This window comes from Ruegeria sp. D7 (assembly GCF_056534355.1).
This window is the reverse complement of sequence record NZ_JBQFPG010000021.1, coordinates 1-46168: the sequence shown is the minus strand read 5'-3', so window position 1 is coordinate 46168 and position 46168 is coordinate 1. Positions and strand designations below refer to the sequence as shown.

General features: G+C 56.2%; 47 protein-coding genes. 29 read left to right on the top strand and 18 right to left on the bottom strand.

Annotated features, from left to right (window positions below; translation table 11 throughout):
• The 3 genes from ACRZ9U_RS20265 to ACRZ9U_RS20255 all read left to right on the top strand — a co-directional run.
• Positions 1 to 1033 (top strand): tetratricopeptide repeat protein (locus tag ACRZ9U_RS20265; protein WP_480902851.1); only part of this gene is annotated, 1033 nt, incomplete at its 5' end.
• A gap of 27 nt (positions 1034 to 1060) precedes the next feature.
• Positions 1061 to 1318: a DUF4242 domain-containing protein gene (locus ACRZ9U_RS20260; RefSeq protein ID WP_170402061.1), complete on the top strand. Its 258-nt coding sequence runs from the start codon at positions 1061 to 1063 to the stop codon at positions 1316 to 1318.
• 118 nt (positions 1319 to 1436) lie between these two features.
• A complete protein-coding gene (locus tag ACRZ9U_RS20255; RefSeq protein ID WP_170402064.1) occupies positions 1437 to 2852 on the top strand; it encodes an FAD-binding oxidoreductase in 1416 nt (471 codons plus the stop codon).
• Between the two features lie 805 nt (positions 2853 to 3657).
• Here the strand turns inward: ACRZ9U_RS20255 and ACRZ9U_RS20250 are convergent.
• The 9 genes from ACRZ9U_RS20250 to ACRZ9U_RS20210 form a co-directional block, all read right to left on the bottom strand.
• Positions 3658 to 4110, bottom strand: coding sequence for an SRPBCC family protein (locus ACRZ9U_RS20250; RefSeq protein WP_170402067.1), 453 nt, complete (start codon positions 4108 to 4110; stop codon positions 3658 to 3660).
• Between the two features lie 102 nt (positions 4111 to 4212).
• Entirely contained in the window at positions 4213 to 4821 is a 609-nt protein-coding gene (locus ACRZ9U_RS20245; protein WP_170402070.1) for a nucleotidyltransferase family protein, read from the bottom strand.
• Positions 4814 to 5596: an XdhC family protein gene (locus ACRZ9U_RS20240; protein WP_170402073.1), complete on the bottom strand. Its 783-nt coding sequence runs from the start codon at positions 5594 to 5596 to the stop codon at positions 4814 to 4816. The genes ACRZ9U_RS20245 and ACRZ9U_RS20240 overlap by 8 nt, the downstream gene beginning before the upstream one ends.
• Entirely contained in the window at positions 5593 to 6774 is a 1182-nt protein-coding gene (locus tag ACRZ9U_RS20235; protein ID WP_170402076.1) for a VWA domain-containing protein, read from the bottom strand. The genes ACRZ9U_RS20240 and ACRZ9U_RS20235 overlap by 4 nt, the downstream gene beginning before the upstream one ends.
• The gene (locus ACRZ9U_RS20230) at positions 6771 to 7646 is read right to left on the bottom strand and encodes an AAA family ATPase (protein WP_170392519.1); all 876 of its coding nucleotides are present in this window, start codon (positions 7644 to 7646) and stop codon (positions 6771 to 6773) included. The genes ACRZ9U_RS20235 and ACRZ9U_RS20230 overlap by 4 nt, the downstream gene beginning before the upstream one ends.
• Before the next feature lie 46 nt (positions 7647 to 7692).
• Complete coding sequence (locus ACRZ9U_RS20225) at positions 7693 to 10122, bottom strand: aerobic carbon-monoxide dehydrogenase large subunit (protein ID WP_170402079.1); 2430 nt, start codon at positions 10120 to 10122, stop codon at positions 7693 to 7695.
• Positions 10119 to 10613, bottom strand: coding sequence for a (2Fe-2S)-binding protein (locus ACRZ9U_RS20220; RefSeq protein ID WP_170392521.1), 495 nt, complete (start codon positions 10611 to 10613; stop codon positions 10119 to 10121). Before ACRZ9U_RS20220 ends, ACRZ9U_RS20225 begins: the two co-directional genes overlap by 4 nt.
• 12 nt (positions 10614 to 10625) lie before the next feature.
• On the bottom strand, positions 10626 to 11480 hold the full coding sequence (locus tag ACRZ9U_RS20215; RefSeq protein WP_170402082.1) for an FAD binding domain-containing protein: 855 nt from the start codon (positions 11478 to 11480) through the stop codon (positions 10626 to 10628).
• A 111-nt stretch (positions 11481 to 11591) separates the two neighbouring features.
• Entirely contained in the window at positions 11592 to 12707 is a 1116-nt protein-coding gene (locus ACRZ9U_RS20210) for an MHYT domain-containing protein (RefSeq protein ID WP_170402085.1), read from the bottom strand.
• On the opposite strand from ACRZ9U_RS20210, the gene ACRZ9U_RS20205 reads away from it, so the two are divergent.
• Positions 12684 to 12896, top strand: coding sequence for a hypothetical protein (locus tag ACRZ9U_RS20205; RefSeq protein ID WP_170402087.1), 213 nt, complete (start codon positions 12684 to 12686; stop codon positions 12894 to 12896). The two genes, ACRZ9U_RS20210 and ACRZ9U_RS20205, sit on opposite strands and share 24 nt — an antisense overlap.
• 96 nt (positions 12897 to 12992) lie before the next feature.
• On the opposite strand, the gene ACRZ9U_RS20200 is transcribed toward ACRZ9U_RS20205, so the two are convergent.
• Positions 12993 to 13172, bottom strand: a complete 180-nt coding sequence (locus ACRZ9U_RS20200) for a hypothetical protein (protein ID WP_480902842.1) — start codon at positions 13170 to 13172, stop codon at positions 12993 to 12995.
• Between the two features lie 3 nt (positions 13173 to 13175).
• On the opposite strand from ACRZ9U_RS20200, the gene ACRZ9U_RS20195 reads away from it, so the two are divergent.
• Together ACRZ9U_RS20195 and ACRZ9U_RS20190 are read left to right on the top strand one after the other, a co-directional pair.
• A complete protein-coding gene (locus ACRZ9U_RS20195) occupies positions 13176 to 13358 on the top strand; it encodes a hypothetical protein (protein ID WP_480902840.1) in 183 nt (60 codons plus the stop codon).
• Between the two features lie 220 nt (positions 13359 to 13578).
• Complete coding sequence (locus ACRZ9U_RS20190; protein WP_170402091.1) at positions 13579 to 14856, top strand: tetratricopeptide repeat protein; 1278 nt, start codon at positions 13579 to 13581, stop codon at positions 14854 to 14856.
• 127 nt (positions 14857 to 14983) lie between these two features.
• Here ACRZ9U_RS20190 and ACRZ9U_RS20185 read toward each other — a convergent pair whose 3' ends face one another.
• The 4 genes from ACRZ9U_RS20185 to ACRZ9U_RS20170 are packed head-to-tail and all read right to left on the bottom strand — an operon-like array spanning position 14984 to position 20535.
• On the bottom strand, positions 14984 to 15832 hold the full coding sequence (locus ACRZ9U_RS20185; protein WP_170392526.1) for an ABC transporter six-transmembrane domain-containing protein: 849 nt from the start codon (positions 15830 to 15832) through the stop codon (positions 14984 to 14986).
• Between the two features lie 6 nt (positions 15833 to 15838).
• The gene (locus ACRZ9U_RS20180; RefSeq protein ID WP_170402094.1) at positions 15839 to 16258 is read right to left on the bottom strand and encodes a DUF2141 domain-containing protein; all 420 of its coding nucleotides are present in this window, start codon (positions 16256 to 16258) and stop codon (positions 15839 to 15841) included.
• The gene (locus tag ACRZ9U_RS20175) at positions 16255 to 19383 is read right to left on the bottom strand and encodes an efflux RND transporter permease subunit (protein ID WP_170402097.1); all 3129 of its coding nucleotides are present in this window, start codon (positions 19381 to 19383) and stop codon (positions 16255 to 16257) included. The genes ACRZ9U_RS20180 and ACRZ9U_RS20175 overlap by 4 nt, the downstream gene beginning before the upstream one ends.
• A gap of 3 nt (positions 19384 to 19386) precedes the next feature.
• Positions 19387 to 20535 carry an efflux RND transporter periplasmic adaptor subunit gene (locus ACRZ9U_RS20170; protein ID WP_170402100.1) on the bottom strand — a complete coding sequence of 383 codons (1149 nt, stop codon included), beginning with the start codon at positions 20533 to 20535 and terminating at the stop codon, positions 19387 to 19389.
• Between the two features lie 101 nt (positions 20536 to 20636).
• On the opposite strand from ACRZ9U_RS20170, the gene ACRZ9U_RS20165 reads away from it, so the two are divergent.
• Positions 20637 to 21254 carry a TetR/AcrR family transcriptional regulator gene (locus ACRZ9U_RS20165; RefSeq protein WP_170402103.1) on the top strand — a complete coding sequence of 206 codons (618 nt, stop codon included), beginning with the start codon at positions 20637 to 20639 and terminating at the stop codon, positions 21252 to 21254.
• A gap of 327 nt (positions 21255 to 21581) precedes the next feature.
• On the opposite strand, the gene ACRZ9U_RS20160 is transcribed toward ACRZ9U_RS20165, so the two are convergent.
• The gene (locus ACRZ9U_RS20160; RefSeq protein ID WP_170402106.1) at positions 21582 to 23177 is read right to left on the bottom strand and encodes a GMC family oxidoreductase N-terminal domain-containing protein; all 1596 of its coding nucleotides are present in this window, start codon (positions 23175 to 23177) and stop codon (positions 21582 to 21584) included.
• A gap of 109 nt (positions 23178 to 23286) precedes the next feature.
• On the opposite strand from ACRZ9U_RS20160, the gene ACRZ9U_RS20155 reads away from it, so the two are divergent.
• From ACRZ9U_RS20155 to ACRZ9U_RS20140, 4 genes are all read left to right on the top strand, one after another.
• Positions 23287 to 24525 carry a TRAP transporter substrate-binding protein gene (locus ACRZ9U_RS20155; protein ID WP_170402109.1) on the top strand — a complete coding sequence of 413 codons (1239 nt, stop codon included), beginning with the start codon at positions 23287 to 23289 and terminating at the stop codon, positions 24523 to 24525.
• 66 nt (positions 24526 to 24591) lie between these two features.
• Positions 24592 to 25257 carry a TRAP transporter small permease gene (locus ACRZ9U_RS20150; RefSeq protein WP_170392533.1) on the top strand — a complete coding sequence of 222 codons (666 nt, stop codon included), beginning with the start codon at positions 24592 to 24594 and terminating at the stop codon, positions 25255 to 25257.
• The gene (locus tag ACRZ9U_RS20145) at positions 25257 to 26615 is read left to right on the top strand and encodes a TRAP transporter large permease (RefSeq protein ID WP_170402112.1); all 1359 of its coding nucleotides are present in this window, start codon (positions 25257 to 25259) and stop codon (positions 26613 to 26615) included. Before ACRZ9U_RS20150 ends, ACRZ9U_RS20145 begins: the two co-directional genes overlap by 1 nt.
• Before the next feature lie 11 nt (positions 26616 to 26626).
• Entirely contained in the window at positions 26627 to 27406 is a 780-nt protein-coding gene (locus tag ACRZ9U_RS20140) for an IclR family transcriptional regulator (RefSeq protein WP_170402115.1), read from the top strand.
• A gap of 286 nt (positions 27407 to 27692) precedes the next feature.
• On the opposite strand, the gene ACRZ9U_RS20135 is transcribed toward ACRZ9U_RS20140, so the two are convergent.
• A complete protein-coding gene (locus ACRZ9U_RS20135; protein WP_170402118.1) occupies positions 27693 to 28730 on the bottom strand; it encodes a LacI family DNA-binding transcriptional regulator in 1038 nt (345 codons plus the stop codon).
• Between the two features lie 171 nt (positions 28731 to 28901).
• Here ACRZ9U_RS20135 and ACRZ9U_RS20130 point away from each other — a divergent pair, with 171 nt between their 5' ends.
• From ACRZ9U_RS20130 to ACRZ9U_RS20060, 15 genes are all read left to right on the top strand, one after another.
• Positions 28902 to 29093, top strand: coding sequence for a hypothetical protein (locus tag ACRZ9U_RS20130; RefSeq protein WP_170392536.1), 192 nt, complete (start codon positions 28902 to 28904; stop codon positions 29091 to 29093).
• A 31-nt stretch (positions 29094 to 29124) separates the two neighbouring features.
• Positions 29125 to 30270, top strand: a complete 1146-nt coding sequence (locus ACRZ9U_RS20125; protein ID WP_170402121.1) for a TRAP transporter substrate-binding protein — start codon at positions 29125 to 29127, stop codon at positions 30268 to 30270.
• Between the two features lie 102 nt (positions 30271 to 30372).
• Positions 30373 to 30888: a TRAP transporter small permease gene (locus ACRZ9U_RS20120; RefSeq protein WP_170392538.1), complete on the top strand. Its 516-nt coding sequence runs from the start codon at positions 30373 to 30375 to the stop codon at positions 30886 to 30888.
• A gap of 15 nt (positions 30889 to 30903) precedes the next feature.
• Entirely contained in the window at positions 30904 to 32235 is a 1332-nt protein-coding gene (locus ACRZ9U_RS20115) for a TRAP transporter large permease (protein ID WP_170402124.1), read from the top strand.
• A gap of 36 nt (positions 32236 to 32271) precedes the next feature.
• The gene (gene hisD / locus ACRZ9U_RS20110) at positions 32272 to 33579 is read left to right on the top strand and encodes a histidinol dehydrogenase (RefSeq protein WP_170402126.1); all 1308 of its coding nucleotides are present in this window, start codon (positions 32272 to 32274) and stop codon (positions 33577 to 33579) included.
• Positions 33580 to 33587: 8 nt separating this feature from the next.
• On the top strand, positions 33588 to 34325 hold the full coding sequence (locus tag ACRZ9U_RS20105; protein ID WP_170402129.1) for an SDR family oxidoreductase: 738 nt from the start codon (positions 33588 to 33590) through the stop codon (positions 34323 to 34325).
• On the top strand, positions 34322 to 35284 hold the full coding sequence (locus ACRZ9U_RS20100; RefSeq protein WP_170402130.1) for an alcohol dehydrogenase catalytic domain-containing protein: 963 nt from the start codon (positions 34322 to 34324) through the stop codon (positions 35282 to 35284). Before ACRZ9U_RS20105 ends, ACRZ9U_RS20100 begins: the two co-directional genes overlap by 4 nt.
• Before the next feature lie 18 nt (positions 35285 to 35302).
• Complete coding sequence (locus ACRZ9U_RS20095) at positions 35303 to 35608, top strand: UxaA family hydrolase (RefSeq protein WP_170392543.1); 306 nt, start codon at positions 35303 to 35305, stop codon at positions 35606 to 35608.
• A 12-nt stretch (positions 35609 to 35620) separates the two neighbouring features.
• Positions 35621 to 36799, top strand: a complete 1179-nt coding sequence (locus ACRZ9U_RS20090) for a UxaA family hydrolase (RefSeq protein ID WP_170392544.1) — start codon at positions 35621 to 35623, stop codon at positions 36797 to 36799.
• 209 nt (positions 36800 to 37008) lie between these two features.
• A complete protein-coding gene (locus tag ACRZ9U_RS20085) occupies positions 37009 to 37425 on the top strand; it encodes a universal stress protein (RefSeq protein ID WP_170402133.1) in 417 nt (138 codons plus the stop codon).
• Positions 37426 to 37580: 155 nt separating this feature from the next.
• The gene (locus ACRZ9U_RS20080) at positions 37581 to 38468 is read left to right on the top strand and encodes a helix-turn-helix domain-containing protein (RefSeq protein WP_170402136.1); all 888 of its coding nucleotides are present in this window, start codon (positions 37581 to 37583) and stop codon (positions 38466 to 38468) included.
• Between the two features lie 113 nt (positions 38469 to 38581).
• Positions 38582 to 39535, top strand: coding sequence for an alpha/beta hydrolase (locus ACRZ9U_RS20075; protein WP_170402139.1), 954 nt, complete (start codon positions 38582 to 38584; stop codon positions 39533 to 39535).
• Between the two features lie 58 nt (positions 39536 to 39593).
• On the top strand, positions 39594 to 40088 hold the full coding sequence (locus ACRZ9U_RS20070; RefSeq protein ID WP_480439098.1) for a nuclear transport factor 2 family protein: 495 nt from the start codon (positions 39594 to 39596) through the stop codon (positions 40086 to 40088).
• 53 nt (positions 40089 to 40141) lie between these two features.
• A complete protein-coding gene (locus ACRZ9U_RS20065) occupies positions 40142 to 40648 on the top strand; it encodes a nuclear transport factor 2 family protein (protein WP_480902830.1) in 507 nt (168 codons plus the stop codon).
• Positions 40649 to 40759: 111 nt separating this feature from the next.
• A complete protein-coding gene (locus ACRZ9U_RS20060; RefSeq protein ID WP_480902827.1) occupies positions 40760 to 41452 on the top strand; it encodes an SDR family NAD(P)-dependent oxidoreductase in 693 nt (230 codons plus the stop codon).
• A gap of 3 nt (positions 41453 to 41455) precedes the next feature.
• Here the strand turns inward: ACRZ9U_RS20060 and ACRZ9U_RS20055 are convergent, their stop codons facing one another.
• Positions 41456 to 42292: a LysR family transcriptional regulator gene (locus ACRZ9U_RS20055; RefSeq protein WP_170402149.1), complete on the bottom strand. Its 837-nt coding sequence runs from the start codon at positions 42290 to 42292 to the stop codon at positions 41456 to 41458.
• A 91-nt stretch (positions 42293 to 42383) separates the two neighbouring features.
• Between ACRZ9U_RS20055 and ACRZ9U_RS20050 the strand changes: the two genes are divergently transcribed.
• Both ACRZ9U_RS20050 and ACRZ9U_RS20045 read left to right on the top strand, forming a co-directional pair.
• Entirely contained in the window at positions 42384 to 43379 is a 996-nt protein-coding gene (locus ACRZ9U_RS20050) for a quinone oxidoreductase family protein (RefSeq protein WP_480902824.1), read from the top strand.
• Positions 43380 to 43416: 37 nt separating this feature from the next.
• Positions 43417 to 44157 carry an SDR family oxidoreductase gene (locus ACRZ9U_RS20045; RefSeq protein ID WP_170402156.1) on the top strand — a complete coding sequence of 247 codons (741 nt, stop codon included), beginning with the start codon at positions 43417 to 43419 and terminating at the stop codon, positions 44155 to 44157.
• A 28-nt stretch (positions 44158 to 44185) separates the two neighbouring features.
• Here the strand turns inward: ACRZ9U_RS20045 and ACRZ9U_RS20040 are convergent, their stop codons facing one another.
• Positions 44186 to 45073 carry a MurR/RpiR family transcriptional regulator gene (locus ACRZ9U_RS20040; protein ID WP_170402159.1) on the bottom strand — a complete coding sequence of 296 codons (888 nt, stop codon included), beginning with the start codon at positions 45071 to 45073 and terminating at the stop codon, positions 44186 to 44188.
• A gap of 130 nt (positions 45074 to 45203) precedes the next feature.
• Here ACRZ9U_RS20040 and ACRZ9U_RS20035 point away from each other — a divergent pair.
• Positions 45204 to 46168: alcohol dehydrogenase catalytic domain-containing protein (locus ACRZ9U_RS20035; RefSeq protein ID WP_480902821.1), on the top strand; the 965-nt coding region annotated here is incomplete at its 3' end.

The following is a 46168-nucleotide window of genomic DNA, read 5'->3' as shown; positions in this document are numbered from 1 at the left end:
GGGACTGGCCGCGAAACTGGGGGACTATAAATCCCAGTTCTCGGTGATGATGATGCATTATGGGGCGCCATTCGTTGCGCGCAAAGGAAGAGAGATACGTCATTGGCGTGAAAACCTTGATGCAATGCATCGGGTCGCCGAGAACCTAGGGAGTATTGATCAGGGTCGGGACCGGACACTTAGCCTGTTTGTCGGGGCTGAAATGGCCGACCGCGACTTGATGGATCATTCACTCGAATTGCTGACGGAGATTTCGGAAAAGGACAACCACCTGCAACTCTACTGGGTACAGAAACATGCGCGCGCCATGGTTGCAATTATGGACGGCGATTTTGAGCAGGCAGAGAAGCATGCCAACGAAGCGGTGAAAATTGGTCGGGAGACACACGGAGAACATGTTGAGGGCGTCTTCGGTGTTCAGATGTTTACCATCCGCCGCGAACAAAACCGACTGCACGAAGTCGCACCGGTTATCAAGAGGCTGATGACTGAAAGCCCGGAAGACATTTCTTGGAAACCTGGTTTTGGCCTTATTGCCGCCGAGTTGGGTTACAAGGAACCAGCTGAACGCATACTTAATGAAATGGCAGAGAAAGGCTTCGATCTGCCCGCTGATGCTATGTTTTCAACTACATTGTCTTATCTTGCTGACATTTGCGTCGCAGTCGAGCATCTGGGACATGCTGGGACACTCTATGACATGCTGACCCCATACGAAGAGCTGACGGTCACCGCAGGTGCAACGACTGTTTGCGCCGGGGCGGCTGCAAGACGTCTGGGCAATTTGGCAGCGGTGCTGAAAAATTGGGACACCGCTGAGAGGATGTTCCAAAAGGCCATCGAAATAGACACGCGCATGAAGTGCCCTCCTTGGATTGCGCACAGCAAAGCAGCATATGCATCCACACTTAGGCGACGGGGCCGCACGAATGATTTGGAACTAGCGTTTCAACTGGAAGGGGAAGCGTTGGCAATTTCACAGCAATTGAGTATGGTTTCCCTTAGGTCAAAGCTCGAAGGAGTAGCTGTTTAAAGCCATTTACATGCTTGGGGGAGCATTATGCCAAGATACATAATCGAGAGAAATTTTGCGGAACAGCTGAACGTCAGCGACGACGACAAAATTCACATCAAAGAGATCAATGACGAAGTTGGGGTCGAGTGGATTTTCTCGTTCCTCAGCGCAGACAAGCGTAAAACATACTGTTTGTATGAGGCCCCCGACGAGGAAAGCCTCAGAAAAGCGGCGGAGCGCCTTAACATTCCTGCCGATGTCATTACACCGGTAGATCATATAGATCCTGGTATTTTCGCCTGACTATTTGCACCTCAAATCCTAAACCGAGGCGATTATTCTGCAGGACAAAGCCTCGGGCTTCACATCTACATGAGGCAGCTGCGCAAGAAGCCTGACCTAAAAACAGGGAGGCCTATGCATGTACGACATAAAAACACTCGACGGAAACACGGCAAGTGTGGATCAAGACGCCTTGGACGCGCTTAACTCTTCTCTTCGCGGCGGCGTCTACTTAGTGGGCACTCCGGAATACGAAGACGCAAGAACAACATGGAATAGCATGTTCGAACGTCACCCTGGGTTTGTGGTACGAGCGATGGGCGCAAGCGACGTGCAGAAAGCGGTGGACTTTGTAAGAGACGCCGATCTCATAATGTCAGTCCGATCAGGTGGGCATCAGATTGCGGGGCACGCTGTTGCAGACGAGGCCGTATTGCTCGATCTGTCCCAAATGCGATCGGTTCACGTGGACCCTGTCAACAAGACCGGTCGGGTTGCGCCAGGCGCGTTGCTTGGCGATGTGGATCGTGAAACTCAAGCTCACGGGCTTGCAGTCCCTGTCGGCATCAATTCGACAACTGGTATCGCGGGTTTGACCCTTGGCGGCGGTTTTGGGTGGACGACGCGGAAATTCGGAATGACGATCGACAACCTTCTATCGGCAGAAGTCGTGACGGCAGATGGGGCGATTGTTTCCGCCTCGCCCACAAGCCATCCGGAGCTTTTCTGGGCCATCCGCGGAGGAGGTGGCAATTTCGGCGTCGTGACCTCATTCGAGTTCCAGTTGCATGATCTTGGGCCCGAGGTTTTGTCCGGCCTGATCGTTCACCCGATCGCAAAGGCAGCAGAGCTTCTTGCAGAATTCGCAGTCATTGTAGATGAATCACCGGATGAGCTGACGGTCTGGAGCGTGATGCGAAAAGCTCCTCCCCTGCCGTTCCTACCAGAAGAGTGGCATGGGAGAGAGGTGCTGATTTTCGCAGCTTGTTACAGCGGCCCCATAGACGAGGGTGAAATAGCCATGGGGGCTTTGCGCGCGCTTGGAGAACCAATAGCCGACGTTATCTCACCTCACAACTTTGTGGACTGGCAAGCAGCATTCGACGCATTGCTTACACCTGGTGCTCGGAACTATTGGAAAAGCCATGATTTCGATGCGCTTTCCTCGGATGCGATCACAGGTCTTCTCGAGGCGATTTCCAGCCTGCCCGACCCTGCGTGCGAAGTATTTATTGCCCATGTAGGTGGCGCAATGGCGCGCATCGAATCCCACTCAACAGCTTATCCGCAACGATCTGCACACTTCATAATGAATGTTCACACTCGTTGGGAGGACCCGAACAAGGATGGTGAGTGCATTGCGTGGGCGCGGCGACTTTATGATCAGATGCGACCCCATTCGTCTGGCAGCGCATATGTTAACTTTATGCCCGAAGACGAAGCGGATCATATGGCTGGCGCGTACGGTGTGAATGGTGAGAAACTTTCGAAAATAAAGGGCAATTATGATCCAACAAATCTGTTCAGGATTAATCACAACATATTACCCAAGTAGGACCATTCAATCTGGATAGACTGATCCATACGGACCCTTGGAGCCTATGCTTGATTTTTATGACAAATATCTGGTTGCTTACTCAGACCTCCTGATATTTTTGCCGTCCAAGATATGGACGCTCGTGTTACTACTGTTAGGCGAAAGTCCTGTCCCGCTGCAGAGGCAAGGGCAATGCCGAACATTTGGCCGCTTTGGGCTCAACTTGGTCATTCGCAAAATCGCGATGTAAGTCCACTTTGCGGAACTAACCGTCATTCGAATTCCATACTTCGCTGACGCAGCATTCAGTCGCAAGTGTAGAAATTTGTTGTCGCTGCGCAGCGCATGTCGCCAATACGTTCATTCACGGGCGTAGATTTGGTCGGAACCGAAGACTCAGTGCAATTCCCTCACGCCGACACAGATCGGCAAGCGTGGTGTTGAATCAGGCTGAATGAAACAAACTTTAATACCCATCAGACGCTTCTTACCAACCTCAAGGAGTTCCTTGAACCTATTGCAGTAGAGGTTCCCTGCGACACTCTCGGCGGCAAAGAGTTAGAATTGATTCACTTTCGATACCATCGCTTTGGGTGATACATCGAAGATGCCTGATATCTAAATAATCTTAATCACGACCCCAATGTACGAAGGAAAGGTTTTGGTAAAGCGCCGATCGAAGCAGTACCGAAACGGCCAAGATCTTCGGAATCCCTAACAACTTTTCAGCCCGTTTGTTGTTGCGCAGGCGGTACAATTTGCCTTTCTGGTCGTTCGCGGGTGGAGCAAGCTTACAGAACCGCTTCATCCTCACCCATTAAGATCAAATCATCGCGCCTTCATTTACTACATCAGCGAAGGACTTGAAGAATTTTCCAGCGAGCTTCTTGGCTGTGCTCTGGATCAAACGACTGCCGAGCTGAGCCAGTTTCCCGCCAATCTCGGCCTTTGCTTCATAGCGCAGGATCGTTGTGTCGCCGTCTGCACTCAGCGTCACATCTGCGCCACCCTTTGCATGACCAGCGGTACCACCATTGCCCTGACCAGACAGAGAGAATGCATCAGGGGCGCCGGTCTGATCCAGGGTGACATTGCCTCCGAACCGCGCCTTTACGGGCCCTACTTTTAGCAAGACCTTGGCCTCCAATTCAGTATCAGAATGCTTGATTAGTTCTTCACAACCCGGGATGCATTGTTTCAACACCTCGGGATCATTCAGTGCCGCATAGACGCGATCTTTCGGGGCGTTGATGATGATTTCGTCCTTCAGTTCCATACTCTAGTCCTTCTTAGCAACAGGGAAATCTTATGTTGTCTGCTTGTTCAGTGGTCATTTCGAGCGATTTAAGACGCCTGCGCATCCAGATCAGAAGTCGGCTCATGAGATCGGCTCCTTCGCGGTTTCCAAATGGGTCGCATAGTAATCCGGGGTATCGACATCGGTGTAGAACCCTGGCGATGGCAGCGTAGCGGCTTGTACATGTTCGGGATGATCGCGCGTAAAGCCCAAGCAGCCGGGGCGTACGGGGTTTTCCAGCAATCGCCGGCGCAATAGCTGCGGGATAGTAATTGGATTGCCTCGTGCGCCGTTGTGGACAGGTATCGTCACTTTAGTCGCATCACCTGCAACGTGAGCGGCAATCAGATCTTGCAGATCCTGAGTGGTCAATAGCGGCTGATCACCCAAGCCGATCAGAAGCAGATGGGCGTCAGGTGCACAATGCAATCCCGTGGCAACCGAGCTCTGCTGGCCGCTGGTGAAGTTTGCATTGTGAACCAAAGAAACAGCTAGCCCTGATAATGCCCGGCGCACGGCGCTCGCCTCATGTCCTGTTACCACCGTCAGGTCAGTATCAATGGCGCCTAAGTAAGCCATGGCTACACGGCGGATCATCGGTACGCCGTCTATTGGTAACAGCAGCTTGTTTTGCGCCCCCATGCGCCGGGAAAGACCGGCGGCCAGAAGGATCGCGGCAACATCAGCCATCGGCAAGCCCCACAGTCTGCCGTCTGACACGTACTAACTGCGCAAGGATCGACAGCGCTATTTCCTCGGGCGTGACCGCCCCCAGGTCCAGACCCGCCGGGGCGTGGACGGTGTTGATGGCCTCGGGCGTTATGCCGGCGGTCTTTAGTTTTTCAGCCAGTGTCGCGAATTTCCGAGCGCTTCCGACGAAGGCAACATAGTCGGGCAAATCTGTCAGTACGGATTTGAGCGCGTCCAAATCTCCTTGGCCTTGCGTCGCAATGACAACGAAGCGTCGTCGATTGCACGTCGTATCAGTCGACGTGGTGCCAGAAACCGACCAGTGGAATTGCGGTGCCAGGGAACCAAGCGCTTGGGCCACAGGGGATGCGCCAAGCACGACAAGTTCGGGCATTGGCAAACAGGGCTCGATAAAAATGTCGACGGTGCCTTTTGACGGGCAACCATTGCGCGCAAAGCGCGTCCCGTCGATCTCATCCCCCGCTATCACGCCCATTTCTTCCAGGAGTTCCTCGGGCGCGACAGAAACCAGTTGCGGCTGACCGGCGCGCAAAGCCTCTACCGCAGCGCGTTTGACCGCGCCACGCGTGCATCCGCCACCAAGCCATCCATGCAGGATTGTCCCGTCCGCGCTGAGCAGCGCTTTAGCACCCGGCTTGGCCGCCGTCGCCCCCGCAGTGCGCACGATTGTCGCGAAGGCGAAAGGTTCTTGCCGGTCACGCAGGTCTTGTGCCGCATCGGCAAGGTCCGTGTCTAGGATCTCTGCCGGACTCATAGCGTCACCAATTTTGGTTCCAGGGCGGCAAGATCGGCAAGGGTGTTGGCCGGTTGAAAAAGGTCGAGATAAGGCAAGGCCGCAGCCATTCCGCCAGCTACGGGCGCGTAGTCGCTCCAGCCCTTCAATGGATTGAGCCAGATGATCTTACAGCCGCGTTTTCTCAGCTTCTCAAGCGCTGCTGCCAGGATTGCGGGTGGCTCGGTATCATAGCCGTCCGACAGGATCACTACGACAGACCGGCCATCTACAAAGCGCCGCGCATAGGTATCGGCAAAGCGTTGCAACGATGGCCCGATCTTTGATCCACCGCCGAAGCCATCTGCCATCAGCGACATCCGACCAATTGCACGCAGTGCGTCTTTGTCGCGCAATGCTTCAGTGATGCGAACCAGCCGTGTGTGAAAAAGATAAGCGTCGGCATCTTTGTCAGCGCGCATCAGCCCAGCGAGAAAAGCAAGGAAAACTTGTGCATAGACGCTCATCGATCCCGATACATCGCAAAGCGCTACGATTTTGCGGCTGCGATCTGGGCGAGACTTGCGCAAGAGCTGCAGAGGTTCCCCTCCTGTCGCAAGGCTCAGGCGAATGGTCTTGCGAAAATGCAGGCGGTCGCCTTTGCGGGCGGCGATCCGACGGCGCGAACGTCGGTCGCGCAAAGCGGCACCGATGCGACGCGCAACTGCTTCGGCCTCTGCGATATCATCCGCGCGGACCAGATCACGCAGATCGCGGCGGCTGAGATTGCGTTGCTGAGTTGCGATAAGTTTACCGGTGCCGTCGCTGTCGGCCTCGCCGTCACCGGAATCAGGAGCGATGGCGCTGCCCGATGCGCCCATATCCTGACCCTTGGCTTGACGAGAGGAATGCACGTCATCGCTGAGCGCAGACTGCGCTTTGGGCACGGCCCTTTGCTTCACCCGACCGGAATCCATCCAAAAACTATCGAAGAGGCTGTCGAACCGTTCGGCCTCATCCTTGCATCCTGTGCAGATGGCCCGTAACGCGCGACGGCTTTCATTCGGGACAACGGCATTGACCTCGCCGAGGGCAAGCAAGGCAAGCTCTGCCTCTGCCACACCTAGGCGCAGGCCGTTCTGGCGCAAATGCGCAATGAACCCGGCGACACGGGCCGCTGGCCCCGGATCACGCGCCGCAAATTTGGAAACCCGGCTCATGCGGCCTTCCCCGCGATACGGGCCGCGACTTCGGCGGTGATCTGTGCCTGATCGCTTTGAGTTTTCAGCAGCGTGGTTAAGGTGGAGTGCAACACGGTTGGATCGTTGGTCAGATCCGCAATCCCAAGTCCCATCAAGGCGGCAGCAAAATCGAGCATCTCAGCGATGCCGGGTGTCTTTTCCAGTTCCTCCTCGCGAAGCTTTTGTACAAAGCCTACGACTTGCGCGCCAAGACGCGCCTCAATCGCAGGGCAGCGGGCTTTGAGGATTGCAAGTTCTGTCTGTCGGTCCGGATAATCGACATAGGTGTAAAGGCAGCGACGACGCAGTGCATCGGATAGATCGCGTGTGCCGTTTGATGTCAGGATCACGATCGGCTTACTAGAGGCCGTGATGGTGCCGAGTTCTGGCACAGTCACTTGATAGTCGGCCAGAACTTCCAGCAAGTAGGCTTCGAATTCCACATCAGCGCGGTCAATTTCGTCAATCAACAAAACAGGCGGCGTGTCCTGGGTAATGGCGGCCAATAGAGGGCGTTCCAACAGGAAATCACGGGAAAAAATACGCTCCTCAACGCTTTTGCCCGTCTCACCATCTTCGGCGGCGGCGCGGATCGTCAGCAATTGCCGCTGGTAGTTCCATTCGTAGATGGCCTGCGCGGCGTCGAGCCCCTCATAGCATTGCAGTCGGAGCAATTTAGTGTCGCGCGCATCGCTCAGGGTGCGCGCGACCTCTGTCTTACCTACGCCCGCGGCGCCCTCCAGAAGAAGGGGCCGCTCCAACGTCAGCGCCAAATGGAGAGCAACTGCTAGGTCGTCGGATGCGACATAGCCCTGCCCTTCAAGAGCGGATTGTAAATCGGTCCAGGTCATGTGTGTCTCCGGGCAGAGCGGAACGTCTCCGCCCTGCCTTTCGCCTTTAGCCATGCAGGCCAAGCTCATTGGCGGTCTTCCAGATCCGCCAGTGATCATGTGGCATGTTGGTATGCCGCAGACCAAAGGCCCGGAACGCATCCTGCACCGCGTTGGAGAAGCATGGCACCCCGCCCACATGCGGACTTTCGCCCACGCCCTTCGCACCGATGGGATGATGTGGCGACGGCGTGACGGTGTAGTCGGTCTCGTAATTCGGAACCTCCCATGCAGTCGGCAGGAAGAAATCCATCAGCGTGCCCGTCTTCACGTTGCCCTGATCGTCATAGGCGATTTCCTGGCCCAAAGCGACGGCGAGTGCTTCGGTCAGGCCGCCATGCACCTGTCCTTCGATGATCATCGGGTTGATCCGGGTACCGCAATCGTCCAGCGCGTAGAAGCGGCGGATGTCTGGCACGCCTGTATCCACATCAATATCCATCACGCAGACATAGGCACCGAACGGATAAGTCATGTTCGGCGGGTCATAGTAGCTGACCGCTTCAAGCCCTGGCTCAATCCCTGGAATGGCCTGATTGTAGGCGGCGAACGCGATTTCTTTCATGGTCTTGAACCGCTCGGGCGCTCCTTTGACCACGAAACGGTCGACGTCGAACTCGACGTCATCGTCATGCACTTCCAACAGATAGGCCGCGATCATTTGCGCCTTGGCGCGGATCTTGCGGCCAGCCATGGCCGTAGCCGCCCCGGCAACCGGGGTCGAGCGCGAGCCGTAGGTGCCCAGACCATAGGGCGCGGTATCGGTGTCACCCTCTTCGATGGTGATGCTATCGGCAGGTAATCCGATCTCGGAGGCCAGTATCTGTGCGAATGTCGTCGCGTGGCCTTGCCCCTGCGAAATCGTTCCAAGCCGTGCAATTGCAGAGCCCGTTGGATGGATGCGAATTTCGCAGCTATCGAACATGCCGAGACCCAGGATATCGCAATTCTTCACTGGGCCGGCACCCACGATCTCAGTGAAGAAACTGAGACCGATTCCCATGAGCTTGCGCGTTTCGCCCCGTTTGAACGCCTCTACACGCTCGGCCTGTTCCTTGCGCAATCCCTCGTAGTCGACGGTGCTGAGCGCTTTGTCCCATGCAGTGTGATAATCGCCAGAGTCATATTCCCAGCCAAGCGCAGCCTGATAGGGGAATTGCTCTTTCTTGATGAAGTTGATCCGGCGCAAATCTGCCGCGTCCATGTTCAACTCGATCGCCAGCACCTCGATCATCCGTTCGATGAAATAAACCGCCTCTGTCACGCGGAAGGAACAACGGTAGCTGACCCCGCCCGGCGCTTTGTTGGTGTAGACGCCATCAACCTCAAGGAATGCAGTCGGGATGTCGTAAGATCCGGTGCAGATATTCATGAAACCCGCCGGGAATTTGGTTGGGTCGGCGCAGGCGTCAAATCCACCATGGTCCGCTGTCACATGGCAATGCAACCCGGTGATCTTGCCGTCCTTGGTGGCAGAAATGCGGCCCTTCATCCAATAGTCGCGGGCAAAGGCGGTGGTCATCAGATTGTCCATCCGGTCTTCGATCCACTTTACCGGTTTGCCGGTGACGATGGAGGCGACGACCGAACACACATAGCCCGGATAGGCCCCAACCTTATTTCCAAACCCGCCGCCAATATCGGGAGAGATCACACGGATATTGTGTTCCTCGATCCCGGAAATCAGGCTGACCACAGTGCGGATAGCATGAGGCGCCTGGAACGTGCCCCAAAGAGTCAGCTTGCCATTGACCTTGTCCATTGAGGCGACACAGCCGCAGGTTTCCAGTGGGCATGGGTGCGTACGGTGGTAATACATGGTCTCTTCGGCAACGACCTCGGCATTGTCGATTGTCTCGAATGTTGGATCCTTGTCGCCCGCTTCCCACGTGAAGATGTGGTTGTGATGCTTTCGAGGACCATGTGCTCCATCGATTGGTTTGCCATCCTCGCCCACGGTGTCTTCACGAAGAACTATCTCTGATTCCATCGCCTTGAACGGATCGACCAGAACCTCAAGCTCTTCGTATTCGACCTCGACGGCCTCGATTCCATCTGCCGCCGCATAGCGGTCTTCGGCCACCACAAACGCCACTTCCTGGCCTTGAAACAGAACCTTGCTATCGGCCAGAACCATCTGCTTGTCGCCGGCCAGCGTCGGCATCCAATGGAGGCCGAGCGGTTCAAGGTCCTTGGCGGTCAGCACAGCGAGAACGCCGGGCACTTCAAGCGCTGCCGCCGTATCGATGTTGGTGATCCGTGCGTGAGCGTAGGGAGAGCGGACGAAATCTCCAAAGAGCATCCCGTCAAGCTTCACGTCATCGACGTAGTTGCCCTTGCCTTGAGTAAAGCGGGCATCTTCGACCCTTTTGCGCGAACAGCCCATGCCCTTGAGGTTCGCGGTGCGTTCCTCACGATCTGGTGTCATGTCATTCATTGGGCCGCCTCCTTGGCTGCATTCATCTCGGCCGCTGCGGCTTTGATGGACTTCACGATGTTCTGATACCCGGTACAGCGGCAGATATTACCTGCCATGCCAAAACGGATCTCTTCCTCGGACGGGTTCGGGTTCTCTTCGAGCAACTTTGCCGCGCGTGTGATCATGCCCGGTGTGCAGTAGCCGCATTGCAGCCCATGATGTTCCTTAAACGCCTCTTGCAGCGGGTGCAGCGCGTCAGGCCCGCCGATGCCTTCGATGGTTGTGATATCCTTGCCATCGGCCTGCGCCACGAACATGGTGCAGGACTTGACTGATTTACCATCAATGGTGACGGTGCAAGCGCCACAATGGGAAGTCTCGCAACCAATATGCGGGCCGGTGATGTTGAGCCGCTCGCGCAGCGTGTAGATGAGAAGTTCGCGTGGCTCGGCAAGGAATTCCTCTTCCTTGCCGTTCACCGTGATCTTGTAGTGTTGTTTCTTTGACATCGGACGATCTCCTCACGCACGCGACCAGGCGCGCTCAATGGCGCGGGTCAGAATGATACCTGCCACGTGTTTTTTGAAAGCGACGGGGCCGCGGTTGTCCTCGGTGGGGTCAATATCACCGAGCATGGCGGCCACAGCGGTCTTAATGGCATTTGCATCGACGCCGGTGCCAACCAGAGCGGCCCCAGCCGCCTCGGAAAAGACCGGTGTGTCGCTCAGATTGGTCATTGCAATCGAGGCGGAGGCACAGGTGCCACCTTCTTTCACGATCTGGACTGCAGCAGCAGCGGTAGCATAATCACCAATCTTGCGCTTTTGTTTTTCATAGGCGTAACCGCCATGCGGCGTTGGGATGGTGACTGAAGTCAACACTTCTTCGTCTTCCCGAGCGGTCATGTAGGCGGCTTCGTAAAACTCGCGGGCAGCGATGTCGCGTTCCCCGTCAGGACCCTCGACAGTGAAACGCGCATCCAGGCACTGCATCAGGCCGGGCATGTCATTGCCGGGGTCGCCATTGGCCACGTTGCCACCAACTGTACCCATGTATCGGACTTGCGGGTCTGCGATCTGAAGGGCAGCTTCGCGCAGAATCGGAGCGGCGTCAGCCAGTGCTTCGTGATCAATAATCGCGTGCTGGGTGACCATCGCACCGATGCGGATACTGTCACCTCCGATCTCGATATCAGACATGCCGCCAACATCCTGAAGATCGATCAGATGCGGCACATCCGCCATCCGCAGCTTCATCATCGGAATCAGGCTGTGCCCACCGGCCATCACGCGGGCATCATCGCCATGCTCTTCCAGGATCGACAGCACACCGGCCATGTCCTTGGGTCTGTAGTATTCGAATGCCGCTGGAATCATCGGCTCTCCTCCCTTCAAGCAAATGTTCTGGCTGAAAGGATCACTGCATGCGCTTGGTTGGCGACGCTTCAGTAAATCAACAAAAAACAGGTATTTTGCACGAAATGCGCCCTAGGTCGCACGAATTGCGCCCACCTGCGATGCAAGCGCATCCTGAACCGTCTTGAGTTTGGATCGACTGACCGGTGCGGGTGGTAAACCATCCCCGTCGAACAGGCATCGGCCCTTATCCTTGGTACGCTCAAACCGCGCCACGCGCTGAGGATTGACAAGGTAGCTGCGGTGGGTCTGGAGAAATCCGGTGGGCACTAATCGCTTGGCGGCCTCGGTCACTGGCCAGACACAAAACAACCGATCCGTTTCGGTGTAAACTTGGGTGTAGTGCCCATCCGCGCGCAAAAACAGAACATCTTCGGCAGAGATGAAGACCTTTCCACCATCCCGTTCGCAAGGAATTTGCAGCAATGGTTTTACATCCACGGTCGCTTCTGTTGGCTCCGGGTCTTTCCTCGAAGGTCCTGGCAGGTAGGTCACGCTGACCCACAAGCAAGCACCAAATATGATGAAACTGAACAGGATTACGCCAATGGCCAGCGTCTCGTTGCTCATCAACGGGCCAAACTCAACCCCACTTGGCACGGCGACGAAACGGGTGCTCGCCAGAGCAAGAAAATGAACGGTGCAAACCGCCACTGCAAAACACAATGTGCCCAGCAAAATGTTTCTGTTTGTTCGCTGCCCGTAGGCAATCGCGAAAGCCAGCATACAAAGCGCTATTGCAGCAATCGAGGACAAGATGACGCCACTGGGCGTATACACTGCCCGGCAAAGCTCCAAGCCAGCCATGCCAATATAGTGCATCGCCAAGATGCCCAACCCAACGACGCCTCCTGCCATCGCAATCGTGGCGCGGTTGCGTTCGGTGAAATGCAACAGAATAAGCGCAGCCCCGACGAGCAGGATCGCGACAAGGGCAGACACAAGTGTGATTGCAGCGTCGTAATAGAACAGGACCGGCATCTGAAGCCCGAGCATGGCCACGAAGTGCATGGCCCAGATTCCACCGCCAAGCGAAACAGCCGCAAGAGCCACCGAGGCCTTCTTTTCAAAGACCGGCTTCGTCGAAAGATCTCGCGTCATCGACAATCCTGTAAACCCTGCCACGAAGGCAACGATGCAGGACATGGCGACGAGGAAACTGTTGTGGCTGACGTCGAGAAACTCCATTGTCGCAAATTGGCTAAAAAGTATGCGTTTGGCAAATGGATCAACGATGTCGGACGTTCAAAGAGCGGTTACACATTAGGCGATGCCCAGCTCCGAAGCATTCGTGCCGAGGTGGCTAGCATGCTGCTATTCGGCGGCTTTGAGGCCAAATCCGCCGTTCATATTGATTGGGTGAAAACCACAATTTAAGGCTAATGAAGATCTGCTCGGCCCCACGCGCCGTCATCATTTGATGTTTAATTTGTGACTTCCAAAAGCTGTTGGGTGGAATGGCTAGAGATGCCTTTAGACCGCTCTAAAAACTTGCCAGTCTTCGGATAAGCCCTTCAGTTCTTTTGTTCCAAGACTTTCGAAGTCCAGACCGTACCCAGCCACCAGATCTTTTACTGTTCTGGAAACGACGATGTCGCCGCCTCCGCCCAATTCAGAGATACGCGCTGCAATGTTAACGGCAATTCCGCGCACATAATGCAAAGAAACTTCGACTTCGCCTGTGTGAACCCCTATGCGAACTTCCAGATTCAGCGTGGAAATGGCATCGCCAATCGCCTTGCCACGATGGATCGCCTAGCCGGGTCCGTCAAACGCAGCGAGAAAGCCATCGCCATATACTTGGTAGGCAATGTGCACCTCATCACTGTGCCTCCTTAGGACAACCCTATTGGCAAAGAAATGCCATGAGGCACGCTTGGTTCAACCAATATCTTTTCAATCAGCAGTGAAGGCCAGAAGGCCAGTCCGTTAACCGATGGTTCGATCCCTATAGCAATCGATTATCCACAATAGTGCTTATGGTTTCGCTTTTTGTGCTAGCGTTGGGCAGTTGCGAGCACGCACGTTTGAGTATGCTGACGAAAGTGGGAGTGTGGAGATGCTGGTTGACCGATATGGACTGACGTTGACGACCAGCCTGCCAGAGGCGCGGGATGCCTATGTCGCGGGGCTTGATCACATCCTTGCAGCAACGTTTGGTGCAAGCGAAGCTTTTTCCGCCGCCATCACGGCCGATCCCGGCTTCGCCCTCGGTCACGTTGGGCTTGCTCGAGCTCGAATGTATGAAAACGATATGTCTGGCGCTCAAGAGGCAATGGCGTCGGCCCGCGCCTGCGCATCTGGGTTGACTGAGCGCGAGGAGGGTCATCTCGCGGTATTCGATCTCTTGCTTCAGGGACGTGTTTCACAGGCACGAAGCGCAGTTCTGAAGCACGCTGCTCATCACCCCCGCGATGTCCTTGTCGCGCAGATCTGTACCAACATTTTTGGTTTGATTGGGACATCGGGTGAGCCTGGTCGGGAAAGCACGCAACTTGCCTACACGACCAAATTATTTGATGCCTTGGGCGAAGACTGGTGGGTTATGAGCGTACACGGTCAGGCGCTGTGCGAAGTTGGGCGGCTTGATGAGGCCATGTCCATGATGGACGGCTCGCTCGCTTTGAACAACGCCAATGCAAACGCGTCACACTTCAAAGCGCACACACTCTACGAGCAAGGTTATGGAGAGGCCGGTCGCGCATACCTTGCCGACTGGATCGCGGATTATGATGTGCGCTCGGTATTGCACGGCCACTTAAGTTGGCATCGCGCTCTGTGGGCCTTGGAGCAAGGGGATGAGGCTGAGCTATGGACGATTTACGAGGGGGCTATCGCACCCGCAGCGTCCTATTCGTTGCCGATAAATGTTCTAACCGATGCTGCTGCACTTTTGCACCGCACTGAGATTGCGGGTCTAACAGTTGCGCCCAAACTTTGGCGCGACCTGAGTGAATACGCATCACGGTTTTTTCCAAACCCAGGCATGAGTTTTGCAGACATACATGGCGCACTGGCTCATGCAATGGCAGGGGAAGGAGAACGCCTTGCGGTTCTGACCGAAACAAGCTTGGGTTTTGCGTCAGATCTTGTTCGCCCGGTGGCGCGTGCGTGGGGCGCGATTGCGCGACAAGATTGGACGGATGCGCTGCAACAGCTGACACCGGTCATGGCAGATCACGCTCGTCTGGGTGGCAGCCGCGCACAGCGTGACCTTTTGGAGCTGACTTACCTGAATCTGCTATTGAAATCCGGCCATATTCAAGAAGCTCATCGAACGATTACAGCGCGACGCCCGATCTTCAGTCATAATGCGCCCGTTGCAGGCTTTGTCTGAATTCACAAAGCTCTAGTTTATCAGCTCTTCTTACCCCTCCTTTAGCTAGGCTACGCACGACCGGAATGGACTGGTTACTTCCTGATTACAAATCCCGAATCACGCCATTTATGGTATGCAAGCCTGATCAATCGCTCTGCAACCTGGTCGTAATTTCTGACAGGCGAGACCAGGATTGTAAGGTGACGGGCAAAGCAAGTGCGGCTTCCGCAAACTCCCACGAATAGCTGATAATCGAAAATATCATGCCCGGTGTCGCATCCAGGTTTTGGGTCGCGAACCACAGGTTGAATAGGAGCAGACCTATTAACAGAATGAAGATTACGCCATACAGAACGGCTTCGGTATCCGAGAGCTTTACTTCGAACCGGCGCAGTTTACTCAGGTGGACGAAAACCGGACGGTCACGTCGTTGTTCCAGAACACTGATCTGATGCTCCATTTGCTCATTCAGCGCACGGTTCCATTGCCAAAACGTCGAATGAAACAGAGCGTACACAGATATCATTCCGACAAGAACTCCACAGGCAGACAGGGCCAGAACTGGCGAGAAGTAAAACAGCAAAATTGCTGATACGACGAACTGCACCACCCCCGCGATTGCCGAGGGCAGGATCTCCTCAAGAAAGTCGGCCAGTTCGCGCCCCATGCCGATCCGGGCGTTCAGCGACGAAATTGGAAGATTTGAAAACCGCGCGGCAAGCGCCTTGCCCAATTCGACACGGATCATACCGTAGACACGTGTATCGTAAATCCGCCGGATCACGCTGATCATAGTGAGGGCAACCATGAGCGCACCTAACTGCACAAAGGGCTCAAAATCTTCGCTCAGCAATCCATCTATGGCGAAGCCGACGAACAGCGGAATCAGAACCGTCATGGCAGTTTCAGCCAGGATCAGGAACCACGTAAGCCCTACGCGCCAGCGGAACACACTCAGAAGCGTGCCGATTGTCAGTTGTCGATCTGTCAGCATGGCGCACTACTGATCATAGTGAATGCGAACACGCACATCGCCCGGCCAAACCGAGGCAGCCTTGAAATCCGGCTCGTCCTGAGGGTCTGAGGCACCTGTTGAACCCAGCCCCTCCAACAGTTTTGTCTCAGTCATGTTCAGGTCATCGTCCTTGTTTTCGTCATGAAACAACAGCACAGCGTATGGGCCCGCGTTCAGGTCAGAAAACTCATGGCTGACGCTGCCTTTACGTGACGGAATCTGGGCGTAGTCAATGGCGCTCCAGACATCCAAACTGTCAAAGGCGCGCGCGTTATCGAATACAAGGATCACGATGTTGCCCTTGGCGTTGCGGATGCCGTCCACAGTCACATTCAGACCCTCGGCGGAGGCCGGTGTCGCAAGCGTTATCACGGCGAATGCAGGGGCTAGAAGGTTCCGTATCATGGCTTTGTCCTTTCTTCAGGAGGCTGCGGAAGGGGTGACTTGAGAATGGCAATGACATCCTCGGTGATGGCGATCAGTACCGGCACCAGCAGCAGCATGAGGGCTGTGCCGAAGAGTTCTCCAAAAGCTAAAGAGATTGCCGCAGGGATCAGATACTGCGCTTGCTCAGAGGTTTCGGTCAGCAAAGGCAGCAGACCAATCACTGTAGTTGCGGTGGTCAGAAAGATCGCCTTGAAACGTCCAATGCCTGCGCTTCTCAGCGCCAGATTCACGGGCTGACCTTCCTCTCGCGCCTGATTGTAGCGGGTGATCATGACCAGACTGTCGTTCACAATCACACCGGTCAGAGCAAGCATGCCGAAGAACGAAAACAGCGACAGCGAGACATCCATGATCAGGTGCCCGACGGCGGCTGCGATAAAGCCGAATGGCACGATGGCCAGAATGACGAAAGGCTGCCAATAGCTTTTCAACGGCACGGCCATCAGCACATAGATCAGAACGGCTGCCAGCAACAGCGCGCGCTTCAGGCCATCGCTTATATCGGCTATCTCTTCCAGTTCACCGGCCGGCAGGACGGTTACGCTGGGATATTTGGCACGGAGTTTCGGGACCAGCTGCTCGAACACCGCCTGCCCCACCTCTTCGGGAGCAACAAGGTCGCGGTCGATGGACGCGGCTACGATGTTCATGCGCTTGCCGTCACGGCGATCGATAGTGCCAGAGGCATAGGTGCCCTCGATTTCGGCGACGGTCTCAAGCGGCACCCAGGCGCCGGATGCGCTGCGCAACCGGGTCTGCACCAGATCCGCCAACGTATCGCGGTTTTCACGCGCGTTCTGTACGACTACGCGGACTTCGGACCCATCGCGTCTGACCTTGGTCACCTCGGCCCCGCCGAACCCATAGCCAATCTGTCTGGCCAGAGCCTCGGCGTTAAAACCAAGGTGCCGCGCGTCCGGGCGCAGGCGGAGTTTCAGTTCAGGTTGGCCGCCCACCAACCCATCCCTTACATTTGCCACGCCCTCGATGTTCGACAGGAAACCTTTCATTTCAGCGCTGGCTTGCTGCAGAAGATCTTCGTCTTTTGACGCCAACCGGATTCGGAACCCTCCGGCAAGCGTTTCCGATCCGGTGAACTCCAACTCGGTGGCGCCCTCGACCGCACCGACCCGGTCGCGCCATTCGCGGACCACGGAAAGGATCGGGACATTCGGACGCTCAGCTACCGGGATCATTTCAGCGAATACTTGCGCATTTCCAGCGCTGTTGATGATGGTGAATACTGTCTGAACGGGTGGAGCAGACATGCTCGCCTCTTCTGCAAGCTCGACGTTCAGCTCGTTCAACACGGCTTCGATCCGATTCACGTTCGTGCGGGTCAGTGCAAAGGGGGCGCGGGCATCCATTTCCAGGTTCATCGTGATGACCTGACCGGGCACCTCGGGAAAGAACACCGTCCTGACCTTGCCCTTGTACATCAGGCCAAGCCCCAGCGTTGCGGCGGCAATGAACAAGATCAGCACGGCATAGCGCTGACGCACCGCCGCGACGAGCAAAGGCTGGTAGATGCGATCCCGCACCCAGTACAACCCGCCCTGCGCAGAATCCTGTACCCGCCCCCACAAGCGGGTCAGCAGGTATCGACGCTCTTGCCGCATCGAAACCTGCGCCAGATGGGCGGGCAGGATGAATTTGCTTTCGATAAGCGAAAAGATCAGCGTCAGGATCACGATGCCCGCGAACCCGGCAAGTACCTTGCCCAGCGGATTGTCGATCAACAGCATCGGGAAAAAGGCTGCGATTGTGGTCAGCACGCCAAAGACGGTCGCAACGGCCACGCGATGCACGCCGCGTTCCGTGTCCCTAATCGGGTCCTTCCCCTTGCGGCGTTCTTCAAAAACGCTTTCGCCGACTACAACGGCATCATCGACCAGAATTCCCAAGGCAATGATCAGACCAAAAGTCGTGACATCGTTCAGCGAATAGTCCACCCATTTCGAGCCCGAGACAGCAAGCGCCCCCATGACCGAAACGGGAATGCCCATGGCAACCCAGAAGGCCAAACGCACGTTCAGGAAAATCGACAGCATCAGGGTCACAAGGATCAAACCCTGCACCCCGTTTGAGCGCAACAGCGCCAGGCGGTCCGAGATGTAGCCAGCGCTATCACCCCAGATCTCGACCTGAACCTGCGACGGCAGCTGTCGGCTGAACTCGTCAACCGTGCTGCGCACGACATCACTGATCTCCAGCAGGTTTTCCCTCTGCCCGACCAGAACCTCCATCCCTACGGTTGGTTTGCTGTTCAGGCGAAACAGGTACTCGCCGTCCTGAAACCCGTCTTCGATTTTGGCAATATCGCCCAAAGGCACATAGGACCCGTCGTCACGTTCGATGATCGGCAGAGCTGCGTATTCCGGCACGTATTTCGCCCTGTCATCGGCCCGCAGATAGATCGTACCGCCATCGGTCCTCAGACGACCTGCCTGAAAGGCCAGCGAATTCCCTTCGATGGCACGGGTCACATCCGAAACCGTCAACCCATAGTGGCGCAGCAACGCCGGGTCGATTTCAATGCGCAATTCCCGCGGTATCAGGCCCCAGATTTGCAACCGCGACAATTCCGGTTGCGCCAGCAACTCTTCTTTCAGGCGTTGCGCCAAGCTCTGCAATGTGGCGGGGTCTGTTTCTCCGAACAAGTTCAGATACAGCGCCGGGAAATCGAAACCCGAGGCTTCGATCTCGGGTCGGCGAGCAGTATCAGGCAGATCAGTCAAGCCGTCGATCCGAATACGGACACGATCCAGGACGGCTTGTAGTTTCTGGCCACCTGCGCGACGGACAGTCACGACACTTAGGTTATTTTGGGATTGTGAGGTCACACTACGCACGCCCTCCAAACCTTCGAGGGCCTGCTCAACTTTCTGGGTCACCAATTCATCAACCTGTTCGGCTGTGGCGTCCGGAAACTCGATCGCGATTGTAACACTTTCCGGCGGAATGCGGGGGAAGCCTTCGATCCGAATGTTCAGCAGCGTTTGCACCCCAAGAAATAGGATCAGTGCCATCATCAGATTGGCAGCGACCGGATTTCGGATAAACCAGGATGTCAGAGCGTGCATGGCTCAGCCTCCATCTGATTGCGGCGTCACCCGCTGACCCGGCAGAAACGAGGCCAAAGGTGTTTTGGCCACGCGCCACGGGCCGGTCCCTTCGGGAGCCGATACCGTCACTGTACTTTCGCTGCGGAACAGGATGTTCGGGCTAAGCCTCTGCAATTGGTCCTTATCGTCTACAAGCCAAATGTATCCCGCACGGGTCAGGACGCTTTCGGGTAGGGTTAATGTGTCCGAGATCCGGCGTCCGGGTATGTGAACCTGCAGGAAGTCTCCGGCGAGTATGCGTTCATCGGGCTTTGTGACATCCAGAAAGACCCGCACCTGCCGTGTGTCTTGATCCAGAAACCCTCCTCCACGCCGGACTTGAGCCCGCCCCAACGCTCCGCCCGAGCGCTGTGTCAGATCAGCAGTGGCGCCAGAGATCGGATGATCCAACAACGCCCAGTCCGCCTGACTAAACTCGGCGACCAGTTCGAATTGCTGGTCGTCCGAAAGGTGTATCAGGGCATCGCCTGGGTTGACCGTCTGGCCCAGACTGGCAAAGCGATGGGTTACAAATCCCGAAAAAGGGGCGACAACCTCCGCGTCCTTCAGTTCATTTCGCGCCGCATTCAGCCGTGCCTGCGCAGCTGCAACGGATTTCTCGGCAATGCGCAATTGCGGCAGATTCACAGCCAGTTCGTTTGGCGGTTCTGTTTCATCCCGGTCAAACTGTCGTTGCGCGACTGTCACTTTGTTCTGCGCGCGCAATAACGCCAGTTCCGCTTGCTCAAGCTCCATCTCAGCGGCTGCAACGGCGCTTTGATAAGGTGCATTTTCGATTGAAAACAAAGGGGCACCCCGTTCCACCTTAGTCCCTGCCAAAGCAGCGTTGTGCACTGCAATGATGCGCCCGGACACAGCAGATCGCAGCTTGGCATCCCACCGAGGCAGAACTTCGGCAAACGCCGAAACCCGCGCTTGTACGGTTGCTGAAGCAACTGTGACGACCGAGACGGTCGGTGGCGGAGGTGAGGTCGTTGTTGCCTGAACATCAATTGTATCTTCTGTATCAAACAGGAGGATGGCGATCGCTACAAACAGTGCCAACGATAGTCCAATCCAAAGCCACCGCCGGGTCGGTCTTTGCCGAGTTTCCAAAGTTTTGTCTGTCATAGACCAGTCTTTCCTGTGCCGCCGAATCCATTGCACCTTGTGGCATTCGATAGAGTGTCATATACTATGAACGATCGTTCGTTCAATATTAAGTTGAAAAAATGTCCGAAGACACCAGGAAGCCGGAATCAATCCGGGAAAAGGCAACAGCCAAGCGTCGCAACCAGATTTTGGAGGCCGCAGTTATGTGTTTCCTTGAGCGCGGCTATCATCAGACAGGCGTCCGCGATATCGCTGCGCGGGCGGGCGTCAGCCTTGGAAATCTCTATAATCATTTTCGCGGCAAACATGATGTGCTTGTAGAAATCGCAATACTTGAACGCCGCGAGATGGAGCCGTTTCTGAAAATCCTGAACTCAGATGCGCCCGCGCCCAAAGTCATAAGAAAGTTCATCAAGGCCTACGCAAAATACCTTGCTGCGCCAGAAAACGTTATTCTCACGTTGGAAATTTCGAGCGAAGCAGTTCGTCAACCGGACATCGCGCAGCTGTTCGTCGAGAACCGATCGAGTTTGACTGAGGCCCTGGAAGCCGTAGTGAAGCGAGGAATTACTGGCGGTGAATTGCGCACCGTTCCGGATCCCCTTCAGGCGTCACAACTGGTGATCGAAGTTCTGGAAGGTAGTGCATATCGTAGTGTACTGTCAGAAATGCCTATGACCGGGATCATTGTGTGCGCTGAAGACTTTATTATGAGTTCCTTGCTGGCACGTCATTAGCACGTGGGTAGCGTGTCGTTTTGGATTTCGTGAATGTCAGCCAAAGGGAACTGCCTGAGACATTCATTTAGGCAGCAAAGATCGACTTTGAGCCGGCCGAAACGCGCGGGAGGTCAAAAGAAAGTTGGAATTGCAGTTAGGACTATTGGCTAACGCAATATCATCCGAGGTTCGGTTACCAGACTTCGTTTAGTCACAAGACAAAGCGGTGGCAAAGCGCATGCAGATTCCAACCACCGGCACAGCGCCAGATCGTTTTTGATGCGATTGACGCACTGATCTATTGATACTGTAGGGATCAGGCGATCAGATACGATGGCAGATTTCTCAAGCATCCGCCTTTATCAGGTCGCTTGCCTTTTCGCCAATCATGATCGCTGGTGCGTTGGTGTTGCCGCTGACGATTTCCGGCATGATCGAACAATCAGCCACCCGCAGGTTCGAAATACCGTGTACCTTTAGTCTTGCGTCGACAACAGACGTCTCGGCGTTCCCCATCGCGCAGGTGCCGGTTGGGTGGTAGATCGACACGCTGTTCGATCTGGCCCAATCCAGAGTGCCTTCATAATCTTCGCAGCTCAGCTCTGCCGTTGGTCGAAACTCTTCTGATATCTTCGAGGCCAGAGGGTTTTGTTTGGCAATCCCGCGCGCGATGTTCACGCCGTCGACAATGGTTCGGCAGTCCGTTTCAGTAGACAGATAGTTCGGGATGATCTTGACATGTTCGGATGGGTCCGGTCCGTTCAGGCGCAGCTCTCCCCGACTTTCCGGACGCAGTTGGCAGACCGACATCGTGAAGGCCGAAAACGGATGCACACCTTCGCCTGGGCTGTCGGCGGACCAGGGTTGCACGTGGAACTGAATGTCGGGCGTCTCAACATCGGGCCGGGTTTTCATGAAACCAGTCGCAAGGCTGGCGGCCATTGTCATCGGACCCGCACGAAATAGTGCATATTTCAGCGCGATTCGCGCCTGATTGAACAGGCTGCGAACTTCGTCATTCAGTGTGGGCTCATTGCATTTGAACACCAGCCGCGCCTGCAAGTGATCCTGAAGACCTTTGCCAACACCCGGCAGGGCGTGCAGCGGTTTGATACCATTTTCCTTTAGATGATCCGGCTCTCCGATCCCTGACAACATCAGGATTTGGGGAGAGTTGATCGCCCCGCCGGACAGGATGACCTCGCGCCGAACAGTCAGTGTCTGCTCGTTACCAGAACGATCCCGGTAGACCAGCCCGGTTACTTTTTTCCCATCCAGAACCACACGCGACACAAGCGCTTTGGTGATGATGTTGAGGTTCTGACGACCGCGAATGGGCTTGAGATAGGCGACGGCGGCGCTACAGCGGCGCCCATTGCGCGTGGTCAGTTGGAAGTAACCCACGCCTTCTTGCTCGGCCCCGTTATAATCTGGGTTGAACGGGTAACCGGCGGCCTGTGCTGCTGCGACCCAGGCATCGCAGATCGGGCGCTGAATGCGCATGTTGGACACTGACAAGGGGCCATCGACGCCATGATATTCATCCTCGCCGCGTTCTTGATCCTCACAGCGTTTGAACAGGGGTAGCACATCGTCCCAGCCCCAACCCTCGTTGCCCATTTGCCGCCAGCGGTCGTAATCTTCCTTCTGGCCACGCACATAGAGCAACCCGTTCAGCGAAGATGAGCCACCCAGTACCTTGCCCCGCGGCCAGTCGATGGATCGACCGTTAAGGCCGGGGTCGGGCTCAGTGCGATAGCACCAGTCAACCGAGGGGTTATGCATCGTTTTGAAATAGCCGACGGGGATGTGAATCCACGGGTTGGTATCGCGGCCACCTGCTTCGAGCAGCGCAACAGTTGTGTTGGGGTCTGCGCTCAACCGATTGGCAATGACACAGCCCGACGATCCTGCGCCAACAACTGCATAATCCACCTCCATGACCGCCTCCTTCCAAACTCGCTGAAAAAAACTCTATGCAAGATGCAAGAATTATACTAGCCTTTTTTGATACAAAACGTCTCAATAATTGCGATCAGGGAGGTAAGCAATGGAGATCGGACGGAAACTAAGTGGTATTTCACGGCGAGATTTCTTCCGCGTGGCCGGGCGTTACGGCATGAGTTCGACACTGCTGGCGGCAGGCGGGTTCGGCGGCGCGATGAGTCTGGCGAATCTGGCGCAGGCCGCCGAATCCACCTATGAGAAGCGCTTTTCGAAAGAGCCGAAGCACACGCTGAAATTCGGCGCGTCGGGTTTCAACACCCGCAACCTGTTGATTGAGCGCGCCGGCGCAATCGAGTTCGCGCGCGACCTGGAAGAACGCACGGACGGCGAGATTCGCATCGAATTCATCGGCGACAACCAGATCTGCGGCCAGCTGAGCTGTGTCGAAAAGACCCAACAGGGGATCGTCGATATTTATGCCGCCTCAACTCAAAACTCGGCCGGAGGCGCACCTTATCTGAACGTGCTGGACTATGCCTATATGTTCCCCAGCCGCGCGGCGCAGTATCACTTCTTCTATAGCCCGGCGAGCCAGCGCATCCTGCGTGATCCGCTGGAAAAACGGCACGGGTTGAAGTTCCTGTTTACCCATTGTGAGCTACGCGGCCTGCAAATGGGTTCGACCTTTGCCGACAAGCCGACCGTCACCAAACTGGAAGAGTTGTTTGGTACCAAGAACCGCGTGACGGGTACGCAGTTGGGCCGGATTGCAATGCAATTGCTGAATCTGAACCCAGTCCCGGTGGCTTGGGAAGAGACACTGGATGCGCTTAAGACAGGTCTGATCGATGGGGCGGAAACCTGGGCCTCGGCCGTGGCTTACGCCAACATGGCGCCGGTGGTTTCGCAGTCGGTCAATCTGAAATTTTTCTGCGGCACTGAACATACGTCCATGTCGGCCGAGGTCTTTGACGGTCTGAGTGGAGAATTGCAGGACGCAGTTATGGAGTCTTCCTACTTCACTCAAGCGTTGATCCAGGGTGCGAATGAAGCCGCATTGCTGAATACGGTAGGCTTCTCGGAGCCGCAATTGCCGGACACTATCTTCGCCGAAAATGGCGTGCGCCCGGCATTCCTGGCTGACGATCAGATCAAGCTGGCCGAAGAGATGTGCGCTCCGAACTACAACCCAGAGCCTTGGGCCCAGTGGCGCGAACGTCTGAATAAATGGGCAGGCGGCATTGATACCTATCAGGAAATCTACGACATCGCGCGCGAGATTCCGGCCGACACCCTGCCGGAAAATGTCGAACCGCGCCGTTGGTGGAAAGGCGAAGCCTGATAGACTGTTACGAACCGGCCCTGAGCGGGCCGGTTCAACTTTATACCGACTGGGAGGACGGGGTTCATGTCGTTTTGGGCAGACATCGGCGCGATTTTCAGCGCCTTTCTCAGCCAGGATTCGTTCGAGATTCAATCCGCACTGGAATCCGACGCCGCCTGGGTGTTGGGCGCGATTGTCTCGGCGATTGGCGGAATCGTGATCATGTTGATCTATCGGGCGGTGCCCTTTGTTGAACGTCATCTGGAACGGTCGGTGATGGTGTATTCCTACCTTGCGATCGCATTAATCATCTTCTGGGGCGTGATCGACCGGTTTGTGTTCAACGATCAGGAACCCTGGTCGACCACCATCCCCCCGCTGCTGTTCATGGTCATGGCGTGGTTTGGGGCGTCGTATAACGTCCGCCTGCGCACACATTTGAGCTTCAGCGAATTCCGCACTGCAATGCCGAGGGCTGGGCAATTGGCTTGCCTGATACTCGACGCGATATTGTGGTTCATCTTTGCGGTGATCGTCATCGTGACCACAACACGGCTGGTGGCATTGTCGGCATCAAACTTTCAGATCGTTCTGGGCACAGACAATATCATGCAGTGGTGGTTCCTTTTGGCCGCACCGCTGTCGTTCTTTCTGATGGTCGGGCGCGTGTTCCAGAACCTTGCCGATGATCTGAACAACTGGAAAACAGGCGAGCCGCTGATCAAGCAGGCCGTGATCGGAGCAGACTGATGACAGACGGAACTATGGTCACACTGATCTCTCTTGCGGTCACCTTTCTGTTCATGCTGGGCGTGCCGGTTTTGCTGGTAATCGGCTATTGGGTCATCGGCTGTTCGTTTGTTCTTGGCCTGACGCTGGACAACATGGGTGCTGAACTTCTGAACGTGTTCAACAAGGGTTTCGCCTTGCTGGCGATGCCGCTTTTCATCCTGACCGGCGACCTGATCAATAAATCGGGCATCGCGCGGCGGCTCAGCGATTTCGCCTATGCCTGTCTGGGCTGGATACGCGGTGGATTAGCGATGGCGTCACTCGGCGCTTGTGGGCTGTTTGCTGCGATCTCGGGGTCGAACTCGGCAACGACAGCCACCATTGGCTCGATGCTGCACCCCGAGATGGTCAAAGGGGGTTATGACGAACGGTTCAGCGCGGCCACGGCGGCGGCAGGCGGTACGGTGGGGATCATCATTCCTCCCTCGATCATCTTCATCGTCTATGGCTTCCTGATGAACCTGCCGATTTCCGAGCTATTCGTGGCGGGTATCCTTCCGGGCGCGCTGATGGTCTTTGGCATGCAGTTCGCCTGCTGGATCATTTGCCGCATGAACGGCTGGGGACATCTGATTCCGCTGCAACTGAACCGGGTGCTGAAAACTGCATTCGGTGCCTGGCTTGGATTCTTTGCCATCGGGCTGGTGCTGTGGGGTATATACACAGGCAAATTCTCACCAACTGAGGCAGCCGGAGTGACGGTCGGCTTCTGCGTTATTGCAGGGTTGGTCAGCTATCCGATCAATCGGATCATGGGCGCGCGGAACGACATCTCACCCACCGAAAAAAGCTATGCCGAGATGTTTGTCGTCGAAGGTTTCACGATCCCCGAGATCCCCTCGATCGTGATCCGTTCGGCCCAGATCACAGGCATCCTCGCACCGCTGATCGCAATTTCTGTGGTGATGCAGCAGATCCTGTCTTTGCTTGGCGCTCAGCAAACCATTGGGGATTTCGTAACCTCGATGGGTGGCTACCATGCGGTTCTGTTTACTTCGATGGTGATCGTTTTCTTCTCGGGCATGGTACTGGAAAGCCTGCCTGTCACGATTATCCTGGCCCCGATCCTGGCGCCGATTGCAGCCTCGGTCGGGATTGATCCGATCCATTTCTCGGTGATCTTCCTTGTTGGGGCGTCGATCGGATTCATTACCCCGCCGTATGGGCTGAACCTTTACGTAGCCTCGGGCGTGACCGGAGTACCCTACTTCAGACTGCTGAGGTATACGGTGCCTTATCTGGTGTCTCTGCTGTCGGTTTGGATTTTGGTGTCGCTTGTGCCCGATCTGGCCTTGATCCTGCTGCCGAATAACTAGACTGTTCCGGGATGGCCGAGACGGAAACACAAGACAAAGAAACTCAGATCCCAACTAACTTGCGCCTTCTCCTCATCCTTGAGGAGGTGGCGCGACGCGGGGTAGCCGTCAAACCATCGGACCTGATCGAGGCACTCGGTCTGGCGAAACCAACAATCCACCGTTTGTTGCAAACAGCAGAGGCCGAAGGTTTCCTGCAGCGCGATCTGGATGGCCGCTCATACGGTCCCGGGCACCGTCTGCGGTTGCTTTCAGTCAACACCATGTCGTCCGAGCATCTGCGCACAGCGCGTTTGGCGATCTTACGCAGTGTCGCCGAACAGGTTGGTGAGACCTGCAATCTCGCCATCCCCGACCGAGAGGGCATGATCTATCTTGACCGGGTCGAGACGAAGTGGCCTTTGCGCATTCAATTACCGGTCGGGACACAGGTTCCCTTTCATTGCACCGCCAGCGGTAAGATGTACTTGTCCACGCTCCGGCAGAAAACACTGGATGGGTTTCTTTCAGCAGGAAATCTGCAGCCACAGACTGAAAGTTCACTGACCGACCCGCAGTCATTGCGCACGGAAATCCAACATATCGCTGAGAACGGTTATTCCACTGATGATGAAGAGTTCATGAGTGGAATGGCAGCCCTAGCAGTACCCGTTCAAGATGGGCAAGGCCGATTGGTGGGCACACTTTCGGTTCATGCACCGACACAACGTCACAACGTCAACAGCCTGATGTCGTTTCTGGGTATCCTGAAAAAGGGAGCAAATGAACTTTCGGCTCTGTTAACCACGTGACCAGAACCTGAAAGACAGCCGCGACATAATAATTTTTGCTCGACTGCCACGGCAGGTATCGTCCGGTTCGGGGCATTCTGCATCGCAACGGATGAGCCGCACACAAAGGCCTTCCTCACAGCAATCACTCTCACAGCTTTCTTAGTCTGCTAGCCATAAACTCTGAATCTAAGAAATACTCACACCAGTAGTTCAAGTTGGATTGGCCGTGCATGCCGAATCCGAGTCGTACATCGTTGGTAGATTCGAGCGGGTAGATTTCCAGAGATAGCCCTCAAGGTCGGGATCACTCAATAGTGCGAGCAGGACCGAGTGATTGACGTAGTCTTATTTCTGTCGGCAACTCAACACTTTGACCGCTGTGCGCATCACGGAGTATCTGGATCAGCATCCCTGCAGCGCGACGACCCATCTCGCGATGCGGGACATGGACCGTTGTAAGAGCGGGTTCGGCGAGCATTGCAATTTCGATATCGTCAAAACCGGTAATTGAGAGGTCCCTGGGCACCTCAAGCCCCATTTCCCGAGCCGCACGTAAGGCTCCGACCGCCAAAACGTCATTGACGCACATCACGGCAGTGGTTTCTGGTGCGGCTGTCATGACCTCGCGCAAAGCAACTTCACCAGTTTCAACGCCGTAAGCGGTCTCGACAAGAAACATTGTATTCGGGTCTTGACCGGCCTCTTGTTTGGCATCCCGAATGCCTTGAACGCGTTCCCTTGCCCGATCATTCGAAGCGGTTGGTGCAGAGATACACGCGATATGCCGATGCCCATATCCAATGACCTGCCGGGCAAGGGCAAACATCGCAGCCCGATTGTCAAAGCCGATGGCCGGCGGGGATTGGTCAGGATCAAATGACCAGGCGATCAAAGTTGGTACACGCTGCTTTTTCAGAAACGCATAGATTTCCGGTTCGCGATCGTACCCAATCAGCAGCAACCCATCTGCACCCCGCGCTACCAACGCACGCACCTGTTGTTCTTCCAGCTCTGAATCATAGGCGGACGAAGCAACCAGAAGCGTTTTACCATGCCTCACCAGCTCTTCCTGAAACGCCTGTAATCCGCGTGCAAAAACAGCGTTCTCCATAGTCGGTATCACGGCGGCGATGGTATTTGTCTGCCTTGCTGCAAGGGCTTGGGCTCCGAAATTTGGCGCGTACCCAAGTTCTCGTACGGCTGCCAGAACTCGTTCCCTTGTGCTTTGCCCTACCCGCTCTGGCGAGTTCAGGCACCGCGAGACAGTTGCGGTGGACACGTTCGCATGTCGGGCAACATCTGCAAGGGTTGGGACTGTGTTTTCGTGACCGCTTTGAGGCATGGTTTTTCTTGTCATTTTGGATGGGCAACTAGCTCAAGACGAATTCTATCAAAAGCACGATTTGTCGGGAACCTACAACACATGTGCAATGTAAGCGCTTGCATAACAAAATGTAAGCGCTTACATTGCGGGCGACTCAGTGCGAGGCATTGGATGGGTTGGGGAGGACGCATGCCATACTTGATAGCTGGAATATTGCTGCTCGCGTTTGTAGCGAACGTAGTGATCGGAGCAGTGTCGAATGCGCCCTTGGTCAACAATATCTGGGAAATGTTGATCTTGTTTGCCGCGGCCATCGCCTTTTCGATCGGCATTCTGCGGAGCGAAGCAAAAGAAATTTCGGAGAAAAAATCAAAGGAATAAATCCGAAAAAAGTCCAACGGGAGGAGAACACATGGACAAGACTAAACAGGAGCTGGCTTCGGCCGAGCGTCGGAATTTTTTGAAACTCGCGGGCACCGGCTCGTTCACGGCAGCTATGGTCGCCGGCGCGGCTGGGACATTGTGGTCCAGCGAAGCGGCAGCACAGACCGCCGCCGAGGAACGCGATCGCGAAAACGCGGCTGAATTCAAGATGACGTTGGCAACGGCCTATGTTCTGGGCGCGTCTCGCAGCTATCCGATCATGCAGCTGGACCTGAAAGAAAACATCCAGAACATGACGAATGGCAAGGTCTATGTGAAACTGGCGCCCGGTGGTCAGCTTGGTGCAGGTGGTGCGTTGGCGCAGGCGGTTCAGGGGGGGACCATTCAAGCCGCGCAACACTCGTTGTCAAATTTCGCGCCCTTCGCAAGCGTCGTCGACCTGATCAACCTTCCATATTTCTGCGGGTCCAACCAGCGGTTCACGAACCTAACTTCCTCTGAAGCTTGGAAGGCGGAAGTAGACCCCAAGATCGCGGCATCCGGCTTTAAAGCGCTGATGTATATCGTGATCGATCCGCGCGTCGTCGCTGTTCGCCAGGGAGGCAACGCAATTATCACCCCCGGCGATATGTCCGGTGTCAAATTCCGCGTACCCGGATCAAAAATGCTGCAGCAGTATTATGGCATGGTGGGTGCGAACCCGACGCCTGTTGCGTGGGGTGAGACTCCGTCAGCGATCCGGCAAGGCGTCGCAGATGCGCTTGATCCCTCGGTGGGCGCGCTGCATGTCTTTGGCTTTGGTGAGATCCTCAGCCATGTGACCTTCACTCAGGCGGTGCCGGACAGTCAGGTCTATTCGATCAACCTTGAATGGTTCGACAGCCTGCCGATGGACGTCAAAGAAGGTATCGAATTTGCGGGCGAAGTCACCCAGCAGCAGAACCTGTCCAAAGTGCCTTCGGCACGGGCCTACGCCATGTCTCAATTGATCGCGAACGGCGTCGAGTTCCACTCGCTCAGCGAAGATCAGTTGGGCGAATGGAAAGAGGTCGGTGGCTATCAGCGCAGCGAATGGGACAGCTTCAAGACCGAGCTGGCCGGATCGATGGATGCGTTCGCCAAGCTGGAAGAAGCCGCAGACACGCGTGCGAAATACTACGTGCACGACGCCTGATCGCGTCTTCGGGCCGGCGCGTCCAGCGTCGGCTCATCCGATGTTTGCCCATTAAAAACCCACTAGAACACGTCGCCGCCGCGTGACGGTAGTGAGGATGCTATGTCTCAGCTCTTTCGAGCGATTGATAAAAATGCCGAACGTTGGCTGCTTTTAGTCTTCTACGTCATGCTCGTCGGCACGATGTTTATCGAAGTGGTCCGGCGCGAGGTCTTTGCCTACTCGTCCATCTGGGGCGAAGAAATCGTCCGGTATGCGTTCATCTATCTCGCATGGATCGGTGCCGCCGCTGCGGTAAAGGAACGCGGGCATATCCGCATTGATGTTCTGATGCACTACGTCCCGCGCACGGTCAAAACGCTGCTCTACATCTTCGGCGACATCGTGATGTTCATCGTGGCACTCGTCGCGATCTATTGGTCGTGGGAGACAGTCCACGTGTCCTGGAAATTCGGGTCTGTCACACACGGCCTGCGGATCAGCCAGGTCTTTTTCCTCATGGCGGTGCCGTTTGGCTTCGCGCTGGTCATCTTTCGGCTGGTGCAGTCCTTCCTCCGCGACATTGCCGACCTTCGAACGGGCCGTCCCGTCTACGAAGGCGACAAGCTGTTTGATTAAGGGAGGGCCTGAGCCATGATGTGGCAACAACTCGGCGGTCAAACGCTTGAACTTGGGTGGGATTTCTACGCCTCCGTCATTCTCTTCGTCGCTCTTGTCGCGCTCGCCGTTCCGGTCTGGGCAGCGATCGGCGCAGCATCGATCACAATGCTGATCATGTCCGGCGCATTGCCGCTGAGCCTTGTCGGCGAAAAGCTGTTCTCGGGCATCGATGCCTTCGCGCTGACAGCTGTGCCGTTGTTTATCCTGACCGGAGACGTGCTTGTCCGAACCGGGCTCAGTCGAAAGTTTCTGGACGTCGCCGAAGCCCTGACCTGCTGGGCCAAGGGTGGCTTCGGTTCGGCCACCGTCCTGGTCTGCGGCATGTTCGCGGCGATCTCCGGGTCGGACGCAGCAGGTGCGGCAGCGGTAGGGCGCATGACTATCGACCGGCTGGTCGAGAGCGGTTATCCCCGCCCCTACGCCTGTGCTTTGGTCGCAGCAGGAGCCTGCACCGGCATCCTCATCCCGCCCTCTATCGCCTATATCATCATCGGCCTCGTGCTGGGCATAGCGGTCTCGACCTTGTTCCTTGCTGCGCTGATCCCCGGACTTTTGATCCTGACGGCCATCCTGATCACCAACGTCGTGATGAACCGGCTGAACCTTTGGGAAGGTGGCGGCATGATGACCGCAGCTGAATGGCGCGCGAACCTGTGGAAGACGGTCAAGTCCGGCTGGTACGCTTTCCTTGTCCCCGGCATCATTTTCTACGGCATCTTCTCGGGGAAACTGACCCCGACCGAGGCAGGTGCCGTGGCGGTCGTCGTGACCATCGTCATCGGGTTTATCCTAGGCACACTGAAATTGTCCGACTTCCCGGCCATGCTGGTCAGTTCGGCCAAGGTCAACGGTGTGATCCTTCCGATCATCGCCTTCTCGATCCCTCTGGCCGAAGCTCTGGCGATCATTGGAGTGCCGCAAGGATTTGTCGGAGCTTTGACCTCAGTCAGCAGTAACGAATTCGTACTGATCGCCATGATGGTCCTTATCCTAATCATTGCGGGCTGCGTTATGGAAACGACGCCCAACATCGTGATCCTGGCACCGATCCTCTACCCGTTGGCGCAAGAGATTGAGATGAACCAGATTCAGTTCTGCATCATGATGATCACCGCGCTGGGGGTCGGGTTTATTACTCCACCCTTGGGGCTGAACTTGTTCGTGGTGTCGGGGATTACGGGCGAGTCGATCCTCAAGATCGCCTACCGCGCCATCCCGTTTGTTTTCTTCATGCTGATCGTGACGTTGATGATCGCCTATATCCCGGCGTTCTCTACCTCGCTGTTGCCTGATGTCTATCGATAAGCCGCCGAAAGACGCGGTAGGAAAAGGACTCGATACATGACCCGTGAATACCTGAAGAAAGCCACGCTGACCGCGCGCAGCGGAGCGTCGGATGTCAGTGAAATTGTGCAGGGAATCCTGACTGATATTGAAGCAGGCGGTGATGCCAAGGCGCTAGAGTACGCTGGCAAATTCGACAAATACGAAGGTAACGTCATTCTAAGCGATGCCGAAATCCAGGCCGCGATGGATGCCGTGCCAGAAAAGCTGAAGCGCGACATCGAGTTCAGTCACAGCAACGTCAAACGCTTTGCCGAGGCGCAAAAGGAATCCATGACCGACATCGCGGTCGAGGTTGTGCCGGGCCTGACCGCTGGCCAGAAGATGATCCCGGTGGATGCAGCCGGTTGCTACGTCCCAGGCGGGCGCTACAGCCATATCGCCAGCGCGATCATGACGGTCACCACGGCAAAAGTAGCGGGATGTAAGCACATTGTCGCGTGCTCACCGCCGCGCCCCGATGTCGGTATCGCGCCTGCGATCGTCTACGCCGCGCACATCTGTGGCGCCGACAAGATCATGGCCATGGGCGGCGTGCAGGGGGTTGCGGCGATGACCTTCGGGTTGTTCGGGCTTCCCAAGGCTAACATCCTTGTGGGGCCCGGCAATCAGTTTGTGGCCGAAGCAAAGCGTATCCTGTTCGGGCGTGTCGGCATCGACATGATCGCGGGCCCGACGGACAGTCTGGTCCTTGCGGATGTCACTGCTGATCCGATGGTTGTTGCAACTGACCTCGTTGGGCAGGCCGAGCACGGATACAACTCACCGGTTTGGCTGGTGACAGACAATCGCGACCTCGCCGAAGAGGTTATGCGCTTGGTGCCAGTGCTGATCGAGGACCTGCCCGAAGTGAACCGCGAAAACGCTACGGCTGCGTGGCGCGATTATGCCGAGGTCATCCTGTGCGCGGATCGCGAAGAAATGGCGGCGACATCGGATCAATACGCCCCGGAACACCTGACAGTCATGGCCGATGATCTTGATTGGTGGCTGGATCGGCTGACGTGCTATGGGTCGCTTTTCTTGGGCGAAGAGACCACGGTTGCCTTTGGCGACAAAGCCTCGGGCACCAATCACGTGCTGCCCACGAGCCGGGCGGCCACTTACACCGGTGGCCTCAGCGTCCATAAATACATGAAGATCGTGACCTGGCAGCGCTCGACCGCTGATGCGATGAAGCCGATTGCGCAGGCGACGGCCCGTATCTCACGCCTTGAAGGTATGGAGGGGCACGCGCGTACCGCGGATATTCGACTGGCCAAGTTCTTCCCCGATGAAAACTTTGACCTGACAGCCGAAGACTGACCCAACCCGTGACCTATCATCCTGATCTCACTGGACATACCGCTCTTGTGACCGGGGCCAGCTCCGGCCTTGGTCGCAGAGCGGCAGAGGTACTGTCGCATGCTGGCGCTAAGGTCGTGGGCGTGGCGCGACGTGCAGAAGCGTTGGCCGAGCTGGATCAGGTTCATGCGCTGCCATGGGATCTTTCGGATCGCGATCGGTTGGCAGAGCTGGCCGTTGCCGCGTCGCAGCCGTTTGGGGCACCGGATATTCTGGTGCATGCCGCCGGGATCAACACGCGCGAGCCTGCGGATTTGGTGTCACCAGAAGGATGGGACATAACAATCGGGTTGAACCTTGCCGTTCCCTTCTTTCTGTCGCAGCACCTAGTGCCCGATATGAAGGCCAAAGGCTGGGGACGGATCGTAAATTTCGCATCGCTCCAGTCCAGCCGAGCTTTTCCAGGTGGGCTTAGCTATGGGGCGTCTAAGGGCGGCGTGGCACAGCTGACCCGAGCAATGGCCGAGGCCTGGTCATCAAGCGGAATATGCGTAAACGCGATTGGCCCTGGGTTCTTTCGAACCGAGCTGACGGCTGCAGTGTTCAATGATCCTGAACGCGCGAACCGTAATGCTGCGCAGACCTGTATCGGTCGCAACGGTGAGCCCAAAGACCTCGACGGCCCGTTGCTGTTCTTTTGCTCTGATGCCTGTGCCTACGTGACCGGGCAAGTTTTGATGGTTGATGGGGGGTTTACAGCGAAATGAGAGCGTTAGTCTACACCGATGTAGAAACACTGGAATACCGCAATTTCGCGGACCCGGAGCCCGGCCCCGATGAGGTTCTCGTCCGTATCGATAGCGTCGGCATTTGCGGGTCCGACATGCACGCCTATCTGGGCCATGATGACCGCCGCCCGGCACCGCTGATCCTCGGCCATGAAGGGGCCGGAGTGACTGCTGATGGTCGCCGCGTAACCATCAATCCGCTGGTAAACGACCCCAACAGCGCGGCCAGCCGGTCCGGACGTGAGAACCTTTGCCCCTCGCGACAGATCATCTCAATGCCGCCGCGCGAAGGCGCTTTTGCGGAATATGTCGCTATCCCAGAGCGCAATTTGATTGAAGTGCCCTCGCATATCACGCTGGAGCAGGCCGCACTCGCCGAACCGATTGCGGTCAGCTGGCATGCGGTGCGGCTGGGGCTTGCGGCCCTGCACCCGGCAGACGAACGGCGTGCCCATGTGATTGGCGGCGGGGCAATCGGGCTAGCGGCAGCTCTCGCGCTCACTGCGATGGGGGTCGAGCAGGTGACCTTATCCGAACCCAATGCAGCCCGTGCGACCTATCTTCGCGACACCTGTGGAATCGCCGTTGTGGACACACCGGAACAGGACATTCCATTGGTGATCGACGCAGTGGGGTTTGCGTCTACCCGTGCGGTTGCCTCGGCGCTCGTCAGCCCGGGCGGGGTGATTTTGCACATCGGCCTAGGCAGTTCCGAAGGTGGATTGGATATCCGACGCATCACGCTGCAGGAAATCACGCTAATCGGCACCTACACCTATACCGCACAGGACTTCCGCGACACATGCAATGCCATGTTCAAGGGCCGCCTCGGGACGCTTGACTGGGTTGAAACCCGCGACCTGTCCGACGGGGCCTCGGCCTTTACAGACATTCGCGCTGGCAAGACGCTTGCGCCGAAAACCATCCTTAAACCATAGCAAAAACCGGAGACCTTCATGTCAAATCCAGCCCCAAATGAAATACCGCACCTTTTGGTGCATGAAGAGGAAGACAATGTCGGTGTCGTGGTCGTCGAAGGCCTGACTGCAGGCACCGACATGCTGTGCTGTATTACACATGACAACTCGACCTTTCGCCTGACCGCAGGTGCGGATGTTCCGATTGGCCACAAGATTGCGCTCACGGACCTCAAGAACGGCGATACGGCGATCAAGTATGGTGAGGATATCGGCAAGATCATCGCTGACATCCCACGCGGCGGGCATGTCCACACGCAAAACTGCAAGACCAAGCGCTGGTAAGGGGTTAATACCATGAGCAAATATTCAAACATGACTGTCATGGGCTACCGGCGCGAAAACGGCCGGGTTGGTGTGCGCAACCACGTGCTGATCCTGCCCGTCGATGACATTTCCAACGCCGCCTGCGAGGCGGTCGCCAACAACGTCAAGGGCACGCTGGCAATCCCACATGCTTATGGCCGCCTTCAGTTCGGCGAGGACCTCGAGCTGCATTTCCGCACCATGATTGGCACAGGGGCCAACCCGAATGTCCACTCGGTGGTGGTGATCGGCATCGAGCCGGGTTGGACCAAACGCATTGCCGACGGCATCCGCGAGACCGGCAAGGACGTGGCAGAGTTCTCAATCGAACAGAACGGTGACTTCGAGACCATCCGGCGCGCTTCATGGGCCGCCAAGGATTTTGTCCACAAGGCCACCGAGGTCCAGCGCGAGGAATGCTCGATCAACGAGCTTTGGATTTCGACCAAATGCGGTGAAAGCGACACGACAACGGGTCTGGGGTCCTGCCCAACCGTTGGCAACATGTACGATAAGTTACTACCCGAAGGGATCACCGGATTCTTCGGTGAAACCTCGGAAATCACCGGGGCGGAACACATCTGTCAGAAGCGGGCCATCAATGAAGAGGTGGGCGAACGCTGGTACAAGATGTGGAAAGCCTATCAGGACGATGTAATCTTTGCCCATCAGACCGATGACCTCAGCGACAGTCAGCCAACCAAGGGCAACATCGAAGGTGGCCTGACCACCATTGAGGAAAAGGCGCTTGGCAACCTCGAAAAGATCGGCCGGACTTCGCAATATATCGACATTCTGGAACCTGCCGAGCAACCTAACTCGGGCAAAGGCCTTTACTTCATGGACAGTTCATCAGCTGCGGCGGAATGTGTGACGCTGATGGCGGCGGGCGGTGCTGTGATCCATACCTTCCCGACAGGTCAGGGCAACGTGGTGGGCAACCCGATCGTTCCGGTCATCAAGATCACCGCGAACCCGCGTACAGTGCGCACCATGGGCGAGCATGTGGATGTTGATGTTTCAGGCATCTTGCGGCGCGAACAAACCATCGATCAGGCTGGTGATGCTCTGATCGATATGATCCGCAGGACAGCAAACGGCCGTAACACCGCGGCAGAGGCGCTGGGACATCGGGAATTCTCGATGACAAAACTGTATCGCAGCGCATAGTAACCTCAAGGCGGCCATCGCATATGCGGTGGCCGTCTTTCTCTTGAACCGAGGTCCAGAATGGGCGCGGCTCGAGGTGTTTGGCCACTAAGGCAGGGCGGGGTCCTGGGCAACAGATCAGAACCTTTTAATTCTGAAAGTACTTATCAAGTTATGATGCACCAAGCCCTGCTCGTTGACATCGCCGAAACTCACTGGGAGTGCTTTACATGTATAAATCCATATTGATCCCCGTTGCCATTGATCATGAAGAGTTGGTTGCTGAGAAAATCACCACTGCCCGCAAGCTTTTGGCAGCTGACGGAAAGATCACACTACTTACAGTTCTGGAACAGATCCCGGGTTTTACGGCGGAATTCGTGACAGTGAAATCCGAGAACCATCTGACCAACAAAATCATGGGAACCCTAAAGTCGATCGCCGGAGAAGCGACCGATATAAACTGCCAGGTAGAAACGGGAAAGCCAGGGCTGCGCATTACCGAGTTCGCACGGGAAATCGGCGCTGATTTGATTGTTGTCGGAGCGCATCACCCATCGGCAATGGACTATTTTCTCGGATCAACGGCAGCACGTGTTTCTCGTCGGGCATCGTGTTCCGTCTTGATTCAGCGACCGCAATCTTGAAAATTCTCTAAGCGTCGACCCGAACGCTACAGCTGCGCTGCGAGAAGCAGGTGGCCACGGCACCACTCCATGGGTTCGCACCCCTGTTGGATGTTTTCAACCGTGTACGATCGACGCCAGCGAGAATTGCCCAGGTACACTATGGGAGCCGACGATTGCCTTCGAGATATGCGGACATTTACCCCTCGGAACCTTTACTAAACAGCGATGCGATCGAGCGGCCTTCGGCTGCAGGGTTGATGTCCGTTCGGTATTTCCGGGCTGAGCCGGATCAGATGCCCGAGGATGTTTTCAAAGAGCATCACGTGCTTCTCAATCTCCAGACCATTCCGCACAGAGTTCAGAACTGGAGGGATGGTGAGTTGCGGGATTTCATGTTTCACAAGGATGAAATCATCGTCACTCCGGCTGGTATGCGATCGGGTTGGCGGTGGTACGCGACGTCTGATGTCATCGTTATCACACTGGACCCGGCTAAGGTTGAACGCTTTGCTCAGTCCGAGCTGGGCATGCTGCTTGACCCGCAGCAATTTCGGGATTTGCCGCAGTTCTCGGACCCTGATCTGTGCACGGCTGGCGTTATACTGCGTGACGCATTGGAATCGACCGACATGTCTTCGGTCGTGATGTTCGAAGCCATGAGCCGCGTATTCCTAGTGAAACTGCTCCAGAAATATGGAAAACGCCGGATCGAAGATGTTCAGCTGTCATCCCGCTTCACATCCCGGCATTACCAGCGCGTTTTGGCCTTTGTACAGAACCGGCTGGATCAGACCATAACCGTTGAGCAGCTCGCGACCGAGGCGGGAATGAGCCCTTCGCACTTCGCACGCATGTTCAAAGAGACGTTGGGCACGACCCCGATGCAATATGTCATGGCCTACCGAATTGAACAGGCGATGAAGATGATGCAGGACCAGCAGCGTCCTCTGGGTGATATCGCTTTGGAATGTGGCTTTTCCGATCAGGCTCATTTCACGCGCAGCTTTAAACAGGTGGTGGGACAAACCCCCAAGGCTTATCGCGCGGCCAACATGGCTTGATGCAGGATCATTCAAAAACACAGCAGTCCGGTGCAATCAAGTGAACCTCCGGCAACGTATCTCTTTCGTCATCGGGCTTGCGCCCATCCAGACAGACTTTGGGAGATATCGCGATGAAAACCCTCGCTCTGAATACCGCTGCGGCTTTAATGGCCTCGACAGCTGCCGTCGCACAGGTCGAAACCCGCATTGTCACCTTTGAGAATGAAGGTGCCACCCTATCCGGCACACTGTACCTACCCGAAGAACGCGGCGATGCACCATTGCCAACGGTCGTGGTCACAGGGGCCTGGACCTCAGTACAAGAACAGATGCCGGCGAACTATGCCCGGGAAATGGCCGAACGCGGATTTGCCGCCTTCACCTTCGATTTCCGGGGCTGGGGCAAATCCGGCGATCTGCCGAACCAAGCGCGCTTTGTCGAAAGCCCCGAAGCCAAGACCTCGGACATCAAGGCAGCGATCGAATTCATAGCGACCCTGCCAGAAGTGGACGCCGAGCACATCAATGGGCTGGGTATCTGCGCCTCAGCGGGTTATATGGTCGATGCCGTCTCGGGCAACCCGCTGGTTCAGCGACTTGGTTTGGTTGCTCCCTGGCTGCAGAACGCCGAAATTGTTGAGGCCGTCTACGGCGGCGCAGAAGGTGTTGCCGGCTTGCTTCAAGTCTCTCGGGCTGCCGTAGCCGCCGGGGGCCAGATCATTCCTGCCGCGGGTCCAGAAGGTGCCGAAGGCGTGCTGATGCCGATCGGTGGTTACTACTATGAGGCTGACCGTGGAGCGATCCCGGAATATGATGACAAATGGAACAATGCAGGCTGGGAAGGCTGGCTGACCTACCATCCCGCCGACAACCCACAGCGTCTGGATAAACCGCTGACCATTGTTCACTCTGAAAGCGCAGCGATCCCGCAGGGCGTGCAGACCTTCCTTGCCGGATTTGCCGGTGACGCGACTGCGCAGTGGCTCGAGGATGTCACGCAGTTCGATTTCTACGACAACCCCGAGGACGTGACACGGGCGGCCGACGCCGTTGCCGACCACTTCCGCGCCGGATTGGATAATTGATCCTGCTGATCAGGCGTCGGGCCTCGCTATCCGACGCCTCATTCCCTTGGAGACCCCTATGACCCGAAAACTTCAACTAGCACTCGCGGTCGCGACCGTTATGGGAGGCAACGCAATGGCCGATACCCCCGAAGACAATATGAAAGTGGTTCAGAACTTTTTTGCGGCTTACGGCTCGAACGACCTTGATGGAATCGCCGCTGTCATGGACGAGGACGTACAATGGCACATTCCCGGCCGCCATCCGCTGAGCGGCACCAAAAACGGTCGGGATGAAGTTTTGGCCTTCTTCGCCCAGTTGGGCGCAGCTGGGTTTCAGGCTGACCCGATCTACTTTGGCGCGGATGAAACCCATGTTGTAGATATTCACCGAGGCTGGTCCAACGCCGAAGGTAAGCCGAATGTCGATACCATCTGGGCTCTGGTTTACCGGATAGAGAACGGCAAGATCGTCGAGGCCACCAATCTCAGTGCCGATCAGGATGCGGCGAATACGTTTTTTTGGTCGCAATACACCTTAGCGCCCGTGCCTGAACGCTTGGCTAATGAATGAAGCAGGCGCAGCAACGTACGTTGCTTTGTCCAACTCTGAAAAAGGACCCGGATATGAAACGATCCCTCATCGCCATGCTCACCGCCATAACAATGATTGGAGGCCCTGCATTGGCCGATCAAACCGACATCACCCGCACCCTAACGGATATCGCTGCAGGCGCAGACCGGCATGATTGGACCCGTGTAAGGGATGCGTTCGCCGATCACGTCACCATTGACTACACCAGCCTTTGGGGTGGAGACCCGGCAACCCAACCCGCTGACGAACTTGTTGCGGGCTGGGCCGCCTTCCTGCCCGGGTTCGACAGCACGCATCACATGGTGACCAACCACGCAATCACCTCAGTTTCAGAAACCGCCGCGACAGCGCAGGCTGATTTCACCGCCACCCACCTTCTTGACGATGGCCTATGGGTATTGGGCGGCCGCTATGACTATGCGTTGGAAAAAACAGGTGAACGCTGGGTTGTGACAACGATGACGATGACCGCTCTTTGGGAAACCGGCGACCGTGGTCTCGTCGCCCTCGCTGGTGAACGCGGGGCCGGGGCCAACTGACATCAGTTAACGCCGCATCGTTGCGCGCCGGTTGCCTTGCCAGAGCGATGTTGGCAATCTCACTATTAGGCTTTGCTTTCGGTTAACTGGCGAAAATTCAAAGGAAACCTCATGACCGAACAACGTATCGCACTTGTGACCGGAGCCAATCGAGGCATCGGCAAAGAAGTCGCCCTACAACTGGCCCGCGATCATGGATTATTTGTTTTGGTAGCATCGCGCGACCCGCAAAAGGGACAAGCCACAGCCGAAGAGATTGGGCATGGAGCTAAGGCCTTGCAACTGGACGTGTCCGATCAGTGCTCGGTCAACGCTGCCTTTGATAAGATCAACTCCGAATACGGATATCTCAACATACTGATAAACAATGCAGGCGTTGACTACGACACGGATCAGCACGCGCTCAGCGCCGACCTTGTGCGCGTGCGCCGTGCTTTTGAGACCAACTTCTTCGGAGTCTGGGCAACAACCATTTCGGCCGTTCCTTTGCTTCAAAATGGTCATGATGCCCGGATTGTAAACGTGTCTTCCGGCTCAGGAGCGCTGACAGGCATGTCATCCAGCACTCCCGGATATGGCATCTCGAAAACAGCGCTCAATGCACTGACCATCAAGACTGCGGCTGATTTGAAGCCCGAAGGCATCCTTGTTAACGCAGTGTGCCCCGGCTGGGTCGCCACTGACATGGGCGGGGGTGGTCGCCCGGTTCCCGAAGGGGCCAAGGGCGTCGTGTGGGCTGCAACACTGCCCGTGGACGGTCCAACAGGTGGTTTCTTTCGGGATGGGGTGCAAATTGATTGGTAGGATTTATCCCGGTGCCATGAAATCGATCAGTTTCCTGACACGCTCGGGCAACAGGCGACGGCTGGGATAAACCACATACATGTCTCGAGTCAGCGGGACAGTATTCTCAACTTCCAGTCGTCGCAGATCGCCCTCCACCATATCCTTCGGCAACATAGCTATCCCCAGATTACGACGAGCGGCCTGTGCTATGACATCAAGGTCGCCAATATTATGGGCTATGTGGGCTGGATTCACCGTCTCTCCCGTTTCCAGTACCCAAGGTTGACCCGCCATCAGCGCAGGAAGAGTCTGGAACTTCGGTCGCATTAAAGGACCCGAAAGCCCGTGCTCTCGAATGAAGCCCTGCCCTGCGCAAAAACAATATGGAACTGACCATAACCGCTTGGCAACAAGACCGGAGTCCGCAAGCGGACCGACCCGAAAGGCGAGGTCGATATTGTCCGCGAAAAAATCCAGCATGATGTTAGTCGTCGTCAGTTCAAGCTGGACCTGAGGATTTTGTTCCGCGAAATCCACCAGCTTTGGCCCTATCGTTGTACGAGCTGCCAAGGGTGGGGCCGTAATGCGGATCGTGTGGTGCCGCGTGTCATCGGTAAAACCCGCAACACGCTGAAGCGCTTCAATCGGATCCTGACAACGATCCAGAAGACGGCGCCCCTCTTCGGTCAGGCGCACCTGCCTTGTCGTGCGCTCGAATAACTTAGCGCCCAGATGATCCTCTAACTTGGCAATCCTGCGGCTAATCCTGCTAAGCGGAATACCCAGACGATCTGCAGCTTTGGAAAAGCTGAGGTGGTGGGCGACAACAGTAAACAGGCCAAGGTCGTTGAAGATCATAATTCTATCTATGAGATAATTCCTTCTAAATTCAACTATTATCACGAAATGGCGTCATCGCTATCTTCTGCGAAACAAAAGGAGATGCATCATGCCGTACGCGATAGAAATCACCCAAACTGGCGGGCCCGAAGTTCTGCGAAGTGTTGGCCAAGCTGTCGCACAGCCCGGTGCCAGAGAAATCCTGATCCGTAATCATGCCGGGGCGGTGAATTTTATCGATACGATTATTCGCCGTGGCGAAATGCCAGAGGGCATGATGCCAGACCTGCCCCATGTACCCGGCGTTGAAGGTGCCGGAATCGTCGAAGCGACGGGCAAAGATGCCGTTGGTTTCGCCGTGGGTGATCGCGTCGCATGGATGGGCCCGATTGGTGCGGGCGGCTACGGTACGCATTCCGTAATAAGTGCACCTTATGTAACCAAAATTGCCGATACCATCGCCTTTGAAACCGCAGCAGCAATCCCTGTCAACGCAATGACGGCCTATCACATGCTGGTCAATCTGGGCGGTGCGGCGGCCGGAAGATCCGTACTGGTGCATGCGGCTGCAGGCGGAGTGGGCACGATGGCCCTACACATCGCCAAGCATCTGGGCATGACTGTGATCGCTTCGGTCAGCACTGAAAAGGTCGGATACGCCCAGGCGCAAGGAGCAGATTTTGTCATCGACTATCGTACTCAGGACGTGGCAACGCTGGTGTCAGAGATCACAAGTGGCCGCGGTGTTGATCTGACGTTGAATCCGGTTTCCGGTGACTCCTTGAAATCAGACCTTGATGCGCTGGCTCCCCTTGGAACGGCTGTGCTCTTCGGATTCCTTGCCGGGCCGCCAGTTGGCGATTTTGCCGAGGATCTGGCGAAACACTTCCAGAAATCTGTCTCAGTGCGGGTCAGCGATATTTACACGTATTTTTCCAACCGACCAACTGCATTCGGCGCGGACATGACCAAGGTATTCAAGCTGTTGGTAACTGGCATTCTGCGTCCTCAGATCACCACATACCCAATCGCCAAGGCCACGGAAGCGCATCGCCGCCTAGAGGCGGGCGAAACCACCGGCAAGTTGGTGCTCAGCATCGATTGACTCATCCAACAGACACGACAAGCAAGGAACCAAAGCAATGAACTCGGTTTTCGAAACGGCCCTCATCGGCAAACACGTTGTTATCATTGGCGGCAGCAGCGGCATGGGTAAGGTCACCGCAAAGCTGGCGGTGGCGCTAGGTGCGAAAGTTACCATCGCCAGCCGGAGTCTCGCCAAGCTGGAGGCAGCAGCGGCAGACATCGGAGGCGGAGTTCAGATCGCACCGGTCGATACCACAAACGAAACTGGCATGAAGTCCTGGGCCAGCGGCCTTGAAAAAGTAGATCATCTGGTCATCTCTGCCTCAAGCGTAGCGCGTGGGGCCTTCGCCGAATTGCCAACCACTGACCTGCGCGCGATGTTCGAGGCTAAATTTATCGGGCCCTATGTGGCGGCGCGTGAAGTCTTGCCTGTCTTGACTGAAGGCGGCTCCATCACCTTCTTTTCTGGCGTCCTCAGCCGCCGACCCTCTGCCGGTGCAACGGGTCTTGGGGCCGTGAACGCGGCGGTCGAAGCCCTGTCCAAGGGGTTGGCACTAGAGTTATCAGGCCGTGCGCGCGTGAACTGCATCAGCCCTGGAATGGTTGCGACCGAGGCTTACGCGGCAATGTCCAATGAGGCTCGCGAGGCCATGTTCGCTCAGGTTGGTAACAGCCTGCCCGTCGGACGCATTGGTGAGGCCGAGGACATCGCCCAAGCTGTGATAATGGCAATGACAAATGGCTATCTCACGGGCGCTGTGCTGGATGTGGATGGTGGTCACCTGGTGCGTGGCTGAATGGCCAATGCGGATTGGCCTGATCCAATCAGGGCTCTTCCGCGTGATATAGGCCTAGCTGATGGCGACGCTTGTGAAAGGTCGCCACTCTTTCGACAATCTCGTCGCTGGCCACTGCAATGACGAAGGACAAAAGCGTTTCGAGCAATGCGATAGTACTTACTGATGACGGGAAGAATTGCGGCGTATCCGCCGAGATGACGAACCCGTGTTGTGCATTGCGCAGAACAGGGCTGGCTGGGCTGTCAGAAAGACCGACCACCGTCATGCCCTGCTCTCGGGCAACTTGCACCGCCTCGACCACTTCATTCCGATAAGGTTTGCAGGTCATCGCAATTAGCACATCGCGTTTGTCCGCCCATGCCAGATCGTCAATCGGATTTGATCCGGCGCGCGGGATAGCATGGAACTGCACCATGCCCGTCGAGGCCAGATAAACAAAGTTTCGCGCATTCGAATTGTTCACACCAACGCCCAGCACGAACACGTTACGCGAATTCCAGATATCTTCAGCGGCGGCTTTCAGCTGTTCGGACGAGATATTGGCAAACGTCTCCTCGACATTGCGCAGGGCGTCCTGAACCATATCCGCATAAAGCCCGCCCATATTGCCGGACTTACGAATATCCTGCAGCCAACGCGCGCGCTCCGGGAAATCGGCCTGCCCGCGCCGGATCGCCTCGCGGAAGGGAACCCGGAAATCTTCGTAGCCTTCGAACCCCACCTGCCGCGCCATTCGGACAATGGTATTGGGTTTCACATTGGCGGCTTCAGCAATTTCGCGTACAGTCGATACGCCCACGTCGCGCGGGTTCTCAAGCACATAGGTCGCAGCCTTGCGTGCCTCGGGTGTCAACTGCGTCAGTTCCTCCGCCAGCCGTTCCAAAACTAAAATTGATACATCTGTCCCATTCATGATTGACGATGGTATTTTTGTTTGCATACGGTGTCGAGACCAAATCGACTCAGGGGGCCGGACCGATGTATTTCAGCTCACTCCCGCGTTTGATTGAGGTCACCGTAAATGCATCGACGGAGTTTGCCGCATGGCCCAATCCGAGACAATGAAGGCGATGGTCACCATGGGGCACGGTGATCTGGATAAGATGGTCTGGCACGAAAACTGGACCTGCCCCACTCCCAAACCGGGCGAAGTTCTGATCAAGGTTGGTGCCTGTGGCCTGAACAATACCGACGTAAACACTAGGTCCGGCTGGTATTCTAAAACAGTCAGCGATGCGACCACCGGTGGCGCGTTTGAAGAGGTCGGCACTGATGATCCAACCTGGGGCGGAGCGCCACTGGCCTTTCCGCGCATTCAAGGGGCGGATGTCTGTGGGCAGATCGTTGGAGTTGGAGACGGCGTGGATCCAAACCGCTTGGGCGAGCGTGTGATAACCGATTGCTGGTTGCGCGATCCGACCGATCCGGTGAACAAGGACAAAACCGGCTACTTCGGATCAGAGCGAGATGGCGGCTTTGCCGAATACACAACGATCCCGGCTGTCAATGCGATAGCCATCCAATCAACACTTTCGGATGCTGAGCTGGCAACCTTCTCCTGTTCCTACTCAACCGCCGAAGGCATGCTGACCCGCGCCAAAGTCACCGCGGCTGACACTGTTCTTGTTCCGGGCGCATCTGGCGGCGTCGGTGGCGCTCTGGTTCAACTGGCCAAGCGCCGAAATGCGCGGGTCATCGCGATGGCGTCGGAGGCTAAGCACGACAACGTGGCTCTGTTGGGTCCAGATGTCATCCTGTCCCGCGCCCCCGATGATTTGCGCAAATCGTTGGGAGACGAAAAGATCACGGTCGTTGCCGACGTGGTGGGCGGGTCATACTGGCCGCAGCTTATCAGCATTCTTGAACGCGGCGGACGCTATACCTGCTCGGGCGCCATCGCGGGCCCTATGGTCGAGTTCGATTTGCGGACGTTCTACTTGCGCGATCTGACCTTTACAGGCCCGACCGTCATCAACCCCGAAGTAATGCAAAATCTTGTACGTTATAT

Excerpts from the sequence above, each read along its gene's own strand:
- ACRZ9U_RS20260 (WP_170402061.1), top strand. The coding sequence starts at position 1,061 with ATGCCAAGATACATAATCGAGAGAAATTTTGCGGAACAGCTGAACGTC.
- ACRZ9U_RS20255 (WP_170402064.1), top strand. The coding sequence starts at position 1,437 with ATGTACGACATAAAAACACTCGACGGAAACACGGCAAGTGTGGATCAA.
- ACRZ9U_RS20250 (WP_170402067.1), bottom strand. The coding sequence starts at position 4,110 with ATGGAACTGAAGGACGAAATCATCATCAACGCCCCGAAAGATCGCGTC.
- ACRZ9U_RS20245 (WP_170402070.1), bottom strand. The coding sequence starts at position 4,821 with ATGGCTGATGTTGCCGCGATCCTTCTGGCCGCCGGTCTTTCCCGGCGC.
- ACRZ9U_RS20240 (WP_170402073.1), bottom strand. The coding sequence starts at position 5,596 with ATGAGTCCGGCAGAGATCCTAGACACGGACCTTGCCGATGCGGCACAA.
- ACRZ9U_RS20235 (WP_170402076.1), bottom strand. The coding sequence starts at position 6,774 with ATGAGCCGGGTTTCCAAATTTGCGGCGCGTGATCCGGGGCCAGCGGCC.
- ACRZ9U_RS20230 (WP_170392519.1), bottom strand. The coding sequence starts at position 7,646 with ATGACCTGGACCGATTTACAATCCGCTCTTGAAGGGCAGGGCTATGTC.
- ACRZ9U_RS20225 (WP_170402079.1), bottom strand. The coding sequence starts at position 10,122 with ATGAATGACATGACACCAGATCGTGAGGAACGCACCGCGAACCTCAAG.
- ACRZ9U_RS20220 (WP_170392521.1), bottom strand. The coding sequence starts at position 10,613 with ATGTCAAAGAAACAACACTACAAGATCACGGTGAACGGCAAGGAAGAG.
- ACRZ9U_RS20215 (WP_170402082.1), bottom strand. The coding sequence starts at position 11,480 with ATGATTCCAGCGGCATTCGAATACTACAGACCCAAGGACATGGCCGGT.
- ACRZ9U_RS20210 (WP_170402085.1), bottom strand. The coding sequence starts at position 12,707 with ATGGAGTTTCTCGACGTCAGCCACAACAGTTTCCTCGTCGCCATGTCC.
- ACRZ9U_RS20195 (WP_480902840.1), top strand. The coding sequence starts at position 13,176 with ATGCAAAGAAACTTCGACTTCGCCTGTGTGAACCCCTATGCGAACTTC.
- ACRZ9U_RS20190 (WP_170402091.1), top strand. The coding sequence starts at position 13,579 with ATGCTGGTTGACCGATATGGACTGACGTTGACGACCAGCCTGCCAGAG.
- ACRZ9U_RS20185 (WP_170392526.1), bottom strand. The coding sequence starts at position 15,832 with ATGCTGACAGATCGACAACTGACAATCGGCACGCTTCTGAGTGTGTTC.
- ACRZ9U_RS20180 (WP_170402094.1), bottom strand. The coding sequence starts at position 16,258 with ATGATACGGAACCTTCTAGCCCCTGCATTCGCCGTGATAACGCTTGCG.
- ACRZ9U_RS20175 (WP_170402097.1), bottom strand. The coding sequence starts at position 19,383 with ATGCACGCTCTGACATCCTGGTTTATCCGAAATCCGGTCGCTGCCAAT.
- ACRZ9U_RS20170 (WP_170402100.1), bottom strand. The coding sequence starts at position 20,535 with ATGACAGACAAAACTTTGGAAACTCGGCAAAGACCGACCCGGCGGTGG.
- ACRZ9U_RS20165 (WP_170402103.1), top strand. The coding sequence starts at position 20,637 with ATGTCCGAAGACACCAGGAAGCCGGAATCAATCCGGGAAAAGGCAACA.
- ACRZ9U_RS20160 (WP_170402106.1), bottom strand. The coding sequence starts at position 23,177 with ATGGAGGTGGATTATGCAGTTGTTGGCGCAGGATCGTCGGGCTGTGTC.
- ACRZ9U_RS20155 (WP_170402109.1), top strand. The coding sequence starts at position 23,287 with ATGGAGATCGGACGGAAACTAAGTGGTATTTCACGGCGAGATTTCTTC.
- ACRZ9U_RS20150 (WP_170392533.1), top strand. The coding sequence starts at position 24,592 with ATGTCGTTTTGGGCAGACATCGGCGCGATTTTCAGCGCCTTTCTCAGC.
- ACRZ9U_RS20145 (WP_170402112.1), top strand. The coding sequence starts at position 25,257 with ATGACAGACGGAACTATGGTCACACTGATCTCTCTTGCGGTCACCTTT.
- ACRZ9U_RS20140 (WP_170402115.1), top strand. The coding sequence starts at position 26,627 with ATGGCCGAGACGGAAACACAAGACAAAGAAACTCAGATCCCAACTAAC.
- ACRZ9U_RS20135 (WP_170402118.1), bottom strand. The coding sequence starts at position 28,730 with ATGCCTCAAAGCGGTCACGAAAACACAGTCCCAACCCTTGCAGATGTT.
- ACRZ9U_RS20130 (WP_170392536.1), top strand. The coding sequence starts at position 28,902 with ATGCCATACTTGATAGCTGGAATATTGCTGCTCGCGTTTGTAGCGAAC.
- ACRZ9U_RS20125 (WP_170402121.1), top strand. The coding sequence starts at position 29,125 with ATGGACAAGACTAAACAGGAGCTGGCTTCGGCCGAGCGTCGGAATTTT.
- ACRZ9U_RS20120 (WP_170392538.1), top strand. The coding sequence starts at position 30,373 with ATGTCTCAGCTCTTTCGAGCGATTGATAAAAATGCCGAACGTTGGCTG.
- ACRZ9U_RS20115 (WP_170402124.1), top strand. The coding sequence starts at position 30,904 with ATGATGTGGCAACAACTCGGCGGTCAAACGCTTGAACTTGGGTGGGAT.
- hisD (WP_170402126.1), top strand. The coding sequence starts at position 32,272 with ATGACCCGTGAATACCTGAAGAAAGCCACGCTGACCGCGCGCAGCGGA.
- ACRZ9U_RS20100 (WP_170402130.1), top strand. The coding sequence starts at position 34,322 with ATGAGAGCGTTAGTCTACACCGATGTAGAAACACTGGAATACCGCAAT.
- ACRZ9U_RS20095 (WP_170392543.1), top strand. The coding sequence starts at position 35,303 with ATGTCAAATCCAGCCCCAAATGAAATACCGCACCTTTTGGTGCATGAA.
- ACRZ9U_RS20090 (WP_170392544.1), top strand. The coding sequence starts at position 35,621 with ATGAGCAAATATTCAAACATGACTGTCATGGGCTACCGGCGCGAAAAC.
- ACRZ9U_RS20085 (WP_170402133.1), top strand. The coding sequence starts at position 37,009 with ATGTATAAATCCATATTGATCCCCGTTGCCATTGATCATGAAGAGTTG.
- ACRZ9U_RS20075 (WP_170402139.1), top strand. The coding sequence starts at position 38,582 with ATGAAAACCCTCGCTCTGAATACCGCTGCGGCTTTAATGGCCTCGACA.
- ACRZ9U_RS20070 (WP_480439098.1), top strand. The coding sequence starts at position 39,594 with ATGACCCGAAAACTTCAACTAGCACTCGCGGTCGCGACCGTTATGGGA.
- ACRZ9U_RS20065 (WP_480902830.1), top strand. The coding sequence starts at position 40,142 with ATGAAACGATCCCTCATCGCCATGCTCACCGCCATAACAATGATTGGA.
- ACRZ9U_RS20060 (WP_480902827.1), top strand. The coding sequence starts at position 40,760 with ATGACCGAACAACGTATCGCACTTGTGACCGGAGCCAATCGAGGCATC.
- ACRZ9U_RS20055 (WP_170402149.1), bottom strand. The coding sequence starts at position 42,292 with ATGATCTTCAACGACCTTGGCCTGTTTACTGTTGTCGCCCACCACCTC.
- ACRZ9U_RS20050 (WP_480902824.1), top strand. The coding sequence starts at position 42,384 with ATGCCGTACGCGATAGAAATCACCCAAACTGGCGGGCCCGAAGTTCTG.
- ACRZ9U_RS20045 (WP_170402156.1), top strand. The coding sequence starts at position 43,417 with ATGAACTCGGTTTTCGAAACGGCCCTCATCGGCAAACACGTTGTTATC.
- ACRZ9U_RS20040 (WP_170402159.1), bottom strand. The coding sequence starts at position 45,073 with ATGAATGGGACAGATGTATCAATTTTAGTTTTGGAACGGCTGGCGGAG.